Raw genomic sequence first — 57671 nt, 5'->3', positions numbered from 1 at the left:
CGCCATCAAGGTCGGAACACCGGAACATTTCAAGGGCAATTTCTCGTGCTGTACCAATCATCTCTTTCTCCTTAATTCGGGCGGCATCGCCGCCCGTGGTCAGTCAGTCAAGCGCACGCCAGATGGTGGCGCTGGCGGGATGGTTCTCTGCGAAAGCCATCAGCTGCTCATGGCGGCGGCAGAAGTGGCGGCACAGCTCCTCATGGTCATGGTTGCTGTGAAACCAGCTGCGGTGATTCAGCACCAGTGCGGTGAGGATGATCCCCGCAACGTCCCCGCTGACGGTCTGCTCAAACCAGTTATCCGGATTGCAGAAGGTCACGCTCTCCACGTCCGGTGCCATAAAACCGCTGCCGTCCGGCAGGCGGTAAAACTGCCAGAAACCACCCTGATAATCGGGGCAATAACGCTGTGCATAGGCGTACACGGACGCCTCAGCGGTCATATAGTCGCCGCCGAACATATCAGGCAAAAAGGTCAGACGCTGCGCGCCCTCAAGACGAACGGCATCACTAGGGGTCAAGGTCTGGTTCATACATCCTCCACGGTTAACATATTCTCGGTTCCGGCATCGCCGTGACGACACGACAGACCGGCGAAAAGCGGAGGACGCAGGGGCGACGCCGCAAGCCGCAGCGCAAAGCCTTCACGGGCTGAATGCACCGTGAAGGGTGCGAACGGGTGAGGACGCCAGCGACAGCGAACCCTTGTGGCCGATGCGGCCGGGCTACAGTGAAGTCACGGCTATGCCGTCGCCGCACGGCGTTTCAGGGGAGTTTTACTGTCCCGACGCGGCCCGGCGGGCGGCGGCGGATAAAAGCGGAAGGTACTGACATCCTTATTTGCTGTGGATGGCCACCGGTTGCCGGGGGGATTTCCCCCGGCTCGTTATCAGGCCGCCAGTGCGTCTTTGAGGGCGTACACATCTTTTAGCGCCGCCTGCACGGACTCTGGATCCGGCCGTCCGGCTTCCCATGCCTGTCCGGTACGGTGCTCCAGCTCGCGTTCATAGTCGCGCAGGACGCGGGAAAGGAGGGATGCCGGCACACTGACCAGCCGGTTTGCAGCCTCACGCTGACGGTCCAGGAGGCCGCTGACGTCTGAATTCGTGACACCTTCACGGCGGTAATCCGCCATTTTTATTGCACCGATGGCCTTCATTACGGCACGAATTTCGGCCACATCCGGTTCGGGCTGGTTTTCACGGCAGGCCACGCTAATCCCCTCTTCCGTCCAGATCAGCAGGGTCAGGGGTTCGTCAAAAGTGAACATGTTTTCAAGCTGCACACAAAGTTCTTCACGGGTTCCGTACATTGCTTTTCTCTCTTTATCAGTGTCAGAGGCCGGGCCTTCGCCCGGCCGGGTCAGTCAGTCCTGAAAGGTTTCGTCCAGCACCAGGGCTTCGCGGTACGCTTCCAGTAACAGGGTGTTAATACGACGCAGGCTCTGGGCGGCCATACGTTCAGCCAGCGTGGCCGCGTCGTGGCGGTGCTGCGATTCGAGGCGATTCAGCAACATCCGCACATCGCACATGGCATTACTCAGCGCGGCCACGTCCGCGCGCAGACCTTCAAGCCCCGGATAGTTCATGCGGCCTCCGGCCAGTCCGGATAAAATCCGCTGTCGTTCGCCGCCGGCATTCTTCTTGCCCGTTCGACCTGAGCCAGGCGACGCACGCCGGCGGCGTGGTACTGCTCCAGCATTTCAATCCCGATATAGCGGCGGCTGGCTTCGGCGGCGGCCACACAGGTGGAGCCGCTGCCGGCGAACGGGTCCAGAACAATCGCGCCCGGGCGTGTCAGGGATTCAATCAGCGGACGCAGGCTCTGCACCCAGGATAAAACGGGACATAGACACACCCCTCTCTGATATGCGGCACCCTGTTGCGCCGTGCCGCCACAAAAACCCGGCTCTGAGCGGAGGGCGCAGGGGCGATGCCGCAAACCGCAGCGCAAGCCTTTCACGGGCTGAATGCACCGTGAAAGGTGCGAACGGGTGAGGCCATCGACAACGTGAACCCTTGTGACCGCAGCGGCCGGGTTAGCGTGAAGGCACGGCGCTGGACCCCGCCGCCGGCGAGGCGGCATAAACGCGGAGGGAACCGACACCCTTTTCCGGGACATGACTGCCCGCTGGCGTCCTGTTTTCGTGCGATATATGGCGGGTGAAAATACGGGGGTGTTATGTGATCATCCGTCCTGAAACCATCTGAAGGGTTTTCACTTAAAACGAATGTATGATTTCGGGACACCTTCCTCCCCGGGAGGTGTCCATTTTTTTGTCTCAGCGCCCCTTCACCCGGTCAATGGCAAACTGCAGTGTGTCCCAGTTAAATCCCGTGCCGGCATCATGGCTGTGGTCGCAGATACGCATGGCTTCAGCAATTTCCTCTCCGGTAAGGCTGTTATCGAGGGACAGAAAGTCATCTTCAAGCCAGAACGTCCCCATACACAGCGCATCAGGCGGATACTGCTGCAGTCTCGCGATGAGCGCTGCCACGGTCACATCATCGCGACAGGCTGAAAGAGGCGGCAGCACGCGCTCGGCAATGTCATTCCAGCACCAGTCATCCTCCTCCGGCACCGCTTCATGCAGGGTCTGTAATTCCACGCCCGGGAGCAGGGAAAGCAGCTCCCGGATCTCACCCAGGTACAGTCGTTCACTGCTGGCATCCTCGCTCCCCAGGTAATGGTTGTTGATATACACGGCAAATTCACCGTTATTCAGTTCAATACAGGTCAGTCTGAACATGGTTATGTCCTCAGCATCCGGCACCTGTCTGCGCCGTGCCGGCACAAAAACCGGGCTCTGAGCGGAGGGCGCAGGGGCGATGCCGCAAGCCGCAGCGCAAGCCTTTCGCGGGCTGAATGCACCGTGAAAGGTGCGAACGGGTGAGGCCATCGACAACGTGAACCCTTGTGACCGCAGCGGCCGGGTTAGCGTGAAGGCACGGCGGGGTCTGCTGTAAGGAAGGAGAAAGGAAATATGGGTATTAAATCATGATGATATATTTTGACTTAACGCAAACCACCTCTAAAATTTCAGAACAATAACAGCAACTATTCTTACGGCAGGGACTGATGTCACCCTGCCGTTTTTTTAGTCCTGAAGAGAACAATCTTGCTCAGGATCGGCTCTTTGACTTTTTATCGTCAAAAGCCAGAAGAGCCCCGAGTCCGATGAGTGAGGCGTAGCAGACCTGCATCACAATAGTCACCGGGAGGGAGATGTTATCAACCAGAACCCCTGGAATGACGACGGCCACGCCAGCCAGTATCATCCCCCGCCCGATCTTCTTAACCCGGCCAGGCCACTGAGATTCAGGCACATTCCGGGCACGCAGAAGGCCGTGAATGAACTGCTCTGCTGTTCGTTTAATACCTGACATGTTTTAGTCTCCAAATGCCCGTCGCATGTTTTTCTTTATTCCGGCTGTTTCCGCTCCGGGTGATGTGGTGACGGGCGAAACCGCGTTCTCCGTCTCTCCCGCTTCGCGAATACCCGCACCGCCCGGCTCTGCACGAACCATCTGCCGGACAATGGCCTGTAGCTCACTGACCGTGGCCGGTGGCACCGGCAGGCTGGCCAGCAGACGCGGCAGCTCCGGTGCCGTGGTGTGCAGTGCCAGCCCGGTGATAATGAGGTTTCTCAGCAGGTCGCCGCGCAGGCGTGACGATACCCCTGCCAGCAAGGTTTCAACCCGCTCACTGCCCCGGTCATCCTGAAGTGCAAGCGTGTAGCGCCGGCGTTCCCTCTCCGCAGGCATTTCCCCGGCCGGTTTCCAGGTATCAGGCTCGTCCGGCAGCCCGGTCAGGGATGACCAGGTTCCGGATACCATCGCCATCACGGCACTAAGCCGGACGGCGCTGAGCTGGCCGTCAAAGAACACCGGGATTAGCGCAGGTAAACGGGGATCAGCCTGGTACACCACCGCACCTGCGGTGGCGACTGTCCGGATAAATTCACCGCGCAGCGGCTGCGAGATGGTGTTTATGGTCGCCATCGCCGCGATGTCGGTATGATCATCACTGTGCAGATAGAAAGAATACAGGCCGTCAGGCACGTTTAGTCCTCTTTATTGTACAGGGCAATCTCTCTGGCCAGCGCCAGCTGGGGATCGCCAATAACCTCGATACGTTCAGGAGCCAGAGGCCAGGCCAGACGTATCGCCTCTTCGATCAGGGAAGCCCCTCCCCCGACCAGAAATACCCGGTTCACGTTCCTGAAGGCAGTCAGCTCGCTGGTCACGCGTGCGCCCAGTGCGGCAATCGCTTCTGAAATTTTACCCCGGACGTAATCAATCTTTTCGGCATCGTTAATGACGCGCTGTAAATACTCACCATCATTCCGGTTTCGGATGACACTGTCCGCTATCAGGGCACTGGTTTCACTGTCTGCTGCACGCAGTGCGCCTGCCGCTGCGCGTGTCACCAGTGAAACGCCAACGGACGGATTACCATGTACCGCACTGATATCATCAAACTGACCAACAATCACACCCGCATCGAGCGTGGTTCCGCCGAGATCGATAATCAGCGTGGTTTCACCGGCTCCGGGCTGGAGCTGAGACAGTCTGGTAAACGCTGCCGGCAGTGATTCCGGCATGACTTTCACATCCGTCACGGTGAAGGCGCAGCCTTTGTTGAGCGTCAGTTCCCGCATGAGGTTCTCCCGTTTACGGCGGATATTCACCTCATTACGCTGACAGTCCTGATCGTAATACTCACTCAGGGGCAGCGTGACCGTCAGGCTTACCGGCTGCGGCTCCAGGCCACTGTTCAGCAGGGCATGGTGAACAGCCAGCAGGTTAAGATCGCCATACTGATAGTCCACGTTCGTCGTCGGAATGGCATCCCGGCTTACACTGTCCCACGTGTATTTCAGTGGCCCCACCTGATAGTTGAACGTTGCCGCACTGAATTCCGCCACTTTCCAGCCATGCCGGAATGAGTTTGCCGAGATCCGGGTCTTCAGCTCATCACCTTCAAGCCATGCCAGCTTAACATTTGTTGAACCATCATCGCAGAAAATCTTCATCATTATGCACCATTCGTTAAACTCAATTTGATACTAATCATAATAGCAAAATGAAAAAACAAAAGCATTTTTTCTCAAATTGAGATATTAAAAATCATCAAAATGATTACAATCATCAATTTGAGTAACTTAAACATCTCACAGAGTTCTTAATGCGGGTCTTCTGCATTATCTTTTCCCGGTTAAATATACTGTATGTACGCACAGTATATTTTTAATCAGGAGGTAACATGAAACTGCAGCTTTTTAGCCCCGGGAAAGATACCCCCACTACAGACCGATCCGTTATTCGCCGACCTGGCTAACTGAGGATTCCCGAGCCATCATTCAGTCAGCTCTGTATGGGTACTGCATACGGCATCCGATTGCGTCTGAAGTGTTCAATATAAGTTGGCCAAGGTATGAGTGCTTTTCTTGAACAACTTGGGAATATATTGACGCTCTGCGTGAACTAAGGTCCGCTATGAGCGAGGAACTGACATTGCTAACAGCATTCTGCGCGAATCAACAGGGAGCAGGTCCGTACAAGTTGAAAGGTTCAACCAGATATGTGTTTGCCAGGTCACATCGGCTTGATAAACTATCCTTTGTAGTAATGTGAGGTAAGTAATGGCCAGAGCGTCCAGGCCTACCACAGAAACTGCCATCGCTGAAGATTCGAACATAGCTGAAATAAATAGGCTTACCGTACAATAATTATCTATATCCAAACTGCCCCCCCCCCCGCTCACTGGGCAGTGCTTAGTTCTCTTTTTTTACATTTTAAATCATGCTCAAGATTAACTAATAGATTTGTCATAAAAACTATCGAGTTTCCAATGGAAATGATTTTGATATACTTATCAGCATCTTTGCACTTAAAGTAATCAACAAATTTCTTGTCACTCATATATGGATTTATTTTTTCAAAAAAATCAGAAGTGATTTTTATGTTATTGAGGTAAGTATCAAGAGAACTATATGAATTGCAACGCATGTTGTTTATTATTTCTTCAACATAACCAAGATCTATAGCTATCTTTTTATAATTTAAATAATGACTTTTTACGCCTTCCATATTCATTTGTCCTATCATTGTGATTTTTTTAAAGATTATTTCTAAATAAGTTTGCTGAATTATTTTTGACATGCATTATGGTAAACAAGGTCATCATGGCAATACATTACATTCATACTCCGTGATAGGATTTTAGATGTTGCAAAATATATTTTGTAGTTGTCAATCAGGTTGCCAGGAAGTTTTTATGACACTGATTTTCATATATACCATAGCTAACTGTATATGCAGAGATAATTTATTGATCATGTCAGGATGTTCGGCCAGTATTTCTTGTATCTATATGGTATAGTCACTGGGCTTTAAGATAAAAAGCAACTGGTTTATGGATACCTGTTTATCCACTTCACTATCTGATAGTGTGCTTAATACTTCTGCAACCTCCGGCAAAACTCCAGGGTCACTCAGGATTGAGTCATGACAATCATATTCTTGTTTTATTACATCAACAAACATGGTATTGAGTTCTTGAATAATTTCAATTATTGAACTAAACATTAACATCTCTATGAATTTTATTTTTCATCTTTAAAAAAACCTCAAGGTTGAGAAGGAAATTAGATATAAGAGCGATCCCATCTCCAATAGAAAGCACTTGTATATAGGTTTCAATATCATGTTTCTTTAAATATTTAATGAATTCCTCATTCTTCATGTAAGGTTCGACAGTACTATAGAATAAAATAAACTTTTCAAAATTGGAAAGGTACTTTTCAAAATCCATAACTTCCTTGTTTTTCATGGTATAGATAACATCATGGACGCAATTCATTTCCTTGGAAATAAATTTATGTATATCTTTAAAATTTGAATTTTTTATTTGCGTTGTCTTTTGTAAAGGCATATTTATTCTCCTTAATCTCAGGTTGTCCACATTTAAAGTATCCTGATGTTGGTTAGTTTTTGCATGGCCCTATGAGCCCAAGGGCCATGCACTGAACAGAAATATATTTCAGGTCACTTACATCATCTTTAGTTCAGCCAGCAGAATGGACAGATATGGCAGTTGTGCTTAAAATTTTTCCCAATTGGTATCTTGGCCTATGACCTTTTTCTCCTGCTTTACTTCTGCACGCATTATTGATGTCGCGTCGGTTTCTATTTCTTCGCGCAAAGAGAACTGATTTACCAGCCTGGTCAGTTCGTTTGCCTGGGCTGCCATTGAGTGAGCTGCGCCTGCAGACTCTTCAACCAGAGAAGCATTCTGTTGTGTAGTCGTATCCAGTTGGTTTACTGCCAGATTAATCTGGCTTATTCCTTCACTCTGTTCAGCCGCAGCGCGCGCAATCTCATTAATAAATGTATCCACGCTCAGTGCATTCTGAGTCATTTCATTCATTACCGATGCAGCACTAATGATAAGTTTACGTCCGACCTCGGTCTGGACTATCGACTCTTCAATGAGAACTTTGATGTCTTTAGCCGCAGTCGCACTCTTCTGCGCCAGACTGCGTACCTCACCGGCAACGACCGCAAAACCACGTCCTGATTCCCCGGCACGGGCCGCCTCAACAGCTGCATTCAGTGCAAGAATATTTGTCTGAAAGGCAATCGACTCAATGACGGAAATGATGTCAGACATTTTCTTGGTAGAATTATGAATGCCTTCCATCTGGTGGGTTGTGTTATCCATCATCTCACTGCTACGTTTTCTTATATCAGAGCTGTCACTGACAAGTTGTTGTGCGTGCCGTGCATTTTCGGCCGTGTTGCCTACAGTTGCTGTCAGTTGTTCCAGTGCTGATGCTGTTTCTGCCAGGGCACTTGCTTGCTCATCAGTTCGGGCTGATAAGTTTTGGTTACCAGTCGCAATTTGTGAAGAGGCCGCAGAAACTGAAAGCGCACTCGTTCGCACTTGATTAAGCATGAAGCTGATGTTTACTACGGTATCTTTTAAACCACTCAGCAACTGGCCTGTCTCATCCGAATGATAGTCCTTCCTGAACGTCGTTCTCATATCACCTCGCCCGGATGCTTCAATAGCGGATAACGCTTCCTGCACAGGCTTGAGAATGCTGCGTGTCAAGATCCATGAAATTAAACTACCGGTTATCAGGCTCAAAACAACCATGGAAATGATTAGCCGCAGGGATTTGGAATATGTCTTGATAATGTCATCATGACCTTCTTTCATCATGTCATTTGAGTAACTGATGATATCTGTTATCTGCTTAATATGATCTTCAGATAAGGGAACAGCTTCAGAATTCAATTGCCTTTTAGCTTCGTCAACATGGCCTGCATTCAGTGCTTCGAATACATGGTTACTTGCATTAACAAGTTTATCGCTGGACTCCATGACCTCATCAAGTTCTTTTTCTGCCCTGCCCCCTTCACCTCCAATGTCTTTTTTTAGTTGCTGCATGAGTTCGTGGTTTAGAGCCGTTTGTTTATCAAGCTCCGATATGATCAATTTCCGCTCATTATCATCGGTGGCAGCGACCGCCTGATATGTCAGAGTGTAATTTTTGTTTACCCCGTCAATAAGGTGATTAGCGATAACCGTAGTTGGATAGTATTTTTCAACTATTGCTGTGGCATCATTTCTTAAGCTTAATAATGAAGTTAAGGATAAAATGCTAACCATTATGAGTAATGCCAGCAGAAGACAAAATCCACCACCAAGTCTGGTTCCAATTTTCCAGTTAAAAACATTCATAATACAGTTCCATTTCTGTAATAAAAAATCCATAAATGTGCTCTAAATCATGATTTGATAGCATCAAATACAGTATGCTCATACTTTTCGAATTAAGCTGTGCGAAATATATTATAATCTCCTGGATAAAGGATTTTATTTTTTTTTACTAAAAAATTAACATGACAGAAATAGTAGATGTCATGCCTTATATTAAATTAGCAGCACATCCTGGGAATTTCAGTAAATTAGTCAATAGTCAAGTTATGAAGTACGAGAATCGCCAAGGATAATCTAGGCACTTCCGAACCGTTGATAATATTGGTTTTCATATTCTGTCGGTGACATCTGATCGCTAAATAGCTGCGCCTAATATCGCTACACTTTTGCCAGAAAATGTTTTCCTCCGGGGAATGGACTAACGGTTTCCATAAAATGTCTTACCTTTTTCAACAGTTTCTCATTGAACGGCACTGATGATTACGAGTTAGTGTGTCATGCAGTGCCGACCATAGCCGCTCAACATGATTTACTCACGGCCAGTAAACTGACTGGTAAATTATCCTAAACTTCGGTTTTTGCTTCAGCCAGCGCAGCTGGCAAGATAATATTTTTCATTCTGCCCCGGTGTTACCACGCGTTTTTGTTGTCCGCGTACCTGCCAGTCTGCACCGATTTTGGGATGAAAATGTATATCGACCTCATCTTCATAAAAGACGGGTGATCCTACCCGCGTAATGTTGACACGACCCTAAGCTAGGTTCTGATTTTCAAATTGTTCCGTACTGAGACCGCCACAGGCACTGTGATGACGCCACCGATTGTAATCGAACTCGATATAATTAAACACTGCTGTCCGCATTACTTCCTAGCTGGCAAAATCCTCTCCGTGGATAAATTCCACCTTCAGTGTGTGGAAGAAGCTTTCCGAACAGGCATTGTCGTAACAACAGCCTTTGGCACTCATACTGCCCTGCAGATAAGCTCTGGTAATCCGTTGAACAGTACTGACCACCTCTGTCTGTATGCACGATGACATTTTCTGGACGTTTACGCCGCCACAAAGCCATCTGTAACGCATCGCAGTTAAGTTTTGCTGTTATCCGCGAGCACATCGACCAGCCAATGACTGACTGCGACTATAGGTCGATAACCACGGCCAGATAAAGCCAGCCTTGACCAGTGAGAAGATACGTGATGTCTCCTACTCACTTCTGATGCGGGTCCCTGGCGTAAAAGTCCTGCTTCAACAGATTCTCTGATACTGGCAGACCATGCTTACGGTAACTGACCGGGCTGAACAGGTGCGAAGCTTTCGCCCGCAGTCCCTGCCGGCGCAGGCTGGCCGCCACGGTTTTTATGTTATACACCAATCCCTGAACTCGAAGCTCATCCATCAGACATGGCGCACCATAGCGCTGTTTTGCGTCACTGAATGCCTCCCGGACGACATTATCACAGACAAGACGGAACTGCTGACGCCGGTTTATCTGATGACGGCGCTGAAGCCAGATCTACCAGAAGCTACGGGCAACCAGGGGTACACTGCACATGGCTTTGATACTGAACTCAGCCAGATGATTTCGCGGCCTTTTGGAGAATAGCCAGCCCCTCATCCCGTTCAGCCAGTTTCAGGGCTTCGTGACGAAATCCAGGCGGTCGCTTTTTGGTAGTCGATACAGGCTTTGTCATGTGAGCCACCTCTGGTTGAGAGTTAACTCACTTAGCAGTGTGTCTACTATTGCTGGGTAAGATCAATCATCGCTGCCATTCAAAGCATTAATAATTTCTGTAGATTTTCTATTCCAAATAAACGCCTCGATGTCGGCACGCGTAATGAACTGCTTTGAGGGGCTGGCGCCGAGGGTGGAACATTATTCGATTGACGAGATGTTCCTCGGTCTGACTGGCGTGGAGCACTGCATGGACCTGGAAGATTTTGGCCGGCAGTTGCTGTACCCGCCTGACCATCGGCGTGGGGGCTGGCCCTACAAAAAACCTTGCATTGTACAGTGATCAACTTTTTGTGGTTGAGCATAACGTTAAAACCTCTAACAGCATATGCTGTTAATTCAGCGCACCCTATTCATAGTCATTCTTTCGCCACGTATAGAATGTGGCATTAGAAATGTCCAGCTTACAGCAGAACTCCGGCACGAACATCCCCAGTTCAGCCTTCTTCAGGGAAAAAACAATCTGCTCTTTGATGAATAGTGATTTTTTTCATCGACACTACCTCCGTTCAGGGAGTGTAGATCATACCGTCATTCTGTTTCTGAATGGTGCAGGATTTCTGGTAAGGGTCATTGCAACAGTGCCATTTAAAATTCTATCCACAACAATTTTATTGTACAAATGTACAATAAAAGTATACTGATTTTCGATATCACACAATAAGTTGGTTTCTAATCATGTGAGGCACAATGTTTTTTGTCGAAAACATGGGATTTCTAATGGCTTGCTGCTCCTTCTTGCACTGCTAACTGCAATGGATGCCGGACAGATCCAACAAACACTGGCCGTATTTCTGATCGGGCTGGTGATTGGTCAGGCTTTGTATAGCCCGCTACCCGCCAGCTATGGCCGACGCATAGGCATGCTGCTGTTTATCATCGGTTCTGCGATGGTAGCGCTTTCAGGCTCGCAGGGGATACTGACTATCGCACGGTTTATTCAGGCACTGGGCGCGGCGGCCGCCCTTGTTGCGCCAATTCTGGCACCATGGAGCGGTGGCATAGTGCTGCAAGTGGCGGGCTGGCATGCCCTCTTTTGGCCGCTGGCGGTGTTTGGCTTTATCGCTCTTCTCTGGTGCCTGTTCGGGCTGCCCGATACCCTGCCGCCAGAGCGTCGCGCTAAGCTGGATGGTAAATCCGTACTACGTGCGTACGGTCGCTTACTGCTGCAGCGGGATTTTATGGTTATCACGCTGACGGGCGGTTTGATACTCGGCTCGCAATTAACCTATATCAGCGCCTCCTCCTTTATTTTTACCGGCGTCTTTTCGCTGACATTGGCAGGGGTAGCCAGTCACTGTATCGCCGCTGGAGTATTGCTACTCGCAACACTCAATGGCGTCGCATCGCTCATACCCTTTGCCTTGCTGATTGTCCCTGCTATGGGCGCGCTGGGCCGGGTATTCGGCGACCTGACCGCGTTGACGATGCAACTGACAAAGCCGCAGGCGGGCATCACGTCATCGATTATGGGCGCGTTGCAGTACCTGTTGTCGTCGATTAATTTTTTTATCTACAGTAAATTTTCTTTCGGGCTGGAAGGCCTGCCATTGACCATGCTGTTTTGTAGCGTCATTGCGCTATTTTTAAGCCTGAAACGAATAAATAAAACAATAAACATTATGGGGTAATTGAAATGTTGAAGGATTTACATGTGAATTTAAATAAGTGGCTTTATAATACTGATGCTGCCGCACTTATATTACGGCTTACGCTTGGCGGTTTATTAATTTTTCACGGCTGGCATAAAATCCATTCCGGGATCGGCTTCATCTTGGACATGCTTAGCGAGCATGGCGTTCCGTCATTTATTGGTTACGGTATTTATCTTGGTGAAGTGGTAGCTCCCATTCTGATTATTCTCGGTATTTGTTGCCGCCTGTCAGCCATCACCGTCATTGGTACGATGATCGTTGCCTGGCTACTGGCTGATATCGGTAATACGTTCCATATAAACGAAGTTGGTGCTTGGGCTATTGAAGATCTGATGTTTTACGTCATGATGTCGGTGGTGCTGTTGTTCCTCGGTTGCGGAAAATATTCCGTGATGGCGAACTCTGACTGGCGCTAATCGGCGGCAGTTAATATCACCAGCGGCATATTTTATGCCGTCGGTGACATGCAGTTTTCCACATTATTTCTCAGGGTATACTCCCTGCGCTCTACTTTATTCCCAAAAAAAACAATGCAAAAAAAATAACCAATTAAATATCATTGACGCAAATCATTCTCATTATCGTTAACAATTCGTTTAACTTCCGTTGATTATCGTAGTTACGCGTTTTTCTTATTTACTCAACGGATTTGATATGAAAAAAAATAATCTCGCCACCGCGATTCTTATTGCTGTGGTACTGCCTGCATTCGCTCAGGATGATACCATCGTGGTCACCGCCAGTGGTTATGAGCAAAAAATAACCAACGCGCCAGCGTCGATTTCGGTGATTAACCAGCAGGAGCTGGCCACAAAGAGCTACAGCGATCTCGGGGAAGCTTTAAGCGGCGTGGAAGGTGTAGATGTCCGCGGCGGAACAGGTAAAACCGGCGGACTGGATATTTCGATTCGCGGCATGCCAAGTAGTTACACGCTGATCCTAATTGATGGTGTGCGGCAGAATGCCAGCGCGGATACCACGCCGAATGGTTTTGATACCCTTAATACCGCCATGATGCCGCCGCTGTCAGCCATCGATCACATTGAGGTGATCCGCGGCCCGATGTCAACGCTGTACGGCTCTGATGCCATGGGTGGTGTGATCAACATTATCACCAAGAAAAATACCGACAACTGGCACGGTGGCATCAATCTCTCGCACGCGCTACAAGAGCACAGCAAATGGGGTGACAGTTCAACCGTGGGCATGTACACCAGCGGTACGTTGATCCAGGACAAACTGGATCTGGCGATGCGCGGTAACTTTGAGCATCGCCAGGGATCGAGCGTCACCAGCCTGAGTGATAGCGGTGCCAACACGCGCGTCCCCTACCCGACCAAAAGTGACAACTACACTGTCGGCGGCAGACTGGACTACCACACCAGCGACAAAAATACCTTGTGGATTGACGGTGAAACCTCACAGCAGCAGTACGATAACCGAGATAGTCAGCTTGGCCCGGTTGGCACCAGTGGCGGCGGCTACCGTAAACAACTGCGCTACCAGCGCAACAAAGTTGTGATTGGGCATGACAGCGATCTCGGCATTGGTCGCTGGAGTTCCAGCCTCTCGTATGCGGTAACGGAAAACAAAGGCCGCCTGCTGACGGCACGGACACTGTCGAGCGCCAACAGCAACCTGATCGGCCAGGATCGCCAGCTAAAAAATAACAATACGCTGTTCAACACCAGCCTGGTGGCGCCGATTGGCACCGATCATCTGTTAACCGTCGGTGGGGAATACTGGGATGCGCGTTTGAAAGATGGTATCGTGCTGGCGAACAGCGGCGAGACATTCCGCCAGCAATCGTGGGCACTGTTTACCGAAGATGACTGGCAGATCCTCGACCCGCTCTCGCTGACATGGGGCGCGCGTTATGAGAAACACGACAGTTTTGGCAGCCACGTCAGCCCACGCGCCTATCTGGTGTGGAATATGTTCGACGACTGGACGGTGAAAGGCGGCGTCAGCACCGGGTATAAAACACCGTCGCTGAGCCAGTTGCACAACGGCGTCAGCGGCGTGGCCGGTAATGGCCTGGTCACCACCATTGGCAACCCGGACCTGAAACCGGAAACCAGCGTTAACTACGAAACCGGCCTCTATTACGAGAATGCCAGCAAGGTGAAAGCCAATATTACCGGCTTTATCAGCAATTTCCGCAATGCCATTGAAAGCGAAACCCTCGACGATTCCACTTATTCCTACCGTAATGTTGGCAAAGCGATTAACCAGGGTATTGAGTTCGCCACCTCGTTCCCGGTAGTGATCCCGGAACTGACTATGAACCTGAATTACACCTGGACCGACAGCAAACAGCGCGGCGGCGATAATCCGGGCGCACCGCTGACTAATACTGCACGTCATATGGCTAACGCCAGGTTGTCATGGCAGATGAGTGCGGCGTTAACCTCCTGGGTAGCGGCGGAATATCACGGCAAAACGCCGCGTTATACCAGCAATGTCAATAACCTCAGTGCAGTTGAAAAAGAGGTGTACGACGATCGCGGCGCTTACTTGAAAGCATGGACGGTGGTGAACATGGGCGCGTCGTACCGCATTACGCCGCAGCTGACGGTCAACGGCACCATCAACAACCTGTTAGATAAAGACTTCTCGGCCGTGCAGCTCTATCAGTCGGGCCGCAACAGCATGTATGCCGGGGATTATTTCCAGACGCAGGCCTCAACCACCGGCTATGTCACACCTGGTCGCAACTATTGGTTGTCGCTCAACTACACTTTCTGATGATAGCAACCCGCAAGCGGTTTATCTCGCTTGCGGGGCGGTAACAATAGCGCGGAATACGGTGCGGATCAGTTCTTCTAGCAGCACCGTTTCCGGCTCATCGAGAATGCCGCGCATCAACCAAGCGTCGATAAACGAAACGGCTGCGCGGGCTTTTTCCGGCGGCAAGTGTAAAAACTCAATCAGTAGCGTTTCATGCTCGTGCAGCCAGTTCATCGCGCAGGGCCGCAGCAACGGGCGGGATACTGCCGCGACAAACAGTTCATATTCCGTGCTAAGCCGCGAGCGCTCGCTCAGCGTCCACATCACAAAGCGGGTGAGGATATCTTCCGTCGCGCCCGAGGCATTGAGCTGCAGCCAGCGGCGAGTGCTGTCGCTAAATTCATCAATCGCCAACTGCATCACCGCCGTCAGCAGATCATCCAGCGTGCGAAACTGGTAAGTGGTTGTGCCGAGCGACACGCCCGCTTCTTCGGCAACGGCACGATGCGTACAAGCCTGCAATCCATCGCGGCGGATCACTTGCGTTGCAGCACGGATAATTTTCTCTTTTGTAACTTCACTTTTTGACTGCGACATAACCATTTCCTGAAATAACAACCTCCACGCCGCCTGATGATACTGTATTCTGCCGCGCTGCGTCGGAGCATAGTGTGGAAATAAAAAACAGGCAATAGCGATAAAAGCCACTGCCTGTTGGTAATACGGCACGATGTTAGTGTGCCAGCGCCTGCGTCGGATGCAGACCTGGCCAGCCAGGAGACGGTTCACCCGTTACTTCGCCAAAATAGAGCGTAATTTGCGAGCGGAAGCGTTCTACCGCCGCCCGATCGCTCATAAATTTGGCGAACGCCTGCGGATCGGTATTCTTATATTCCCAGATATGTTTGTAGCCCTTCACTGGCGCGACATCGGTACGCACCGACCACATATACCAGACGCTGGATTGGGTGTTTTTATCCAGCAACCAGTTAAGATACAGCTTCGCCGCTACCGGGTGTTTAGCCGTTTTGAAGATAGCTGCGCGCTGCGCCCAGGAGACGAACGGATCGTGCTGCGGTAGCACAAAGCGCGAGTTTGCTTTGTCATCAACCGCCAGGCTGCCGTCGGTAGAGAAGGTCGCCAGCGCTTTGCCACTTTCGACATCATCGGCAGGTGCCTGCGTGCCGCGCACCATTATCGGGTTCTGTGCTTTCAGCTTCGCGACATATTCCCAGCCATATTTATCCACCGTCTGTTTAAACCAGAACAGTACCGCATCATCGTCGTTCGGCCAGGTCAGGACGATTTTGTCTTTCAGCGCCGGCTTCAGGTAATCCTGCGCTTCACGCGGCCATTGCTCCGGCGTCAATCCGCGCGTGTTGACTACGTTCGAGAAGGCATCGACAAACACCCCAGTCCACGCGCCATCGTTATCACGGAATGCTGGCCAGATTTTGTCCCAGCCCGCCGGTTTGTAATCCAGCAGCACACCCTCTTTTTTCCAGCGCGGGTAATCCTGCAAGGTTTGCAGCTGAACCACATCCGGCACCAGGGAGTGCGTCGCCAGCTGGTTATCAATACGCGCATCGTGGAACTTGCTGTAGTCGACGATGACATTCAGTTTGACACCAGGAAACTGCTTTTCGAACGCCTGTTTAATACCGTCCTGCTGACCGGGGGTATCACCACCGGCATAAACCACCACTTCTCCCCCCTCTTTCAGCGCACTTTGGTAGAGCTGGTCAAGAGTTTGCGTTTCTGGTGAAACCGCCGCCCATGAGGTGGAGACAGAGGCAGACAGTACCAGTACCGCAACGCGGACCTGATTTTTGGCAATTAACATCGTATTTCCCTTCTCGGTTGGGTGGTTATTTCAGTAATTCAGCGCTGGCAAACAGTTTGTTTTTTCCGCCGACAGCGACGGTTTTAAAGTACGGTGCGCCCGCAGCATCGGCTTTGTATGCCAGTGCGCGAACTGCGTCGTCAACGGTGCTGGCACCGAATAAGGAAATCTGGCCCACAATGTGGTGGCCGTTGGCGTTTTGTACTTCGCTGGCGCCAAAAGAGGCATGGGAAAGTAGCAGCAATGCAGAGGCACAAATGGCATGCAGGGCAGTGATACGCATGATCGCTTTTCTCTCTTGTGATGAATAGATGATATCGCGGTGTTTCGTCGATGCGTCGAATGCTACGCCCCATTCAGCGAGATGAAAATTGCATATCACTGAACAACTAAATCAAAAAAAATGACCAATAAAAAAGTAAAAAATTAACAAATAAATATAAATTATGAATAGTTATTGGAATTTAGTTTTATAATTAACAATTATAAATGAATAAAATATTGAAAAGTGTACTTATGTACAATGTTTAAGGGCAAAATAACTGACCATTGAAAATTAAATCGGATATTGCGCTACCTGAGCGGTTGCAAATCGGGTTGTAAGTGGGAATCCGCCAAAATTTTCAGTTGTTCTCGAGCGAACGGTGCGCGAACTGAACGGGGTGTCGTATCTGCTGAGTCTGCCGGCTGACACGCTGTTTTTCCCCCTGATGGCCATATCACAGCGCCAAGCTCTGCCCATTAGGCACCGCGCGTTTTATGCCCCACCACTTCTTCTATATCGCTTATGCCGGGCGCCTGCTGATACTGCCCATTCTGATGCATGTCTGTTGAGAGGTGCACAGCCCCGGGGGGGGGGTTATCGTTGCCCCGGGATGAAGCCACCCTGCTCCAGTAACTCAATGGTCGTCTGAGGATACAGGACCTGGTCTGGCTGCCATTTACCTTGGAGTGCCCAGCGTCCGGCGGAACCAGTCAACAACTCTGTTGATGACCACTGGCTGGTACCAGTGATAATCGCCATGTTCAGCCCCGTCAACAAGCACATAGTCTGCGCAATCCCCCGATTTCCTGAGAGCGTTATAAAGCTGAGCACTCTGCTCAGGTGATACCAGAGTATCCTTACTACCATGCATAATCAGGAAGGGAGGCTTGCGTCCGCCAAGATGTCCGACGGGGCTCGCGCTTAGGATTTTCTGCGGTGTGGATGTGATGGAGGCGCCAGCAAAATCTCTGAAGGCCGCACCATTAACCAGCAGAGCTTCAGTTACAGCCGGGGACTGATGAACTTTCTGTATATCCTCCGGGAATCCCTCACCTATGTTGTGCAGGTCAGAAATTCCATAAAGCGTGGCGACGGCCTGAACATCAGAGGGCTGACTGAGAAAATCACCTTTATCAAAAGACTTATCACCATTGGTTGTCCCAAGCATCTGGGCCAGCCATACTCCGGCAGAATCGCCCAGTACTCCGATACGTCCGGGGTCAATACCATAGTCAGCAGCATGCTGACGAAGGTATCTTACCGCAGCTTTGGCATCCACAACCGGTGCCGGAAAGGTGTCGGGAATTGTCAGGTATTCTGCTGCTGCAACGACATAGCCAGCGCTGGCCAGAGCCATGCGCATCTCAATGAACTTGTCGTGTTCAGCCGTGGTGAACCTCCGCCGGGAAAGTAGATGATGGCAGGCTTCAACTTATCATTCCGGGGAACAAGAACAGACATATGTAATTGCCTGACCGATCGTTTGCTTTTTACCTGCTCATAGACCACATCACCGATGTTATCGGGTGGTATTGACCTGAATGACATCTGCGCCCTGAACGTATCCCGGGAGGTTATGTTTATCGGAAGCTATCGCTCCGGTTGCTGCTGAAATCATTAAAAATCACCTGTCAGACAGATATCCGGGCATTTCATGCTTTGTATCCTTTTCTGTTTTAAAATCTATTGTATTTTCTGTTACTTATGCTGAAAAGTATTCCTTAATTATCAGCAATCAGTGCAATAAAAAAACCTGCCTTTGGTTCTTTACTGCCGTTGATACTACGCTTGAATACAACATACCTGAGACAAACGGTATCCCGTTGCCTCTGCGGTTTCACTTTTTACCTGCCGGTAGTACAGAATTTTTTGATGCCGATCATGATCGGCCTGCGAAGGGGCCTTATCTGACAGTGCCTGCCATGATGTGGGGACATCAAAGCTAACAATCCGCAGTTCATGTTGTTCGAACTGCGTTTTCAGCGTCATCCAGTCGGTGTTGCTCAGGCGGGTAAGTCGGTCTATCTGCTCGACCAGCAAAATATCATTACGGGTACTGTCCATCAGCAAGCGTCCCAGTCCCGGGCAGTCAAGTTTTGTCCCGCTGATATTCTCCCGGTAATAGCTAGTTTATGGCTATGGGATAGAGGGGGTACCCTTGCGGCTTTTACCGGCACAGAGTGTGATCGTCTATACTTTTATCCTGGATGTCATCAATAATGGAATGGATAAGGTTGAGTTCTTCTGGCAATCATATTTTTCCGGTGCGAGGAAATACCAGATTAGGCTCGCGGTTTTTTGGCTTTTCCCTCTTTTACCTGCTTATTGGGATCTTGTTCGGCTGTGATGAACCTGAAAAATGACCTGAGGAAGTTAGGAGCAGCCAGATTTCTGCGGCGATAACGGTCTCACTGAGGCTGTCAGAGCAAAATTATTACCGTATGAAATCCTGCGGATATATTCATTACAGAGAACCTCCCGTTGCCGAGACCTGTTTAAATAACCCTTAAACAAAAAGAGGTTAATGAATGCCCTCAAAAAAAAAGTGATAGAGTATTCATGGAAATACCTTACAGAGCGAATAATGAAATTAAGAAAATGGGCATTAGCCACCGGTATTCTTGCTCCCGGAATCCTGGTTACACTGCTGTCGTCAGGTATGGCCTATCGCCAGTTGAACAGGGACATGGACGTGACGGCGGACATTCTGATGAGCCAGATCGATCACGTTACATCCATTGCTCACCAGGCGAGTTTGGTTTCCGCAAGGCTTTCGACCCAGCCCTGTGAAAGTATCCTGCAGCAAATGACGGAGAACGGGGCCCTGACGCCCTATATCCGCAGCACGGGACTGATCCGGGATGGTATGTTAAGCTGTTCGTCCATGAGCGGTACCAGACAGTTAAATGCCGCGGCGGTTTACGGTGTTGCTGTTTCAGCCCCTACTGGCAGGCTGAAAATCATCGCAACAGAGGGTACCAGTAGCCTGCCTGGACAGGCGGCGGTTATCTACGCATACGGCGCCGGCAAACGGACGACGGCATTCAGCGTGGTGGACGCACGGTACTTCACGGATCTGCTGGATTCCCTCGATGATGATAATCATTCGGTTCAGTACCTTCGGTTTAACGATGGGCCTATTATTTCAGGCCCGAAGAAAATCGCCCCTGACGCCAAAATGTTCAAAGCGGAGTACAGATCTTCTGCGAGTCAGGCACAACTTCAGGTTTTTACACCGCCGCGTTCGCTTCTCCATTACATCCTACGTAATTTGCTCTTCCTGGGCCCCCTGTCTTTGTTACTGACCCTGGTCATTCTACACATGTGGCGTCACTGGGAATCAAGAAAATTATCTCTAGCCGATGAAATCAGGAAAGGGATGGCAGACGGTGAATTCAGGGTGTATTACCAGCCGGTCTGTCACACATCGACAGGTGCCTGCTCCGGCACAGAAGCTCTGATGCGCTGGCAGCGTCCCGATGGCAGAAGCATATCACCCGCGGTCTTTATCCGTGCAGCTGAAGAGGAAGGGCTAATTGTCAGCCTGACGAAACATCTGTTCAATATGATAGAGGAGGATGTCAGGGCCTGGAAGGTAATAGCCCCCTTCCATCTTGGTGTGAATATCGGACCTCCTCACCTTAGGGACCAGTCATTTACTGCTGACATCCTGAGACTGGAGGTATCCCTCGACTCCGCTATTCAACTGGTGCTGGAAATTACCGAGCGCAGTCTGGTTGAGGACAAAGAGACGGCGTCAGCGAAACTTCATGAGCTCCGTCAGAAAGGTTGCCGGGTGGCCTTGGATGATTTCGGTACGGGCTACAGCTCGCTGAGCCTGCTTCAGAACCTCCCTGTGGACTACCTGAAGATTGACAAAATATTCATCGACAGCCTGACTTCGGCCGCAACGGATACGCCAGTACTGGACTCCATTGTTGGCCTCAGCAAGAGACTGGGACTTACCACAATAGCGGAGGGCGTGACTGCAGCTCATCAGGTTGACTGGCTGATTAAAAATCAGGTTCCGTACGTGCAGGGGTACTATTATGGCCGGCCCATGCCTGCATCTGATTTCTATCATTGGTACAGAGAAAGAAGCACTAACCTGAAGGGAGGTTACGTTGTCGGTACTCAGCCTTAGTTTATTTTTTTTCACATAGGCTATACAAACTATGGTTAGATTACCTATTGTTAGGGTAGAAAATTAATACAGAGGGAAAGCTAGTGAAACCCGTATGTAAAGATGAAAAAATTGCTCTATTAACGGATATGTTGAACCTGAGTGTGGACTGCATCAAAGTCATAGACACAGCTGGCTGCCTGATTTTTATGAATCGTTCTGGATGCGAGACTCTTGGCGTAAATATTAACGAAACAGAATTCGGCATGGAGTGGATAGCACTGCTTCCAGAAGCATTTCACAGGAAGGGGAGAGATGCTTTAAAAAAAGCGCTGAGTGGTGAATGTTCAGGATTCAGAGGTATGAGTATTTTGCCTGATAGCCGTAAAACTCACTGGGATAACATGCTTACGCCTGTTTTGGATTCCAGTGGAAAAACAACTAAAGTTTTTTGTGTTTCTAGAAATATAACATCCCAGGTGTTAGCAGAAGAAAAGCTTAAAATTATAAGTGAAACAGACCCGCTAACAGGGTTGCCAAATAGACGTGCATTAATAAAACATCTTAGAGAAGTTATTTTCAAAGCAAATAAATTTAATAAAAAAGCCGGTGTTCTTTTTATTGATATTGATGATTTTAAAAAAATAAATGATTCCTTAGGCCATTCTGCAGGTGATGAGTTACTAATGCAGATTGCATCTGACTTAAAAAAATAAGTCCTATCAGTTCTTTTGTTTCTCGATTTGGTGGTGACGAATTTGCTATTGTCCTTGACGGAGGGGAGAGGGAACTATCTGAGTGCGCGAATCTTCTCCTGCGTAGTGTTAGATGTGATATAAATTTCAGTGGCGTTTTTGGACGATCTTCCCTGACTATTGGTGGGGCTCTATACCCTAATGATGGATTTACTGAAGATGATCTTATGAGGAGGGCTGATATTGCATTGTATCAACAGAAAATAAATGGTAAGAATGGTTTTCGATTGTTTGAAGATGTAGATTGTGATAATTAATAATGTAATGGTGATTTATGAGAATAAATGTATTTAATTATTATCAACCTATAGTCGATATTGATTTTAAATGCGTGGGTTTTGAGGTGTTATTAAGAGGTTTTTTTAAAGGTGAGATTGTTGGTGCTGCTGAGTGTCTTGATGAAATAGCAAGTGGTTATGGATTTGTCACTCTAGCACTAAATCAAATAAATGAGGTCTTGTCATTACGGCAAGAAATAAAAGATGTTTATTTTAGCATTAACGTGACCTCTGACTTTTTTAAATCCAAAGAAGTGATTGAGTTTCTTGATAAGATAGATGTTTCCCATAGGCGTTATATACAGTTTGAAATACTTGAAACTGTAAGATTCTCAAGCGATGTTGATATGATTTACAATGCAAAGAAAATAAATTCACTTGGCTATATGTTTAAGTTAGATGACTTTCTTTCTGGGGAAAGTTCTGTTTTCCCTTTCATTAATTTTGATTTTGAATCTATAAAAATTGATTTAAGTGTGATTGCTAATTATAAGGATAATAAAAGAATAGAGGCCTTGCTAATGACATTAATTTACTACTGTTCTATTTCTAACTGCAACTCAATTGCTGAAGGTGTCGAGAGTATTGATGTTTTTTATGATTTAAAAAGTCTTGGTGTTTCTAATTTTCAGGGTTTTTTGTTCTCTAAGCCAATGCCTAAATCGGAGGTTATTTCAAATTACAAAAAATTAAAAAAATGGATTTATTTGTAATTTTAGTGACGAAAGAACATGCAACTTCAGTTAATCAGGAAATATGTGATTGGGGTGTCCACGCTGAAGGTTTGCCAATCCTGCAGCGCCAGACGGCATTGTTGAATAAATCGAACTTTTGCTGAGTTAACGAATCTGATCACGCACATATGAGATCATCTGTACAGACCTGTCTCTAAACAATGTACTGGACTCAGTATCCAGCAGACTCACAGAAAAATCATGGCAGCAGTTACCGACGGAACTTATGACACCCAGTTGTGTCACGATGAACTGCGGAGTAGGAATATCAGCTCGCTTATCCCTCCCCAAAAAGGTACGGTTACCCTGGACAGTCGTCGCTCAATAGCGGAAACGGCGATGTACATGATGATAAAGGCCGGCATGCCTGAAAGTATTCGTATTGCCTGAGTAGAGGCCTGTTACAGGAAAGTGCTCCCCAAATCTTATTTATTCAATAAAGCCGTACTGAACCTTAAATTCAGCAAAAGTTCGATTTATTCAGCAAGGTCATAATTATGTTCTATGCTAAGACAGTTTGTCTTTTCCCATTTTTCTTCGCCTTGTAGAGTGCTTCATCAGCACGAGAAATCAGGGTTTTAATATTATCAACATCTAGTGCAATATCAGCATCCTGAAAACTTATCCCTATGCTTATGCCTATATTTGCATTTATATTATAGGTCTTTATGCATCTATCGAATAAAACGTTAAGATTTGAAAAATGCTCTTTAACGAACTTGGTGTCATTATTCTCATGGATGACAATGAATTCATCACCGCCATATCTGCAAAAAATATCACCGCCAAAATTACTCTTAATTAAAATAGCAAGAAGCTTTATGATTTTATCACCAGCTAAATGACCATAAACATCGTTTACTTCCTTGAAATTATCTACATCTATAACAGCCAGTGACAAAAAATTACCTTTCTTTGGGTTAATCTTATTGTTTAGTTTATTTAATAAGTACCTGCGGTTGTATACGCCAGTTAACTCATCAATTAAAAGTTGTTCTGATATTTCTTTTTTTATTCTTTGATTCTTGCTTGCTGAAACTGCACATAGCGTTGCCGCCCCTATAATACTAGAAATTGCAATTCTATAAGAGTCTAACCCAGAAAATGTCCCATTTAAATTCCCGAATGAATTCATTTTAATAACCCCGGATGAAACCATATAAATCAAGAATAATCCAGTGATTGATGTAATAACAAGACTGAGTCTTAATGGATATATCACAGCGCATAACAATAATGCTGGAAGTATTAATGTTATATTAATTCCATCATCAAAGTAAGTTATAACTGTTAACATGAAAATCATAAAAATAGCTGGTGGTGTTTTAATTTTTCTTGTCAGTTTTTCCGCATTAATCTCCCAAAGTAGCATTGTGGGAAGTATAATTATACCTGTAGAAAGACTTTCTGCCCCCCAACCACTAAATGTGCTAATGAATTTGTCTTGCGGTCCGACCAGCAATCCCGCAGAGAGACCAAAAAGCAATGAGCTAATAGTAATTGATACATATATGTATATAACATCAAGTTCGCTCGCGTTATCAAATTTTCTCTTGCGCAAGAGAAAAGAACAAATGATTACGAAGAACGCATTGCTTATATTCAAAATCCAAGGGTTGGAGACTGCACCCCTGCTAAATATGGAGTCTAATAATGATAATGTTATATAAAAAGCGGTAATTGGTAGTAATATACAAAACCTGTAGTGCTTGCATATTATGTATACAATCACAGAGTTTACTGGCCAAAATAATGAGAAAAAGTCACCCGGACTGGACAAATATCCAACGAAAAAAAACAAGGAGGTATAGAAAATAACATATGAAATAAAAAAACCTTTCGCTTCTAATTTATTATGTCTTTTAGTCTTCATTTTACGCACCAGTTTAATTGTGATGAAAAGCTTATCTTTTTATTTCTTGGGAATTATCCTTTTCGATTAAGGTGTTTTGTGCGTCAAAAAGAACCATTAGTGTAGACCACCCAGGTACGACGTTACAACTGTTCCAGTAAGTCTCAACAGCTTCTTGGTGCGTATTCCTGCATAGTCATCACCATAGCCACGGTTACTGAATATCATTTTTTGTTCCTTGGCTGAACAAGGGTTATGATTCTTGCTAAAACTTCTCACTTTCTTCTATGCCTCGGTCATTGTCAGATTCATAATCTTGGTTGTGTTTCTCCATCATATAAACTGGCTGAGAAACTTTGCCATCGAACGGGAGTGATCGACTCTTGACGACTCTGTTATGGGGGTAAAGGGCATTCTCTCTATCTGATATGCCGGATGATGGGAATATTTTACACTGATCTGGTTGCCAGTACAGGTTGTCAATGTGAAGATTTTAAGCAATATAAAATGAACTGGCAGCATCGTTGACCTTCTCATAAGAGAGGCTTTGTTGAATAAATCGAACTTTAGCTGAGTTAACGGATCAGAGCATGCTTCCCTCCCGAAAAGGTGCGGGTTACTGGTCCGGTGAGAATGTATTGCAACCGTACCGTTGCGAATCAGTATCTGAGCGGGAGTAATGCGCGGTGTAAGTGGGCGACAGATTACAACCGTCGCTCAATAGTGGGAATTCGATGTACTGGATAAAGCAGTTGTTCGGAGGTTAACTGACGCTGCGTGATTATGACGGGCAGGTACATAGGTTTTACAGGATGACAGAGGCTGGCATGCCTGAAAGCGTTCGTAATGCCTGAGTAGTGGCCTGTTACAGTAAAGTGCGCCCCAAATCTTATTTATTCAACAAAGCCGCCTCTTACTTGAGAGTTTACTCGCTTAGTCGCGTGTCCACTATTTGCTGGTAGTGTCAATAAGCGAGATACCAGCAGTGGTAATACGGGGGGAGTAATGCAGTCGCCTGAAGATTTTTCGGGTCTGGGGCATATAAAAACAGCATATTACCTCAACGCTTACTGCATGTGATAAAACGAAGAAGGTAACACCACCCACAGTGGTGTTACCTGTCAAAATATAGCATATATTTTACTTTGGCAGTTCAACAACATTTTTCACATCAGTTTTGTTGATTTGTTGCTTAACTCCGTCAGCATCCGTGTAGCCTAATAATCCGGATTCAGCTTCTTTGGGTTTTCCATCACTAATAATGGTACGCCCATCGTTGGTATGAATCGCATAACTGGTGCGAGTACATCCTGAGATGGCAGTGATAACAAGTAAAGTAGAGAAGCATGCAATCATTTTTTTCTTCATAAAACTGATTTCCTTTAGTTATCCAGTTCACTCATATTTGATACTTGATCTCTGTTAATCTGCTCCGTTTTTCCGGTTTGAGCATCCTTATACGAAATAAGACCAGTTTCCTTATCAACCTCAGGTTTCCCATCAGTAACAATAGTTTTACCATCGGTAGTTTTAATTGCTTGATTGGAAGAGCACCCTACATTCAGGACGGCAGAACAAAATATGAGCGTTAGTACAGAATAGAATTTCACAGTAAAACCTCCAAAAGTTAACAATTCGCTAACTTTTTTTAGGTTAATATATTTTGGATATTTTGCAAATTTTTATACCAAAAAAAATTTACGCATGTAATCCAAAAAAAAATGGGAAAATCTTTGGCTATAAATCCCAGTCCGACATTAATTGAATTGAAATAATGAACATTTCTAACTATATATTGATTTAACCCTACCCCAGAATCCTGTTCCATTCAGAATCATAATTCTGGTGATCTGCTCCTCGTTGATTAATACATGCTCCCCCCTATGCTTAAACTTGGACTGAGCCCACCCCGGTAGACGATCCTGCCCTATAGTTTGAGATACAAGGGGGAACATATGGGCACACCACGATTTACACCTGAATTTAAGGAAGAAGCCGTCCGTCAGATAACGGTACGCGGTTATTCCGTTGCGGAAGTATCCGACCGGGCGTTTCTGCGCACAGCCTCTACAAGTGGCTACGGGCTGTCAAGCCTGATAACAGCGAACAACATGCCCGGGATTTACTGGAAGCCAAAAGCGAGATCCTGTAACTACGGGCGCAGCTGAAACGGACCGAAGAAGAACGGGATATCCTGAAAAAGGCCGCGTAGTACTTTGCAAGGGAGCCCGACTGAAGTACCGCTTTATCAATGAACACCGCACTGTATGGGGTGTGATGACGATGTGTCGGGTACTGAATGTCGCCCGCGTTGCTGCATAACGCGGTCTCCGCGCGTGATAAAGATAACCAGCGTCTGCTGACGCTTATCCGTGACTTATATTCACTGAGCGGAGGCGTATATGGTTACCGGCGGGTTCATGGCTTTCTGAACGAAATCGGGGAAACCTGCGGTAAAATCGGGTGGGCCGTATTATGCAACTGAACCGCATCAAAGCGGTACGCGGTTATAAAGCGCCACGCCGTATCGCCGGGAGACCTTCCGTTGTTGCACCTAATCGCTCGTCCGGGCCAATCAGGTCCGGGTCACGGATATTACTTATAACCGCACCTTGCAGGGCTGGCTGTATCTGGCGGTGGTTATCGAACTCTTCGCCCGTAACGTGGTCGGCTGGTCGATGAAGCCATCGCTCTCACGTGAACTGGCGCTGGACGCGCTGATGATGGCCGTCTGGCGGCGAAAACCGGACAGCGAAGTCATTGTGCATTCGGATCAGGGAAGTCAGTACGACAGCTACGACTGGCAGCGCTTCTGCCGGGCCAACAACCAGGGATCTGGCCCGGACGGATATCTTAGATTACATTGAAGTTTTCTACAACCGGGCCCGGCGTCACAGTCACCTCGGTGGCGTCAGCCCGGAGGCCTTCGAACAGGCCTCATCGTGAGGACAGAATTTGTCTACTGTCGTGGGGTCAGTCCACTTAATGCAAATTATCGGTATTTAAAAATTTAATTGGATTGAAATAAATCATTACTTAATTTTGAGTAAAGTGAAACTTAAGCACTGCTAAAAATAGTAGGATTAATCTTTGCTTATTGTTGTTTTTAGCACAATATGAATAATGAACATAACTAAACATAACGATAACAACCTATGAAAATTCAATTTATTGCAATTGCTTTACTGGTGGCGATCTCGGCACCCTCATACTCAACATTCCAGGAAAGGGAATACAATATCTGGTATCAAAAAGATGCTGTACTCTACGATATTACGCAGACCTCAGAGGGGTTGCCTGTCATGATAAGCATCTCTCAACCAGGAAGGGGGTCGGCCAATATGCTGGTATCCTATATGTCCGATGGCGACTGTGGCGAAAAGAAGGGCCAGCTTAATGTGAACGGAAAAAATGTGCCTGCAACTTACAGTTGCGTATCAGTCGGAGCCAACAGGATTGAACACTTTGCAGTAAATGATGCAGAAAGGGTCAATGAGATGGTTAACCACCTCAAGTCTGATTTCACTCTGTTGCTTCAGAACGATATTAAGGTCTGGGCTGCCAACATAAAGACGCCGAAGTACGGCATAGCGCCAAGATTTTAAATCGCCAGATTTAACCGCCTGAGGGCATTTTTTTGTTGCCACTCACAATATTTTCCCCGCTAAAAGATAAAGAACTAAATATACCTTTAAAGAAATAAGCCAGACTCGCTAATGAGGAGCTTTTTATCAACTAAGGAATGAGTATGACAGTAGGCATTCACTCTTCGCTGGTAGTAATATTTATTCTGAAATTACATTAGGCATTCTGCACTATTGACCAAGTGTTATGGAGGACGAAATGGACAGGCTAAAACCAAACAAAAAATATAATGACGAGAAACATAACCTTACAGCGCGTCAAAAAAACAGTATTGCACGCCTCAGAGAAATCAGTCGCCAGTTTCTCGGGCAACTTGATAAACTTGGGAGCGATGATGCTGATCAGTTCTGGCTTGAGATTGCCCGTACCGATATCCAGACCGCCTGCAACGCAGCCTGCCGCGCTGTAGAGAATAGTGATAAGACAGATGAGTAATTTTTGGAATGGGGATGAACGATTTTAATATTTTAAGTCTTTGTGTTCAGAATAAGGGTGTGGCAGGCATCATACGTGTGCTGTCAGGAGAACACACCGAATGAATCATGCTTTTCCTAGTCTTCTTCACCCCCTTCAGACACCAAGGCAGATCAGCTCTGCCGCCCTAGATATGGTCAAAGTGCTGGCACTGATCGCCATGCTGGCCGACCACATCAACACCCTGTTCCTGATGCCCCCCAACCCGCTGTTGTATGCGGCTGGCCGGATGGCCTTCCCCCTGTTCACTTTTATGTGGGCGATGAACGTCCAGCGCAGACCGGAACGGCTCTAGGTGAGGGCAAACCGTCTGTGGATATGGGCCGTCATCACCCAGTCGGTGTCCAGCCTGGCCTTTGCGCATCACCAACCGTGGTGGGCTCTGAATATCCTGTTCGTGTTCGCGGGCGTCACACAGATGCTTGCCCTTCGGTACCGGTACGGAAAAAAAGGGCTGATGGCAGGTGCTCTGCTGCTGGCCATTCTAGTCTGCCCGCTGAGTCCGGCCAGTTACGGTCTGGCGGGTGTTGCCCTGGCCACCGGTATGGTCGTCGCCACTGGTGGAAAAACGCCAGGCATGCAGCTTACGGGAATTATCGTGTCCGGGCTGTCGCTGTGCAGTCTGAACGGGGGGGCGCATCTGCTGAGTCTGCTGGCAGACACGCTGCTATTTGCCACGCTTCCCACACTGGTGTTTCCCCTGATGGCCGTCTCACTGAGCATTCAGCTGTGTCCGGATGGCTGTCCACGCTTTATGCCCCGGCATTTTTTCTACATGGCTTATGCCGGTCACCTGCTGGTACTGCTTATCCTGATGCAGCTCCGGTGACGGGACCCCGGTTTACGGGGCATCAGCCCCGTTCCAGTAAATCAATCGCCATCTGGAGATAAAGGACCTGCTCCGGCTCCCATTTCCCGATTTCGGAAAGTTCATTGCACAGCATGATGACGATGTTTTCGCTTGTGGAGTCGTGTCCTGCTTCAACAAGCGAAAAAACGATACTCCCCACCACCTGGCACATCTCCTCATACTGGCGCATGAAGGTGTCTGAATAGTCCATCCGATTCTCCCTACTGAGTGCCAGTTTAACATCAAAGTTCCCGGTCATTATGCCGCCAAGCGGAATGGAGACGCCAGTAATGCTAAATCTAGCGTTTTCGATGAGGGCGTCGTGACCGGCGTCAGCCGTTTCGGATTGATAGTTTCTGCCTTGCCCATCCCCCTTCCTTGTATGTAATCAGTGACCTGTTTTACGGCTTCAATTTTGAATTCTTCGGTGAACGTTTTGACTGACATATACACTCCTTCATTAGGCCTCCATTATGAGGCAAAAAAGTGTCTACGAAACCCGGGTCTATTCATAATAAGTAGTAACCTTCAGCCACATTCCGAAACGTTATTCACCTAGAAGCATGACACCAGTTAAGTAATGATAAACGCATTATTTTTCTTCATTAGAGATCCCAATGTTTTTTATTAAAAAGCACAGTCAAAACTCGTCCTACATCGGTTTAATAGTTCTAGCCATACTCTGTCCACGTGCAGTTATAGCTGCCATTCCGGCCTGTTCAATGTCAATAAAATCTGGGGATGTTACGGTAACCTCAGTGGTACAAAAGGCGATAGACCAGTGCAGCAGCAATGGAGGAGGCATCGTCACACTTCCCGCAGGAACATGGGTCAGCGGCCCACTAACACTAAAAAGCCATGTCACATTACATTTAGCTGCCGGAAGCACACTAAAATCAACGGGAAATCCCGATGACTTTGTTCCAGCATTTATCAGCCAGCCAACCCACCCAAGAGAAGCACTAATTATTGCCAGCCATGTACAGGATATTGCGATAACAGGTCCAGGAACTATAGATGGTCAAGGGCAAAAATCGTGGTGGTCTAAGGCCAGCGATGCTAGGGAACATCTCAAACACGGAGATGTATCCTGGTTCGAAAAGAACTGGAAAGGCATACCGCCGGCTAACGGAATGCCACGCCCTTGGTTGATCGAATTTGACCATGTGCAGGGAGGAAATATCAGCCAGTTACACATTATTAACTCACCAATGTGGAATCTGGTTTTACGTAACAGCGAAAATATTGACGTTAGCCGAAGCAGTATATTTAACCCTCCTGACTCACCAAATACAGATGGCATAGATGTAGTATCTTCAAAAAATATTTCATTACGTCACCTTAAATTATCCACAGGTGATGACGATATCGCGATCAAATCAGGATTAGCATCTACAGGTAAGGCCCCACCTAGCAGCAATATAAATATTGATGATATTGATATTTATCGTGGCCATGGATTATCCGTTGGCAGTGAGACGGCTAACGGTATTGGCCGTGTAACTATGCAAAATGTAAGATTCAATGGAACAGATAATGGGCTTCGTATTAAATCTGGCCGCGATCGCGGCAATCAGATAGGACCTATCAGTGCTGATAATATAACTATGAACCACGTGAACGTACCTCTAGTGATCACAGATAGTTATGGTGGTAATGGCGGATATTCTTCCAAAAGCCTGACATCGATACCTACATCAGCAATTTCATCACTGACACCATTTATCCACGATGTAACTATCCAGCACCTGACCGCCACTAACTCAGGGATGGCTGGAATAATAAGTGGTCTTCCCGAAGCACCTCTGCAGAATATAACTCTGAAAGACATTCATATAGATGCGACACACGGCTTACAGAGTCGGTATGTTTCTGGGGAGATAAAGAATGTTCATGTCACATCAAAAGAAAGAGATCTCCCATTACTGCAAGGTCCTGACAGTCACTGGGACAATGGCTAAATAAGTAGGTTACAGCCCCTAGACTACTATCAACAGGATAGGGGCTCTTTTTGATAAGCCAAATGCAATCTACATTTTACATAACGTCTCATTACGCGCACCGCTCAGACGGCCTCAGCGCGTTTCTGACGGGGTACGGGTAAAACCGGCAACAAACCACCCTGAAAACCGGCAGAAACGCATCTGCCAGATTTTACCGGCATGCATGACTATGCAGCCAGATGCATGAGTCCAGATTTGACGGAAAACGGATGATGGGAGCGTGATTTCTGATGGTTTACTTTCGTTTAACCACAGAATTATGATGAGTTCTTTTATGTCAACAAGGAACGTCCGCGATGCACTCATCAGTACGCGTTTTACCACTTGTCCTTTTCATTCCGTTATTTGTGGCCGGCTGCTCGGGTAACCAGACCAGCGTCGAAAAAAATGCCCGCCATATGGCGTACCAGATAGAACAGGCGCACTTTGATCCCAACACAAAACCGCTAACAGCTGATAACACACGCCTGATGGCCAAGTTCCTGAGTCAGTTCTACGAGATAGGGAAACAGGATCGTGAAGCCGGTTTTACTTCCGCCCAGGCACAGCAACGGGTGGACAGTCTCAGTACGGGCAATGGTCCTTTTTCTCCCGGAGCGCAGAAAACAAAGATTATTAACCGGGACTATGATTCTGACCAGCCTGAAAAACGCAGCGAGATTCTGAAACAGGGCGCTATCACGACTTACTGGGACGGCTATAACGGTCGCCCGTAATACCTGCGCCAGCATACCGTCATTATGTATTCCCCCCCCCCGTAAAGAGGCCCTGATGCAGCCAAAAAATGTTTTACCGCTTGTGCTCTTTATCCCGCTGTTTCTGGCGGCGTGTACTGCCGCACCACATACAAGATCCGGAAAACCGGGAAAATCAGAAACAACACAGGTCGTTAACGACCTGCCTGGGGATTTAAAAGCAGTTCTGAACGAAAATATCGCCATCTACGCAACGAAAATAAAACGCTCCATCGAGGAAAAAATATACAGACCTGAATCATATAAGGGACAGGAATGTACTCTTCGGATCTTACTCGCGCGAGATGGCTTAGTCATGAGTGCAACCGCAGAGAACGGAAACCAGGAGCTTTGTATCGCCGCACTGATAGCCGTTAAACAAGCGAATATTCCTCCAGCCCCGGATGAAAAAACCTGGCAGTCATTCAGAAATGCCTCGCTGGATTTCTCATACTGAAAGATCCCCCCTGCCGGAGGTCAGTCATAATGTCGGCCCCCGGCAGATTTTCTGCCTGTCTTCACGCTCCAGCTCCAGTGTTTTCTGATACTCATTCTCTCTCTGCCAGAGCTCGATGGCATTCAGTTCCCGGACAAGCGACGCAGCTGCTCGCTCAAACTCTGCTCGTGGGCGCTGAATGCGGCTTTCTGCATCTCGCCTGTACTCTGCTGCTGCGCTTTCGATTGCTGCTCTAAGTCCTTCGCCAGCGTTAAAAGACTGCTCATAGATGGCTCCCTCTTGTGCTCTCCTGTTTCCGCCCTGCGGTCTACGTGTTGTGGTGGAAGCCTTACCTAAATCACCACGTCCCGTTCCGTTTAGACAGTTAGCTCCAAGCTGGGCTGTATGCAAGAACCCCCGTTCAGCCCAACTACCACGTTGTTCCGGTAACTATCACTTGAGTCCAATCCGAAACAGACACGAAAAATCGCCAATGGAGGTAGCCATTGGTAACAGGTTTACGAGAGAGATTTAGGGGTTTGACGGTCAATGATGTAAAAAACCACGCTAAGCAGTATCAGAAATCGATTCTGATACGATCCAGTCTCAAAATGACCAAAATACGATATTTGGAACCGCTTTTTTACCCCAAATATGCAGTCTCATCAGTCTTTATATTTCATACTTTTAGCTGCTTAGCGTGGTTTTTCGCACGGTTGACCCTCAAGCCCCTATTGCTGATTTTCTGGTCCTGCGTACCAGGTTTCAGAGCGCAGCAGGTCTTGAACGAATGTCAGACGTTGCTTCGTTCGGCTCAGTGATTTCACATGCCTTTGTCAATATCCTGACGGTTCTAAATGGGGTAAAGAAATGAGACGAAAAGATATGTCAGGAGGTAATGAATGATGCGAACCAGTAAGCATAAATAGGTCTACAGCTATTATGCTGTAGACCTGAATGACCGTTATCCCGCCGGGTATCAATAAACCCGCCAGTGAGCAGGCTGGTCGCGATCCTGAAGATGACGTTCACGGGCGACGTGCACAGCATAACCTTTGGCGATAGCCCAGTCAGCGGCTTCTTCCTGAGTGTTAGTTGTGTGTTTTTCTTCACCATTTACGATCACCACATGATGAGTGGTTTCAGCTGTTTTATTACTCGCTTTAGGGCGGTGTTCTACGTAAGCATGAGTCTTTGACATGGTATCTACTCTTATTTTAAAGGCAGCATTATTACTGCTTGTATACAGGTGGGGATGTTAGTGTGTAAAACAAGCACCTGATTATAATAAAGAAAATAATACTTAAGCGGATAAAAACGAAGGAATAATACGCTTTCAGACCGAACTCCTGGCAAACGTCCATGGTGAATAAAAATGCATAAAGCTAAACTTACGACATTACCAGGCAGAGAATCTGTGAAGTTTTGTATCATGGTGGTATGAGAGCTGCTGGAAATACTGGCTGCTGCTGATAAGGGTGATCGAGCAACCGTACCTGACGACACACAATCTTCAGAAGAAGTGGCACTGCACTTTAATTAAGTCGGTTAATCACACCTGGCAGTTCAAGCACGTCTTTTTCATATAGGGGTTTTACGCCGGAACCGCCGAAATTTCCGGCCTGTGTTTTTTTAGTGATCTTTCAGAGCCTCGATGGCGTACCAATCAAGCAATAGTTTAATTTCAACCACCACATTCCAGAGCTGAAAGAATTTCAATTTCCTGTACGTGAACGGTTTGCCGGGCAAGACGTCAGCCGCAGCCCGGCAAACAGGCGAGACAAAAAGTCTCTTATCTAATCCAGATTGTCAGCAGAATAATGATGGCCGCAATAATCGCCACCTGAATAAAGACTTTATCCAGCGATCCTCTGCGCATCGCGCCCCCTTTCAGAACAGGATTTGCCAGATTGCCAACAGCAGCACCAGCAAACCCATCAGGAAAAATATCAGCGCGATGAGGGTGTCCGGAGAACGATTCATCTCTGCGCCTCCTTATCATCAGAACCACTGACCGAAACGTTTGATATAGAAACGCTTCATGCCCTGCGCTACCAGGCAATAGCTGAGCAGCGTCGCGACCAGCCACGGGAAGTAGCTCAGCGGCAGCGGCTCCAGTCCGACCATCGCTCCCAGCGGCGAGAACGGAATGTAGATCCCGAGCGCCATAATCACCGCGGTGGTGAGCAGCACCGGCAACGTCGCCCGGCTCTGGATAAACGGAATTTTCTGCGTTCTCAGCATATGCACGACCAGCGTTTGCGACAGCAGTCCTTCAATAAACCACCCGGACTGGAACAGCGCCTGGGCCTCAACGTTATTTGCCGCAAACACGAACCACATCAGCGCGAAGGTGCTGATATCAAAAATGGACGACGTTGGGCCAATCCACAGCATAAAACGGCCGATATTCTTTGCATCCCACTTGCGCGGCTTGCGCAGAAACTCTTTGTCCATTTTGTCCCACGGCAGCGAGAGCTGGGAGAGATCGTACATCAGGTTCTGAATCAGCAGATGAATCGCCAGCATCGGCAGGAACGGAATAAACGCGCTGGCCACCAGTACTGAGAAGACGTTGCCGAAGTTAGAACTGGCGGTCATATTCAGGTACTTAATGATATTGCCGAACGTCTCACGTCCTTTGATCACCCCTTCTTCCAGCACCATCAGATCCTTTTCCAGCAGGATGATATCCGATGCCTCTTTGGCGATATCCGCCGCGCTGTCGACCGAAATGCCGACGTCCGCATCGCGCAGGGCTGGCGCATCGTTGATGCCGTCGCCGAGAAAGCCGACGGTGTGGCCGTTTTTCTGCAGCGTTTTCAGGATGCGCGACTTCTGCAGCGGCGTCAGCTTCGAGAATACCGAGCGCGTTTCCACTTCGCGCTCCAGTTCGCGATCCGTCATCGCTTCAATCTGGGCGCCGGTCAGAATACCGTGGGCATCGATGCCCACTTCCAGGCAAATACGCGCCGTGACCACCGGGTTATCGCCGGTCAGCACTTTCACCGCCACGCCGTTATCGCGCAGCGCGGTAATGGCTTTTCCCGCGCTCTCTTTCGGCGGATCGAGGAAAGTCAGCATCCCTTCAACCGTCAGTCCCTGCTCATCGGCGGTGCATAGCGGCGTGGTCAGCGCGGAGTCATCCAGCTTACGGGTTGCGACCAGCAGCACGCGGAAGCCCTGGGCGTTATAGTCCTTCGTTTTGGCTAACAGCAGATCGCGTCGGGTTTCATCCAGCACCACAACGTTATCGCCTTCACGAAGATGCGTGGCGACCATCAGCATCTCTTCGACAGCGCCTTTGCAGATCAAGCTTTTGTCACCGTGGCGGACATCTTCCACCGATACCGAGACCCGACGGCGGACAAAATCAAACGGCAGTTCATCAAGTTTGACAAAACGCTCTTTGGTCGCTGGCGCAATCCGCCCCTCGCCAAAGCGCAGTACCGCCCGGTCCATCAGGTTACGCGCCCCGCTCTGGCTGCTGCTGTTAAGCCAGGCCAGCGTCAGCACCCGGTCGCTCTCATGACCGCTGACATCAAGGTGATGCTCAAGGATGATATTGTCCTGAGTTAGCGTACCGGTTTTATCGGTACACAGCACGTCCATAGCGCCAAAGTTCTGAATGGCGTTCAGCCGCTTGACGATCACTTTGCGCCGCGACATGGCGATAGCGCCTTTCGCCAGGTTGGAGCTGACGATCATCGGCAGCATTTCCGGCGTCAGGCCAACCGCTACCGCCAGGGCAAACAGCGAGGCCTCAACCCAATCACCTTTGCTGAAGCCGTTAATCAGCAGCACAATCGGTACCATCACCAGCATAAAGCGGATCAGCAGCCAGCTGACGCTATTTACCCCGCGGTCGAACGCCGTCTGGGTACGCGTGCCGACGATGGATTTCGCCAGCGAACCAAACCAGGTACGGTTTCCGGTGGCCACCACCACCGCCTGTGCCCTGCCGCTGGTCACATTAGTGCCCATCAGACAGATATTGCCCATCTCCAGCAGGCTTTTATCTTTGTTCGGCTCGGGAAGCCTGTCGCATCCTTTACCGGAAACGCTGGCCAGAACGTCATACTTCTCAACCGGCAGCGACTCGCCGCTGAGTATCGACTGGCTGACAAACAGGTCCCGGGATTCCAGCAAGCGGACGTCTGCCGGAACCAGGTCCCCCGCTGCCAGGAAGATGATATCCCCGGGCACCAGCTCCTCAATGGCAATTTCTTCCTGCACCGGCCCCATATTCCCGGGACCGCGACGCAGCACCGTCGCCGTGGTGCGGACCATGGATTTCAGCGCCTGCGCTGCTTTGTTGGTGCGAAACTCCTGCCAGAAACGCAATAACCCGCTCAGGCTGACCATCGTGACGATAATGATGATCCCGGTCAGATCGGTCTCTTCGCCGTTACGCAGCGGTAGCCAGTAATCGGTCACGAAGCTGACGGCGGCCAGCGCCATCAGGACATAGATAAACGGGTTATTGAATGCCTGCAAAAGCTGGATCAACGCCGGCGGCGCCTGCTCATGCGCCACTTCATTGCGGCCGTATTCATCCAGTCGTTCAAGGGCATCTTCGGTGGTGAGCCCGTGGCGACTGCTGTTTAACCGCGCCAGCGTATGATCCGGGCTGTTAAATGCCTCGGTTTCAATGGCGAAGCTTTTTTTATGCTGCTTATCATTTTCTGACGCAGACCGGTTTATTTTCCGGTTTTCTATTTTCATGTCAGTCATGATTAATCCTCAAATTTAAGACGTCGTTATCCCTGCATAAATGACTTATGCATAATTCATTTTCACGTTATTAAACGCTTATTACTTTAATCGCCTGGGAACATCCATCATTCCCTCCTTAGACAAATGATTGTCAGAGTGAAATAGTCGCGAGGTTAACTCCCCTCGACGCACCAGCGGACTGACGTAATGTTTTCGTCCCCGCCAATTCTTGTCATAATGAGATCTCGCGCTTTGCGACAGTCGGTATTCCCCACCAGTTCGATGCGGATGTCTTTATGTCCTTGTTCTTTTGCTGCTGTCGACACCAGTCCCTGAAGGCTGAGCGTCATCTCTTTACTGATATTAAGCAATAGCTGACGAATCGCGTTTTCATATTCGCTTTGACAGACAATATTCAGAACGTAGCATTTCTCTTCTTCTGTCGCGCCGGGGATCTGATTAATTCTCTGCGCCGCTTCGCGCAGTAGAATATTGGCGCAGAGGATTATCAGCGTTGCCGCCGCTGCTTGCCAGAACTGGCCTAAACCGCACAGTACACCAATCGCCGCAGAGCACCACAGGGTTGCAGCGGTATTCAGGCCGCGCACGTTCATGCCTTCACGCATGATGACGCCGGCACCGAGAAAACCAATTCCGGATACCACCTGCGCGGCAATACGTCCGGGGCTGTCCGGCGATGTTGAAATGGAGCTCAGAATAAAAACCGCCGCGCCGGTGGCGACCAGCGCGTTGGTGCGCAGGCCAGCCATACGCTGACGCCACTGTCTTTCAGCGCCAATCAGCGCGCCCAACAGCATCGCGGCGAGTAAATTTGCGATATAAGGAAACATCAACATAGCTTCCTCCATTTTTTGCTGGAAGAATTAACTACGTGCTTTATTAAGCACACGACAAATTGTCGCCGGGAAGGCGATTAACGTCGTGTTGACGGTGGAGGGAATAATGTATTTTTAAACATGAACATGACGATTATCCTCGCAGCCATGCTGCGTTAATTTTTATGGGATGCAATCGTCTGGATGAGGAGATTGCTGCCCGCCGGTTGGCAAGCAGCGCAGAAAAAATAGCGTCAGCTTGCCTTGATGTTTAAGTAAGGGTGACTGTCCAACATATTTCTCCTGTCTGAATTTGTGCTCATTATAGTCATTCAATTAGTCGAGTAAAGTTAAAAAACCTCTTTAGTGACGATTTATTTAGAATTGTAAGCAGCCTGAAGACTACAAATTGAATATCCTGCCGCCTTCCAGTTCGGTTGTTACCCTACACTACGAGGTATACGTATATACTGATTACTTGTTTTTCTCTGAGCCTTTCCTCAATGATGGCCCGTAAAAATATACTTTCCACGGTTTGCTCCCAGGTTTCTCTTTCTGCAAGCCGTTTTTCTACAGACTGAAAATCGGGTAATGACTCACATTTAGTGGTAGTGGTTAATTGTCAGATACCAGCCGATGACCTTATCGTGTACCTCTTCTGATTTTGAGAAGCATCAGCTACGCGCCGCAGTATCCAAAGTCGGCGGAAAGAAAGAGTTGAGCGGGAAAAATAACATTGAAACGGAAATCAGTAACCAGTGCGGGCGGTTGATCTCCAACGCGATCGTTTACTACAACTCGGCGATCCTGTCGCGATTACTGGAGTGACTGGAAGCGGAAAGCAACGCTAAAGGTATTGAAGTGCTGACCCGGATATCACCGGTGGCCTGGCAGCACATTTTGTTGAACGGGCATTTCACCTTTCATAGTAGCAATGAAATCATGGACCTGGATGCACTGGTTGCAGGGCTGAAACTGGGGTAACGGAAATTTCGGCGGTTCCGGCGTAGAACCCCTATCAGCAGAAAACGCGCTCGGAACAATGCGCTGTAATTCGTCATTCGTCAGCGGGCGATCTTTACGGATTGAGGTAGGCATACGATAACGGCTTGCGAAACTGACCATTTTTTTACTCCTGATTATTTAGTTTGTGATGAAGAAATAACGCGGTGAAAATTATCCAGCGGCATTGCAGCTGCGACCGGGCGACCGTCTATAAACCAGACAGAGATATAATCCGGGCAATCGTCATTAATTAACGTCAGCTCAGTGGCAGCCGCTGGCGGTGTAAAAATGGCCGGTTGTGGCTCCCCTTCCGTTGCAGCAAGGACCCAGCAAAACAGATCCATGAACTGGGCCACGGTAAGGTTTGAATCACATCTTCCGGTAGATTCCTGAGCGGCGGTTTTGACGTTGACGTTTCGTGTGTGCATCCTGGTTTTCTCCTGTGGTGATGGTTTATCCATCTCCCTGGTGAGTTCTCTCGCGGCAAAGGGCAAGGGGAGCGACGGCGGGGCGGCAGGAAAAGGGCGCTGACAACAGTTTTTGCGGCCCTTCGCAAAAAGTTTTGGCGGCGTTCACTTCACCCCTTGTATGACGACCCGACGGTGCTACAAGCAGCCCTCCGCGTGAGGACACACGGGGGATGGCCTCACCGGACGAACAGGATGCACACACCCGACACGTCGGAACGGCGTGGCGACATTAAAGCGACGGCTCCGCCGGCACGGCCGGTAAAGCCGCAGCCCCTGACCTCAGCCATCAGACTCTAGCGAAGCCCGAACCCCGCAGGGATTCGGCGGAGACTGCCCGTTTTTATCGTTCTGGCCATCCTGGTGACGCTGGCTGATATCACTGTGATTTGACCGGAAATCTGACCCTGACTGATTTGAGAATGGTCACTATTAATGCTAATGTACGCATCCATTAGCATTAATAAGCGGTGCATGAAATGGCTGAAGAATCCCGGACAGAACAGTCGCGGGCCTGTTTTTACCGCAATTTTAAGTACACCCGTGAACACCTTGCGAGAGATTACCAGGCAGAACTGCAGCTTTATTCTGATGATTCCTGGGAATACCCTCAGCGCGCAGCCCGTCTCAGTGCTGCGGTGAAACGTTATAAAACCTACCGGATGCTCTGCTTTATTTTTGAGATTGCAGACAGCATTGATCTGGATTTAACACCGCTTATTGTAAAGCGCCTTTGTATGCGCCTTTTCGCCCGCTCAGGCAGCCAAGACATAATCGTCGCCGTTTTTGGCCAGAAAGGTCGCCAGCACCGCAGCCGTGACAATACGCCCTCCACACTGGATGAAATTGCAGACCGTTACCGGCTTGCCGCACATTCCTGTCAGGCATCAACCCTGAGTGACATTGAAAGCGTGAAAAGGGATTACCAGGCAGGGATCAGGAAGGGAAGAGAGCAGGCAGCGCCGTAGGCGCTGCCGCCCTGCCCCGTTCCCCGGAGGGGAACAGCCCTTCCCGGACGTAAAGGCATGCGGTCGCGCAGGGAAGGAAAAAGGGGCTGACGGCGAACCGGCAACCCCTTCATAAAGGCGCTTCAGGCATGTCGTGGCAACTCAGCTCCTGAAAAGGCGGGGCTTCCCCCGCCTCCAGGTAGCTTACTTACCGGATTCGTAGGCCAGAACGGCAGCGACCTCCCGTTCTCCGTCCTTCAGCCGGATTTCGCAGAGCGATTTTCGGGTAAGGAATGTGAATATTAAGAGTGTTAAGCACACGATTAATACGCACCAGATAACAGTACTTCGCGGCAGTTTCATAGCTGACTTCTCCTTGCCTTTCGGCAGGTAAGCGGCCATACTGGTGTTGACTAGACATGCAGTGGGCCTCGGGTTAATTGAAAAATTACTCGGGGCTTTCTGTTTTCTGCCACACAACTCAGTAACAAACCACCTTCACGTCATGAGGCAAAAAACCTCAAGCGCCACCGCCATTATATCCCGTTGTCGATCATCTGCCCAGGAATAACAGTCTGAAAACTGTATAAATTCACATCATTTTTTTGCGTCATTCAGTCCCTGAAATGCCCAGAGCCTCACGAATTTCAGCGGCTCGCTGCTCGCTTCCGGCGGTAACGCCGGCGTTATAGACCAGACTGACCATCGCCTGTAACATTTCCCAGTCATCCGGCTCCAGCCGGGCATCGAGACGACACATGATCTTCCCGTTTTCAGCATGACGGAACACAGTTCCCGTCTCTTTTTTATCAAATTTGCGGCTGATGATACTCAATATCCTTCCCGATTATCTGTACCCTCTGACCACTCCCGTATCTGGTCTTCGAGCGCCTCAAGATGCCTGTCGATGCTCTCAGCCAGCTGCTCACTTTCTGTTTCCAGCCAGCCACTGAGTCCGTCCCACTCGCAGCTCATCTCTTTCAGCTTTGCCGACATGGTACGGAGCTTATTACGCTGGCTGCCGGCGATCCCGTCTAGGGTGAAAATATCCGTGCGGTAGCCAATCTCTTCCATTGTCGGCCGGCGCAGGTCATTACGCAGTTTCGGGTGCCCGGCCAGCACCACTGACAGACGGCCGCCGCCATCCACCACCACTTCCATCAGTCGCTTGAGACCGGTCAGGGTATTGCCGTTAAGGTCATGAGCCTCATCAACAAACAGCGCTACCGGGCGTTTCCCTTTTTTGACCAGCTCCTGTAACTCTCGTTCGCGACGTTCTCCCTGTTTGGGGATCTGCACCTGCCTGTCCGGTGCCAGATCGTAAAACAGGGCACTGGCCAGCCGGATAGTGTGTTTTTCCACCGAGAGCGACCGGGCAACAATGATTTTGTTTTCCTCTGTCAGTTGCTGTTGCAGACGCCGCAGCGTGACAGTTTTTCCACTACCGACCACGCCACAGACGGCAACCAGCCGGCCTTCGTGTATTGCGCCCCGGATGTCCTTCAGCAGCTGTTTATGGTGCGCCGTTTCGTAATACCCCGCCTGATCGATGGGCCGCGTCAGCCCGTAATGCTCCATCACTTCAACCCGCATGATCTTCTCCTGATTGTCTGTTACGGAAATACTCCCTGACCCGGCCGAGCACTTCACTGCGGATAAGCGTTTCCGCCAGAATGCTGTCGATAACGGCCCGGGCCTCGTCTGACATTCTGGCCAGGGGAGTTGCCTGGTCATCGGCAATGGCCAGTTTTGCCTGAATGACGGAGGGAAACTGATATTCGGATACCGGAGAAATAAAAGGCTGATGCGGCAACGCTTCCGGGGATTGTGTGCTGTCGCTGACCAGCCGCAGGTCACCGCCGGAGAGCGCACTGACGGGCAGGTTCAGCTGACTGGCCAGGGCGTGGATACGATCGGCGCGCTCTGCCGCCTTTCCCTGCCGGAATGCCCGGTAGTGGTGCAGCGGGACCGGGCCGGAGACCGGATAATAGGGACCCCATGTTTCACCGGCAAACTCCGCCAGTATTTCGTCGTCGAACAGCCCCCACAGCAGGGTCACGGTTTCACCCGCCATATCCGGCTCCACTTCCCAGACTGTGCCGTCAATCGTCACCCGAGCATCCACACCCACCCGGCGTGATTCCGGCTCGCGGGCGAAGCGACAGTACTGCTCCCAGCTGCACATGTCCCGCAGTCCGTCTTCCGGCAGGTGTGTCAGCCAGTCTTCCAGCCGGGAATGTTTCTCGCTGCGGTGGCGCTGGGCGTTGTAGCGCAACAGGTAATTCCACAGCCATTCGTTGGCCTGCTGCTCGGTTTCCGGTTTGTGAAAGTGATACAGGGTTTCGTGGGCTTCCTTGACGGTGCGGAACGGTCGCTCCACCTTTCCCTTGGCCCGGGCCGTCGTCCGGGTGCCATCCTTTCCCGCCGGTACATGGGTCTGCCAGTCGATTTGCAGTGCCTGCATCACATTGCGGAACACGCGGCTTTGACCACCGGGCCATTATCGAGGTACAGCATCTTCGGGCGGCCCCGGAACGGGCAGTCCGGGCGGGTCTTTGCTGACATGGCATTAAATAAAAACCGCAGGGCGGATTCGGCATCTTCACCGTACACACAGCGGTATTCCTGCCAGGCCACCCCGCTGCGGTCATCCACCACGCTGAACAGCATCAGGGTGGGCTCGCCTCTGGCCGGATCGACCCACTCAGGACGGTCAATATGTTTCAGGTCAGAAGGCGACATATCAAACTGCCAGCAGTCATTGCTGTAGTCCGCCTGAAAACGGGCAGCCGGCGGCTCCCGCAGCAGACGGGGCTGGTCAAGACGGTACAGGGAAAGCCAGCGGTTAACCGTAGGCACACTCAGCAATCCTGCCGGGGCCCTGACCAGACCCTGTGTCGTTTCAACACCGAATTCTTCCAGCAACTGTATCGCACGCCCGGTCGACAGATGGCGACCGGCTTTGTTGGTGGTGCGCAGTTTCAGCGCGGCAATCAGCTCGCAGTAGTGTTCCAGCTCGTACCGGGACATCACGCGGGGCCGGCCATGGTCCCGGCGGTGGGCTGTGCGCGGGCGAAGTAGCCGATGGAGAGCGCGGTAGACCGTGGTGGCGGACACACCGTACAGCTGAGCGACCATGGCGATTTGTACGGTCCGCTCGGGGCTTTTGGGCGGCAGGCGATCGAGCCGCTGCCGCAGCTGCAACAGGGAGTCAGCCGGAATGGACTTACGCCGGCTGCTCATAACTGTCCAGCACCCGGTAGACCGATGCCCGGCCGATCCCCAGCCGGCGGGCTATCGCCGTGGCACCCATTTTCTCGTCCACATACAGACGGTGCACTTCAGCAGGATCAATAGAGGGTTTACGTCCCCGATAGACACCGCGCGCTTTGGCGGCGGCGATCCCTTCCATCTGACGTTCACGGCGAAGGTTGGTTTCAAACTCGGCGAACACTCCCAGCATGTCGAGGAAGGCCTTTCCGGCTGCGGTCCGGGTATCAACAGGCTGTTCTGTCGCCCTGAGGGAAATCCCCTGCTGGTTCAGGGAATAAACGATATCCTGTAAATCTTTGATGCTCCGCGCCAGACGGTCCACCCGGGTGACCATCAGCGTATCACCAGGACGAAGGAATTCGAGCAGCAGGCTGAGTTCTGTTCGTCCGTTACGGCTGCTGCCACTGGCTTTTTCCGCGCGGATGATTTCACACCCGGCAGCGCGCAGGGTTTGCGTCTGGAGAGTGAGATCCTGTTCGTGGGTGGAAACACGGGCGTAGCCGTAAAGTGCCATAATAATGAAAACTGTCTCGTTAGCCTTAAGATGATGAAAACGTAGCACCGGGACGGGACAAAAACAACCCAAATGAGACAGAAAAACTGTCTCACCGGATGGTCTGTTTTGGGTGTACTAATACAATACAATCAGAAAAGAAAAATGGCTCTGTCTCTAATATGCACTATACACGTTCTCTCTGCATGACCAGACTCATGGCCGCCGGCAGCACGGTCAGGGTCACCAGGGTCGCGACCAGCAATCCGCCGATAATGGCGTATGCCATCGGCCCCCAGAAGACCTGCTCTGCGATGGGTATCATCCCTAAAATCGCCGCGCAGGCGGTCAGCAGGATCGGACGGGCGCGGTGCTCTGCCGCCGCAATGATGGCATCATTGCCGATCATCCCCTTCCGTGTATTGCTGTCCACTTCGCTGATGAGGATGACCGCATTGCGGATTATCATCCCGGCCAGCGCAATGATGCCCAGCAGCGCCACAAAGCCCATCGGCGTACCGGTCGGCAGCATGGCCAGCACGATACCGATGAGTCCGAACGGGGCCATCAGTAACGCCAGCAGCATCCGGGAAAAGCGCTGCAGCTGTATCATCAGCAGGACCAGCATTACACAGAGCGTCACCGGCAGCACCGCATACACCGAGCTGTTACCTTTGTCCGACTCCGCCACCGTGCCACCTTCTTCTATTTGGTAACCTGCCGGGAGGGTCGCGCGAAGCGTGTTCACTGCCGGTAACAGGTGTTGCGATACCGCCCCTGCGCGCATGCCGGGGGCCAGGTCCGTCTGCACGGTGATATACGGCAGGCGTTGTCGCCGCCAGATAACCGGGTCGTCGACGCCCCATGCCAGCGTGGCCACCTGGCCGAGCGGAATTTTATCTCCCCGGTCATTCGTCAGCAGCATCCCGGACAGCGTCGACAGGTCCTGACGCTCCGCGTTATCCGCACGCAGCACCACGTCAATCATCCGGTTGTGGTCGCGTACCGTGGTCACGGTACTGCCTGACCAGACGGCATTCAGCGCCTGCGCAATACGTTCTGAAGACAGTCCCGCCGCCCGCGCGGCCGTCTGGTTCACCTTCAGCGTGATAACCCGTTCCGGCTCGCCGGCGGTGAGGTTCACCTCGCGCGTCACGGGGCTGCTGCCGAGGACTGACGCCAGGGAACGGGCGATGGTCTGCACCCGAGCATAATCCGGACCGGTGATGCGGTACTTCACCGGCCAGCCGACCGGCGGGCCGAGCTCCAGCGGCGAAACGCGGGTGGTGATGTCACTGAACTGCCGGGCCAGCAGGGCGTCAAGCTGCTGCTTCAGCCGGTCGCGGGCTTTCAGGTCTTTCGCCACCACGACCAGCTGGGCGGTATTCTCATTGTCCAGCAGAACGTCCATCGGCAGATAAAAGCGGATGGCGCCGGACCCGACGTAGCCGGAAAAATGGTCCACGTCCGGATTATGAAGCAGCGCCTGCTCCAGCCGCGTGGTCTGCCGGGCCGTTTCGGTCTGCGAGGCGTTTGCCGGCAGCGTCAGGCTGACCAGCAGTTCGGGCCGGTCCGAGGCCGGGAAAAACTCCCCCTGCATAAAGGTGGTGCCATACGCGGCCACGACCAGCAGGCCGAGCGCCGAAGCCAGCGTTATCAGCCGGTGACGCAGGGCCAGCAGCAGCAGGCGGTGATAACCGCGCCTGAGCCTGCCCGGCGCCTTGTGTTCATGCGGATGACGCAGCTGTGCCGGTAATATCCAGACGCCCGTCAGCGGGGAGAACAGCACCGCCACCACCCACGAACACAGCAGCGAAATCAGCACCACCGCAAACAGGGTAAAGCAGTACTCCCCGGCGCTGGAGGCCGCGAAGCCGACCGGGATGAACCCGGCAATCATCACCAGCGTCCCGGTGAGCATCGGGAATGCCGTGGTCTTAAAGGCACGGGTGGCCGCCTGCCATCGCGAGTCGCCCGCTTCCAGCCGGGAGACCATCGTCTCGACGGTTATCATGGCATCATCAACCAGCAGCCCCAGAGCAATAATCAGCGCCCCCAGCGAGATGCGCTGCAGGCCGATACCGCACAGCAGCATCACCGTGAAGGTCATGGCGAGCACCAGCGGTATGGCCGCGGCCACCACCAGGCCAGCCCGCAGGCCCAGCGACACAAAGGACACCGCCAGCACGATGACCACCGCCTCAGCCAGTACCCGGACAAAGCCGCTCACCGCCTGGCTGACCACCACAGACTGGTCAGCTACCTTCACCATCTCCATGCCGTGCGGCAACTGCTGACCGAGGGCCTGCATCCGCGCATTCAGGGCATGACCGAAATCCAGCATATTGCCGGTGGCGGCCATGGACACGGCCAGCCCGATGGCCGGCTGACCATTCACCCGGAACGCCGGCGCGGGGGGCTCGGCCGTTTCACGCCGGATGGTGGCAATGTCGGTCAGGGGAACGTAGCGGCCGTTGACGTGCAACGTGACCGCCCGCAGGCTCGCCTCTGAGGTCAGCGCCCCGCTGACCCGCAGGGCCACGTTTTCCCGGTCCGTGCGCAGCGTGCCCGCCGGCACGACGTCGTTCTGCGCCTTCAGGGCATCGCTCACCTGCTGCAGGTCAAGGCCCATGCCGGCCAGCTGCCGGGGCGAGAAGGACACCACCATCTGCTCCTCCTGCACGCCCACCAGGGTAATTTTCCCCACGTCCGGCAGTGACATCAGGCTGCGGCGGATATCCTCGACCCGGTCGCGCAACTCACGCGGGGTGAACCCGTCGGCGGTAAAGCCATAAATCGTGCCGAAGGTGTCATCAAACTCATCGTCCACCGCCGGCCCCTGCACCCCCTCCGGCAGCGAGGACGTCACGTCCATCATTTTCTTGCGCACCTGATACCAGATATCCGCCACTTTCCCAGGCGGCGTGTCCTCGCGCAGGTTGACGAATATCACCGTCTGACCGGCGTGCGTGTCGCTTTCCACGTAGTCCAGGTACGGGATTTCCTGCAGCTTTTTTTCCAGCGGGTCGGTCACCAGATTCACCGTGTCCTGCACGGTTGCCCCGGGCCACTGCGCGGACACCACGGCGGTCTTGATGGTAAAGGCGGGGTCTTCATTACGCGGGAGCCGCTCATAGCTCAGGATGCCGGCCGCCATCACCATCAGCATCAGGAAGGTGATGAGCTGCTGATGCCTGAGTGCCCACGCCGACAGGTTAAAGGTCTGCTTCTGTGAGGACTGACTCATTCGCCCGCCTCCCCGGAAGCCACCACCTCTCCCTCGCGCAGTTTGCTGACGCCGGCGGTTACCACCGGCTCCCCCGGACGGACGCCTGCACTGACCAGGATGTCGGATGCCGTAAAGCCGGCAAGCGTTACCGGCCGGAGCTGCAGCCGCCGGCTGGCACTGTCAACCACAAATACCGCCGGCCTGCCCTGCACCCGCGTCAGGGCGCTGGCGGGCAGGCGCATCACGGCAGGTCCGGTGCCCGCCAGTCCTACCTGCACGCTGGCGCCAAGCGCCATGGCCGGCGTCGGGTTATCCAGGGTGACGCGCACGCGCCAGGTGCGCGTCTGCGCATCGGCCTGCGGACTAATGTCACGCAGGGTGCCGGTGACCGAGACTGTCGGGTCAGCCAGCAGGGACACCCTGAATCCGCCGGCAGGGCGTGAAAACGCCTGCGGGTCCGCCACGTCAATCACGGCGTCACGTCCGCTGCTCACCGCCAGCGAGACCACCGTCTGTCCGGCGCTGACCACCTGGCCGGGCTCGGCGCTGACCTGCGTGACCACGCCGGCGGCTGGGGCAACAAGTCGCGTCCAGCCCAGGTTCTCCCGGGCGGTGTTCAGGGCCGCCTCGCTGCTGCGCCGGCGTGACGCGGCGGCCTGCCAGTCTGACCGGGCGGTATCGAGCTGTACGCGTGCGATGGCGCCCGACGGCATCAGTTGCGTCATCCGCCGGAGGTTCAGCGCCGCCAGTTGCTCAGCCGCCCGCGTGCTGTCAAGGTCGGCGCGCGCGCTGTCCAGCTGGTTCTGACTGGTGCTGTTTTCCAGCGTGCCCAGCACCTGCCCGGCGGCGACGTGGTCACCCACGTCCACGGACCGGGTCAGCAGCCGTCCGTCGAGGCGAAAACCCAGGGTCACCTCATCGTGCGGGCGGATTTCACCGGTCTGCAGGAATGTCCCGGCGGCCGAAGGTGCGGGCACCGTCACGGTGCGCACCGGACGCGGTGGCGCGGGCTTTTCCGGCTTGTCCCCGCAGGCGGCAAGCAGAAGACACACCGGCAGCATCAGCACCACCGGCAGCAGCGCGCTCAGCCGGTCTGCCGTGAAAAGATGGCGCAGCGCCTGCCGCACGCAGTCGGTAAAATCGGGGAAGTTTTCCGTCATGGCCGTATTCCTGAACAAAGAGAGCGCCATTACACCGTGGCTCTGTCAAGATACGGCCTGCGTTGTGTCAAGAACGGGTCAAGAGCGCGGATTATTTCCGGCCGTGGTGTGCCGGCAGGGTGACGGTAATCACCAGACCACCCGTTTCCCCCGGCGCGGCATGAATGGTCCCCCCGTGTGCCTCACAGATACCCCGGGCGATGGATAACCCCAGACCGCTGCCGCCCGAGTGGCGCGCCCTGGACGACTCGCCCCGGGTGAAACGCTCAAACATGACCGGCAGAAAATCCGCCGGCACGCCCGGCCCCCGGTCACGAAACACCATCCGGGCCCTCTCCGGGGTCGCCTGTGCGGACACCGTGACGTCCCCGCCTTCAGTTGCATAGCGCAGGGCATTTTCCAGCACGATGGTGATGACCTGGCCCAGCCGGACCGGATCCGCCAGGCACGGACAGGGCTCACGGGAGGTCAGGCTCAGGGTCATGCCGGCCGTCTGCGCCTGCGGTCCCAGCCAGGCCACCCGCTCGCGCAACAGGGCGGTGAGGTCGGTCTGTGTTTTATTCAGCGTGAGCTGCCCGGCATCCGCCAGCGACAGCAGGTGCAGTTCATCCGTGAGGCGGCTGAGCAGCTGCAGCTGTTTCATGACCATCGCCAGTTGTCGGGGTTCGGGGGTAAAAACGCCGTCCATCATGCCCTGCAGCCGGCCGATAGCCGCCGTCAGCGGAGAGCGGAGCTCATGCGCCATCGCCACGTGGGAGGCCCTGAGCTCACGGTCATAGCGTGCCAGCTGCTGCATCATGGCGTTGAAGTCCTGCGTGAAGCGCACCATCTCCAGCGGGGCGTTGTCCACCTGCGTCACCCGGGCGCTGAAGTCACCTGAGGTAACGACGCGCGCTGCCGCGGCAAGCCGGCTGAACTGCAGGGAGAGCGGGCGTGCCGCCCGAAGCCCCAGCGCGACAATAAAGGGTATCATCACCCCCACAAGCAGGCCCACCGTCAGCCAGTCCGCGGAGGCAATGGACGGGTCGGAATACCTGAGTCCCCACCACGTGTCGACAATCTCATGAAAGCGGGCCGGATTGATTTCAGGGTGCGCGCGCAACAGGGTAAACTCCTCACGCAGCGCAGGCGGCATACGGTGAAGATTCCACAGACTCTGCACGGCAAAACGCAGCCACATGCACACCGCAATCACCACCACGGAACCGATGGCCAGCGCCAGGATACGCACACAAATCCAGCGCCACAGGGTCTGCTGCTGTAACGTTTTCATGGCTGAGAGAACCGGTAGCCGACACCGCGGACGTTAACCAGCACGCCGTGGATGCCGGCCCCCTCCAGTTTTTTGCGCAGGTTGTAGACGTGCGTGTCCACCGAACGCTCCAGCGCATCGCTCTCCGGCAGGCAGTGCTCCAGCAGGTGCTGACGGGAGAAGGGGCGCACCGGTGCCTGCAGCAGGGTCGCCAGCAGGCTGAATTCCGTGGGTGTGAGCACAATTGCCGCGAGCTCCCCGTGTTCATCCCTGACGCCGGCAGTCATCATCACCGTATCCACCTCCAGCCCCTGCCAGCGCAGCAGGGACGCTTCCGGCGCCTGCGTCACGCGCCGCAGCACCGCCTGCACCCTGGCCACCACTTCGCCGGGGTTATAGGGCTTGACCACATAGTCATCCGCGCCATAACGCAGGGCCCCTATCCTGTCGGGGATGTCGCCCATGGCGGTGACCATGATGACCGGCGTGTTCCCCCGGCGGCGCACCGCCGCCAGCACCTCCGTACCGTTCATGCCGGGCAGCATCACGTCCAGCAGGATAAGATCCGGCTTCAGCCGCTGGCTCATTTCCAGTCCCGACGGCCCGTCGCCCGCGACGCTGACTGCGTAACTCTCACGCGCCAGATAGGCGCTGAGCACGTCCGCCGCGTCGGCATCATCCTCAATTATCAGTATTCGTTTTCCGGACATTGTGCCCACCTTGACCGTTTCTTCACAAATCCCTGACAGTTTACTGACACTGCCGCGGCATACTCGCCCCTGAACAGACGCCCCACGCCTGGCGGTCGTCCGAAAACCGTTGCTCAGGAGCCACGATGATAACCAGAAAACTGATGCTGTACATGACCTGTTTCACGCTGACCGGCCTGGCCACCACCGCCCGGGCCGATGACGCCAGCCCGCAGCAACCCACGCTGTCGGTGGGCCTCGCCGGCCAGAATCTGCCCCGTTACAGCGGGTCAGACAAGCAGCGCTGGCAGGTGGTGCCGCTGGTGCAGGCCCGCGACGGGGCGTTCTTCCTGGATACGCAAAAAGGGATTGGCTATGACCTGCAGAACGACAGCGGCCTCTACCTGGAGCATACCCTGGGCTATAACCTGGGGCGGTCAGACCGGGACTCAGACTGGCGGGACGGCAGTGATAAGCTCCGGGGCATGGGGAAGATAAAAGCCACCGTCAATACGGCGTTTGCTGTAGGCTGGACGCTGACGCCCTGGCTGACGGTGGAAGGTAAAGCCACGCTCCCGCTGAGCGACAGTCAGGGCGTGAATTATCAGACGTCTGCCACGCTCATTCCGCTGCAGACCGCCAGTGACACCGTGGCCTTTTCCACGGCGGCCCTGTTCGGTGACAGCCGGTATATGAACACCGTTTACGGCGTCAGCGACCGGCAGAGTGCGCGCTCGGGTTATGCCCCGTATCAGGCGGCCGGCGGGTTTTATGGCACCGACAGCAACCTGACCTGGAGCCATCAGTTCACCCCGAACTGGGGAGCACTGCTCAGCGTCGACTACACCTGGCTTGACAGCCATGCAAAGAACAGCCCGATCGTTTCCAGGCGTAATGGAACCTCAGCCATGCTGGGTGTGCTGTATACGTTCTGAGTCCCCCATAATCCGGCGCAGTAACAGGCTTTCAGGGGCAATACAAAAAAGTTCGGTGATATTACTGAAAATTAAAGAAGTTAGCGGAAGCCATGTGAAGGCAGGAGAACCAGCGCGATGAAGAATGACATTCTGTTAGTGATTCTGCTGTTGGGGTTATCAGCGATGGCTCATCTGCTTTTGTTTCTGTATCTCACGCCGCAGGAAATAAAACCTCTGCTTATGCAACTGCTCCACCCCGGCAGATACAGGGGCCGCCCATACACAGAGAAAAAGCGTGTACCACCGGAATATGAAAATGCATACCGTAACAACAGCTACCTCTCCGTCACGCTGGATAATCTGCATGACGGAATGATGACCTTGCCCCTTCCTGTACGATGATGTTGATTTGCAGTTAATGTGATTTCGGTGCAATGGAATGCAAGCCGGAGAGAGTAAATGCGAGTACAGTTGCACATAATATGAGTCGGGTATGCTTTTCATTTGCAGTTAAAGTGAGCAGAGAAAGGGGATAAATGCGATTTTGAGGAATTTGAAACGCGATTCGCTACATATATCCATAAATAGGAAATTCAGCGCGCACCGCTCTGCGGGTTTTTTCCGTGGCAGGCGCGGTCGCGAGCGACGAAAATGACAGCAGAACTTCATCAGATTGCGCTGCGTGAAAAATGGCCGGGTTGCAGGAGTGTGACCAGGCAGAATTTACGTGGCGTAGGCGGACCAACGGGGACACCATGACTCTGCCCTCTTTTATTAAATGCCTCCCCTGCCCTGCCGGCGACAGGACAGCCGGCTGGCCTGGACTACGGCCGCGCACTTTCCCTGCGCGAGATGGCCCGGCACTACACCGAACTGCCAAAATATCTGCTGGCCCCGGAAGTGGCCGGACTGCTGCACTTTGTTCAGGACTGGAGCCAGCACGCTTTTTTCAATACCTTATGGAATACCGGGGCGCGCCTGAACGAATGCCTTGCCCTGAGGCGACGCGACTTTCACCTTAACGAAAGCATTCCGCATGTCGTTCTCCATACCGCCAAGCAGCGGCGTGCCGGCGGTGGCCGTCCGCGCAAGGGGAAAAGTGCCAACCGCGTTGTCCCGCTCTCCGAGCCGGCCTACGTTGATGAGATGCACCGGCTGTTCGCCAGCACGAAGGAGCAGTTTGAGGATGACCCCATCACCGGCGAACGTCGCGCGCAGCCGGTGTGGAATGTGTCCGACCGGACGGTGCGTAACTGGCTGGTCCGGGCTATCGATGCTGCAAATCGTGACGGTGTCAGACTGATTATCGACGTCAGCCCCCACACGTTCAGGCACAGTTTTGCGATGCACCTTTTATATGGCCACGTTCACCCGAAGGTGCTTCAGGGTCTGCTGGGGCACGAGAAGTTTGAGAGTACCGAGGTGTACACGAAGATATTCGCGCTCGATATCGCCGCCAGTCAGCAGCTGCGATTCACCCTCGATACACGTGACGCGCTGCAACTGCTGCGCGGTAATAACTGAAGCAAGGAAAGGCACATGATTGATGATGATGCTGATCAGGAACCCCGGGCCCCTGAACTCAGCCAGGATGTTCAGGCCCTGATCAATAACGGACTGGAGTTTCTGGATAAGGCGCGTGAAGAGCTGGAAGCATCTAAAGCGAAGTTTTCGGTCGTCAGCTTCTGGACAGCGGTTGAGATCCTGCTGAAAGTCCCCCTCGTACACGAACACTGGACACTGGTCTGTTCAGGTAAAAAAGTTGTCCGGAGTAAGTATGTTGCAGGCGACTTTCAGTCCGTGACTTACGATGAAACCTGTACCCGCCTCGGGGACATCCTCGAGAAACCCTTGCCTAAAGAAACAATGACCGTTTTCGATAAAGTCAGGCAGCACCGTAACCGTGTGGTGCATTTTTATCATTCAGCCTTTACTGAAGCCGATCAGGAGCAGATTCAGAAAGAGCAGGCAGATGCCTGGTTTGCCCTCAACCGTCTCATGCGGGATGAATGGCAGTCCATCTTCGGCGCTAAAGACAGCTACACCTGGAAGCTGGCGCACGGTGAAACCCGACTGCTCAGGGGAAGTGAGTTCTATGCTGCCGTTCGGCTTCGGCAAGTTAAAGAAGAACTGGATGCGCTGGCCAAATCAGGTAAGCAGATAGCCGTCTGTGATATCTGCAAACAAAAAGCACAGGTTACACAATCTCATTCCACCGGGAGTGAGGAACGAACGCTGCTCATAACCTGATGTCATGTCTGTACCAGTCAGTCCCGTCATATTTTATTCAGTTGTCCAAACTGTGACGAACGACAGTCCTTACCTGAAGGTGATGAACCTTTTACCTGTGACAACTGCAAAGAGGTCGTCGATCGAATGACGCTTCTCGATGATGAAACATTTCGGAGCGTCGATGAACGTAGCGCCCTTGCAGGGCGAGCGTCACGGCTCTGCCGTTCCGATGGTGTTCATGCCCTGAGCCCCGTTTTATACTCTGCGGCATATATTCCACGTCCCGCAAAGTTGTTGTTCACCGTCGATGACGACTGGAATACGTTTCTCGAAAAATTCGGCGACAGCGTCACTCCCTGGACCCGCCTCTGCATCAAGCGCATGCTCGCCTGTGGCACCACGGAAATGGGCGTGCGTCGCTATTGCTGTTCATCGCCAGACTGTACCCATAGCCGCTTTTTCTGCCAGAGCTGCAAGTCAAAGGCCTGCAGCGCCTGCAGCTTCAAAGCCACTGAGCAATGGGTATCGCAGCAGAGCCACATTCTGCCAGACTGCGACTGGCAGCATATCACCTTCACCATGCCCCACCTGCTGTGGCCCTTTTTCAGCAACAACTGGCCCCTGCTTAATGCCCTGTTCCGCGCTGCCACCCGCGCCATGCTCCGGTGGGCCCGTAAACAGGGCGTGGAGGTCGGTATCTTCTGTGCCCTGCACACCTACGGTCGTCAGCTTAACCAGCCCCCGCATATCCACCTCTCCGTCACCCGTGGCGGGCTGGATATTAAACACGGCGTCAGGCGCGACCTCTTCTTTAAGAAGCACGCTGTAGAAGAAATCTGGCGCGGGGCCGTCATCCGCCTGCTGCGCCACAGTTATAACCTGATTAATCCCGGCAGGATGCCGGGGCTGGAGCATATCCGCGATAAAAAACAGTGGCAGCGGTATCTGCAGGCCCAGTACGGACGTCGATGGAAGGTCCACTTCGCGAAGAAGACCCGGGGAGTCTGGCGGAGCGTCAAATATCTGGGCCGTTACCTGAAGCGACCGCCGGTGTCAGCAGCGAAACTCAGGCACTACAGCGGCGGCGCCGTGGTGCACAACTATTACGATCACCGCACGCAGCAGTACCGGCAACAGACGCTGACGCAGGAGGAGATGATCGGGCGCTATATCAGTCATATCCCGGCGAAGCATTTTAAAATGGTGCGCTACTACGGCTTTTTGTCCAACCGTAAACGGGGGACCTTGCTGCCGAAGGTGTATGAGGCTCTGGAGATGGAGGCGCGGAAAAAACCGGAGCAGCCCGGCTTCGCCGCGCTGATGAAGGAATTTCTGCGCACAGATCCGTACAAATGCATCCTGTGCGGCAACCGTCTGCGTTTTACCAGCGCGCAGGCCGGCAGACACGCATCGGAACTGGTGGCAGAAAGACTGCATGCGATAAACAGAAAACGATGGCTGCGGGCACAGTCTGCAGGATAAGTGCACCTGAAAACTGTGTTTCAGGTTAAAACATGCCGAATCCAGTGTTTTTCCACCCTAAGATGCCAGGTGTCGCGCCGTAAGGGAATATCCGGCAACAAAAATCACGCTCAGGAAAATTTTAAAACGATGATTCAGTTTCCTAACCATGGACTCAACACACGTACTTGATGGTCTGTTGTACCACGAAACCGATCTGGAAATTACAGAGCATTACACCGACACCGCAGGTTTCACTGAGCATGTTTTCGCGCTAATGCATCTACTCGGATTCGCTTTTGCTCCAAGGATCCGGGATCTTCATGACAAGCGGCTGTTTATTCATGGGAAAGCAGAGTTGTATCCGGGGCTTCAGTCAATCATCTCCTCAACCAGCCTGAATCTGAAGGAAATTGAAACCCACTGGCACGAGATACTGCGTCTGGCAAGTTCTATAAAGCAGGGAACGGTAACAGCATCACTGATGATGAAAAAACTGGCCAGCTACCCGAAACAGAATGGTCTGGCAAAGGCTCTGAGGGAGATTGGCCGCATCGAAAGGTCATTATTTATGCTGGACTGGTTCCGGGATCCTTCCCTGCGTCGACGCGTACAGGCAGGATTGAATAAAGGTGAGGCCCGCAATGCCCTTGCGCGAGCAGTCTTTATGCACCGACTGGGGGAAATCAGAGATCGTGGACTGGAAAACCAGAGCTACCGGGCCAGCGGGCTGACATTGCTGACTGCGGCGATATCACTGTGGAATACGGTATATATAGAAAGAGCCATAGATTCTCTAAAGCGAAAAGGGATCCCACTAAATGAGCAGCTGATTTCTCATCTGTCCCCGCTGGGATGGGAACACATCAACCTGAGTGGAGATTACGTCTGGCGAACAAACCTCAAGCTGGGACATGGAAAATACCGTTCGTTGCGCTCAGTAGATAGCAGTCTGTACAAAAAACAGGCTTAGCGTAGGATATTTTCCGTTTTCCAAGCGGACCCCTAAAACTATAGATGTACTGGTGACGTTCTTGTAGATCCCCAACGACAACATTTCGTGCGGCAACTGACCTCCTTGGCAACTTGTAGTTGAATTCTTTGTATTACGCCCCTACTATATGTGTACGGTGAATTACCGTACACAATTTGATGCAGATAACTTATAGGCGATAAGCCTAGACAAATATTTAGAGCCTTTGGCTCGCACTTAACGAGAAGTTGACCGCCCTTCCTACATCACGGGTGGTCGAGGAGAAAGACCATGTCAGCACTGAAGAAACAGCGCATCGATCTTAGATTAAACGAAGACGACAAAAGCATGATCGAAGAAGCCGCGGCTATGACTAACCAGTCAATTTCACAGTTTATGGTTAGCACAGCCTCTGAACGTGCAGCGGAAGTTATTGATCAGCACCGCCGCCTGATTCTTAACGAGGAATCATGGAACCTGGTAATGGAAGCGATCAGTAACCCACCGGCACCGAACGATCGACTGAAACGAGCTGCTAAGCGTCTCCAGAAATTGGAGTAATTACGTGGACGGTTTAAAGGTAGAGATTTTTTCTGAGGAAGTTGAATATGATTTAAGCAACTTCGATTGTGGCGAAGAGTACCTTAATACTTTTCTCACTGACCACCTGAAACGCCAACACATCGGCAAAGTATTACGAGGTTATGTGCTCGTCACGAGAGAAGATAAGCCTCGTGTTATGGGGTACTACACGTTGTCCGGGAGCTGCTTCGAAAAAGAGCAGCTTCCAAGCAAAACGCAGCAAAAACGAGTGCCCTATAAAAACGTACCGAGTGTTACTCTGGGGCGTTTGGCAATTGATAAAAGTATTCAACGCCAGGGTTATGGAGACGCGCTTGTAACACATGCCATGAAGGTTGTGTATCTTGCATCTCAAGCGGTAGGAATACATGGAATGTTCGTTGAAGCGCTTAATGACAACGCCAAAAAATTCTACCTTGGATTAGGCTTCGTTCAGCTCAAGGGTGCGAACAGCAACGCCCTCTTCTATCCAACCAAAGCGATAGAAGAGCTATTCGGAGCTCAAGACGAATAAATAAAAGCCTCGCCTGATGCGGGGCTTATTTGTGCATATGAGCAAATAATCAAGTAACCACATGGCCATATGATTCATAAATC

Annotated in this window: 55 protein-coding genes and 16 pseudogenes (1 of these 71 running past the window's edge); 27 read left to right on the top strand and 44 right to left on the bottom strand. The window is 51.4% G+C overall.

The features are described 5' to 3' along the window. The 14 genes and pseudogenes from M987_RS23115 to M987_RS24565 all read right to left on the bottom strand — a co-directional run. Positions 1-61: the start of a hypothetical protein gene (locus tag M987_RS23115; RefSeq protein WP_014063851.1), read on the bottom strand. Its footprint begins 350 nt before the window's first position; only the first 61 of its 411 coding nucleotides appear in the window; the start codon lies at positions 59-61; its stop codon lies off the left edge, out of view. A gap of 42 nt (positions 62-103) precedes the next feature. After that, a complete protein-coding gene (locus M987_RS23110) occupies positions 104-535 on the bottom strand; it encodes an antirestriction protein (RefSeq protein ID WP_014063850.1) in 432 nt (143 codons plus the stop codon). 356 nt (positions 536-891) lie between these two features. Beyond that, positions 892-1314: a DUF1380 family protein gene (locus M987_RS23105; protein WP_014063849.1), complete on the bottom strand. Its 423-nt coding sequence runs from the start codon at positions 1312-1314 to the stop codon at positions 892-894. A 54-nt stretch (positions 1315-1368) separates the two neighbouring features. Next, complete coding sequence (locus M987_RS23100) at positions 1369-1590, bottom strand: hypothetical protein (RefSeq protein ID WP_014063848.1); 222 nt, start codon at positions 1588-1590, stop codon at positions 1369-1371. Then, positions 1587-1832: pseudogene (locus M987_RS24815) on the bottom strand (DNA methyltransferase); the annotation flags it as partial. The pseudogene M987_RS24815 and the gene M987_RS23100, both read right to left, overlap by 4 nt. 451 nt (positions 1833-2283) lie before the next feature. After that, positions 2284-2751: a hypothetical protein gene (locus M987_RS23090; protein WP_014063846.1), complete on the bottom strand. Its 468-nt coding sequence runs from the start codon at positions 2749-2751 to the stop codon at positions 2284-2286. 373 nt (positions 2752-3124) lie between these two features. Then, complete coding sequence (locus M987_RS23085) at positions 3125-3388, bottom strand: hypothetical protein (protein WP_014063845.1); 264 nt, start codon at positions 3386-3388, stop codon at positions 3125-3127. Between the two features lie 3 nt (positions 3389-3391). Beyond that, the gene (locus M987_RS23080; RefSeq protein ID WP_014063844.1) at positions 3392-4063 is read right to left on the bottom strand and encodes a plasmid partitioning/stability family protein; all 672 of its coding nucleotides are present in this window, start codon (positions 4061-4063) and stop codon (positions 3392-3394) included. Positions 4064-4065: 2 nt separating this feature from the next. After that, a complete protein-coding gene (gene parM / locus M987_RS23075; RefSeq protein ID WP_080562865.1) occupies positions 4066-5037 on the bottom strand; it encodes a plasmid segregation protein ParM domain-containing protein in 972 nt (323 codons plus the stop codon). Positions 5038-5764: 727 nt separating this feature from the next. Next, positions 5765-6100 carry a hypothetical protein gene (locus tag M987_RS23070; RefSeq protein WP_128738951.1) on the bottom strand — a complete coding sequence of 112 codons (336 nt, stop codon included), beginning with the start codon at positions 6098-6100 and terminating at the stop codon, positions 5765-5767. 484 nt (positions 6101-6584) lie between these two features. After that, the gene (locus M987_RS23060; RefSeq protein ID WP_014063840.1) at positions 6585-6938 is read right to left on the bottom strand and encodes a hypothetical protein; all 354 of its coding nucleotides are present in this window, start codon (positions 6936-6938) and stop codon (positions 6585-6587) included. 168 nt (positions 6939-7106) lie between these two features. Then, the gene (locus M987_RS23055; protein ID WP_049796701.1) at positions 7107-8753 is read right to left on the bottom strand and encodes a methyl-accepting chemotaxis protein; all 1647 of its coding nucleotides are present in this window, start codon (positions 8751-8753) and stop codon (positions 7107-7109) included. 357 nt (positions 8754-9110) lie between these two features. Continuing rightward, positions 9111-9456 (bottom strand): annotated as a pseudogene (locus M987_RS24365) (IS630 family transposase); the annotation flags it as partial. 27 nt (positions 9457-9483) lie between these two features. After that, a pseudogene (locus M987_RS24565) lies at positions 9484-10424 on the bottom strand (IS3 family transposase). 111 nt (positions 10425-10535) lie between these two features. Between M987_RS24565 and M987_RS23045 the strand changes: the two are divergent. Beyond that, positions 10536-10737, top strand: a pseudogene (locus M987_RS23045) (Y-family DNA polymerase); the annotation flags it as partial. 77 nt (positions 10738-10814) lie between these two features. Here M987_RS23045 and M987_RS25240 read toward each other — a convergent pair. Then, entirely contained in the window at positions 10815-10940 is a 126-nt protein-coding gene (locus M987_RS25240; RefSeq protein ID WP_041162308.1) for a transposase, read from the bottom strand. A 280-nt stretch (positions 10941-11220) separates the two neighbouring features. Here M987_RS25240 and M987_RS23040 point away from each other — a divergent pair, with 280 nt between their 5' ends. From M987_RS23040 to M987_RS23030, 3 genes are all read left to right on the top strand, one after another. After that, positions 11221-12096 carry an MFS transporter gene (locus M987_RS23040; RefSeq protein WP_014063838.1) on the top strand — a complete coding sequence of 292 codons (876 nt, stop codon included), beginning with the start codon at positions 11221-11223 and terminating at the stop codon, positions 12094-12096. Between the two features lie 5 nt (positions 12097-12101). Next, the gene (locus M987_RS23035) at positions 12102-12536 is read left to right on the top strand and encodes a DoxX family protein (protein WP_041162307.1); all 435 of its coding nucleotides are present in this window, start codon (positions 12102-12104) and stop codon (positions 12534-12536) included. Positions 12537-12774: 238 nt separating this feature from the next. Beyond that, a complete protein-coding gene (locus tag M987_RS23030) occupies positions 12775-14868 on the top strand; it encodes a TonB-dependent receptor (RefSeq protein WP_014063836.1) in 2094 nt (697 codons plus the stop codon). A 21-nt stretch (positions 14869-14889) separates the two neighbouring features. Here M987_RS23030 and M987_RS23025 read toward each other — a convergent pair whose 3' ends face one another. The 5 genes and pseudogenes from M987_RS23025 to M987_RS23005 all read right to left on the bottom strand — a co-directional run. Continuing rightward, positions 14890-15447 carry a TetR/AcrR family transcriptional regulator gene (locus M987_RS23025; protein WP_014063835.1) on the bottom strand — a complete coding sequence of 186 codons (558 nt, stop codon included), beginning with the start codon at positions 15445-15447 and terminating at the stop codon, positions 14890-14892. 136 nt (positions 15448-15583) lie between these two features. Then, the gene (locus M987_RS23020; RefSeq protein WP_014063834.1) at positions 15584-16693 is read right to left on the bottom strand and encodes an ABC transporter substrate-binding protein; all 1110 of its coding nucleotides are present in this window, start codon (positions 16691-16693) and stop codon (positions 15584-15586) included. A gap of 25 nt (positions 16694-16718) precedes the next feature. Beyond that, positions 16719-16976, bottom strand: a complete 258-nt coding sequence (locus tag M987_RS23015; RefSeq protein WP_014063833.1) for a YdgH/BhsA/McbA family protein — start codon at positions 16974-16976, stop codon at positions 16719-16721. Between the two features lie 658 nt (positions 16977-17634). Further along, positions 17635-18576 (bottom strand): annotated as a pseudogene (locus M987_RS23010) (alpha/beta hydrolase fold domain-containing protein). Between the two features lie 164 nt (positions 18577-18740). Next, positions 18741-19085: pseudogene (locus tag M987_RS23005) on the bottom strand (recombinase family protein); the annotation flags it as partial. 457 nt (positions 19086-19542) lie between these two features. Between M987_RS23005 and M987_RS22995 the strand changes: the two are divergent. From M987_RS22995 to M987_RS25350, 5 genes and pseudogenes are all read left to right on the top strand, one after another. Next, a complete protein-coding gene (locus tag M987_RS22995; protein ID WP_014063832.1) occupies positions 19543-21102 on the top strand; it encodes an EAL domain-containing protein in 1560 nt (519 codons plus the stop codon). 83 nt (positions 21103-21185) lie between these two features. Next, positions 21186-21797 carry a sensor domain-containing diguanylate cyclase gene (locus M987_RS25140; RefSeq protein WP_041162306.1) on the top strand — a complete coding sequence of 204 codons (612 nt, stop codon included), beginning with the start codon at positions 21186-21188 and terminating at the stop codon, positions 21795-21797. Beyond that, positions 21794-22093: a diguanylate cyclase domain-containing protein gene (locus M987_RS25355; protein ID WP_080562863.1), complete on the top strand. Its 300-nt coding sequence runs from the start codon at positions 21794-21796 to the stop codon at positions 22091-22093. The genes M987_RS25140 and M987_RS25355 overlap by 4 nt, the downstream gene beginning before the upstream one ends. A 17-nt stretch (positions 22094-22110) precedes the next feature. Beyond that, positions 22111-22827, top strand: coding sequence for an EAL domain-containing protein (locus M987_RS22985; RefSeq protein WP_014063831.1), 717 nt, complete (start codon positions 22111-22113; stop codon positions 22825-22827). A 142-nt stretch (positions 22828-22969) separates the two neighbouring features. Beyond that, positions 22970-23238 (top strand): annotated as a pseudogene (locus tag M987_RS25350) (IS5/IS1182 family transposase); the annotation flags it as partial. Positions 23239-23350: 112 nt separating this feature from the next. Here the strand turns inward: M987_RS25350 and M987_RS22975 are convergent. Further along, on the bottom strand, positions 23351-24721 hold the full coding sequence (locus M987_RS22975; protein WP_014063830.1) for a GGDEF domain-containing protein: 1371 nt from the start codon (positions 24719-24721) through the stop codon (positions 23351-23353). Between the two features lie 566 nt (positions 24722-25287). Between M987_RS22975 and M987_RS25130 the strand changes: the two are divergent. Continuing rightward, positions 25288-25554 (top strand): annotated as a pseudogene (locus M987_RS25130) (IS5/IS1182 family transposase); the annotation flags it as partial. A 286-nt stretch (positions 25555-25840) separates the two neighbouring features. On the opposite strand, the gene M987_RS22970 reads toward M987_RS25130, so the two are convergent. Next, positions 25841-26068, bottom strand: coding sequence for a YgdI/YgdR family lipoprotein (locus M987_RS22970; protein ID WP_014063829.1), 228 nt, complete (start codon positions 26066-26068; stop codon positions 25841-25843). A gap of 14 nt (positions 26069-26082) precedes the next feature. After that, entirely contained in the window at positions 26083-26310 is a 228-nt protein-coding gene (locus M987_RS22965) for a YgdI/YgdR family lipoprotein (protein ID WP_014063828.1), read from the bottom strand. A gap of 345 nt (positions 26311-26655) precedes the next feature. On the opposite strand from M987_RS22965, the pseudogene M987_RS22955 reads away from it, so the two are divergent. The 4 genes and pseudogenes from M987_RS22955 to M987_RS22940 all read left to right on the top strand — a co-directional run bounded on the left by M987_RS22955 (position 26656) and on the right by M987_RS22940 (position 29648). Continuing rightward, positions 26656-27646 (top strand): annotated as a pseudogene (locus tag M987_RS22955) (IS3 family transposase). A 209-nt stretch (positions 27647-27855) separates the two neighbouring features. Next, positions 27856-28305, top strand: coding sequence for a hypothetical protein (locus tag M987_RS22950; RefSeq protein WP_014063827.1), 450 nt, complete (start codon positions 27856-27858; stop codon positions 28303-28305). A 238-nt stretch (positions 28306-28543) separates the two neighbouring features. Next, positions 28544-28780 carry an Acb2/Tad1 domain-containing protein gene (locus tag M987_RS22945; protein ID WP_014063826.1) on the top strand — a complete coding sequence of 79 codons (237 nt, stop codon included), beginning with the start codon at positions 28544-28546 and terminating at the stop codon, positions 28778-28780. A 100-nt stretch (positions 28781-28880) separates the two neighbouring features. Then, positions 28881-29648, top strand: a pseudogene (locus tag M987_RS22940) (TraX family protein). A gap of 22 nt (positions 29649-29670) precedes the next feature. Here the strand turns inward: M987_RS22940 and M987_RS22935 are convergent. Beyond that, positions 29671-29880 carry a DUF2767 family protein gene (locus tag M987_RS22935; RefSeq protein ID WP_071881312.1) on the bottom strand — a complete coding sequence of 70 codons (210 nt, stop codon included), beginning with the start codon at positions 29878-29880 and terminating at the stop codon, positions 29671-29673. A gap of 47 nt (positions 29881-29927) precedes the next feature. Then, positions 29928-30116, bottom strand: coding sequence for a hypothetical protein (locus M987_RS22930; RefSeq protein WP_014063824.1), 189 nt, complete (start codon positions 30114-30116; stop codon positions 29928-29930). Positions 30117-30391: 275 nt separating this feature from the next. On the opposite strand from M987_RS22930, the gene M987_RS24340 reads away from it, so the two are divergent. From M987_RS24340 to tolA, 3 genes are all read left to right on the top strand, one after another. Further along, the gene (locus M987_RS24340; protein ID WP_128738948.1) at positions 30392-31630 is read left to right on the top strand and encodes a glycoside hydrolase family 28 protein; all 1239 of its coding nucleotides are present in this window, start codon (positions 30392-30394) and stop codon (positions 31628-31630) included. Between the two features lie 338 nt (positions 31631-31968). Next, positions 31969-32388: an Exc2 family lipoprotein gene (locus M987_RS22925; RefSeq protein WP_014063822.1), complete on the top strand. Its 420-nt coding sequence runs from the start codon at positions 31969-31971 to the stop codon at positions 32386-32388. Between the two features lie 55 nt (positions 32389-32443). Next, positions 32444-32863, top strand: a complete 420-nt coding sequence (gene tolA, locus M987_RS22920) for a cell envelope integrity protein TolA (protein ID WP_014063821.1) — start codon at positions 32444-32446, stop codon at positions 32861-32863. A 122-nt stretch (positions 32864-32985) separates the two neighbouring features. On the opposite strand, the gene M987_RS24335 is transcribed toward tolA, so the two are convergent. From M987_RS24335 to M987_RS25125, 7 genes and pseudogenes are all read right to left on the bottom strand, one after another. Next, positions 32986-33129 (bottom strand): MbeB family mobilization protein, encoded by a 144-nt coding sequence (locus M987_RS24335; RefSeq protein WP_014063820.1) that lies wholly within the window; start codon positions 33127-33129, stop codon positions 32986-32988. A 692-nt stretch (positions 33130-33821) separates the two neighbouring features. After that, the gene (locus M987_RS22910) at positions 33822-34043 is read right to left on the bottom strand and encodes a hypothetical protein (protein ID WP_014063819.1); all 222 of its coding nucleotides are present in this window, start codon (positions 34041-34043) and stop codon (positions 33822-33824) included. A 591-nt stretch (positions 34044-34634) separates the two neighbouring features. Continuing rightward, the gene (gene mgtU, locus M987_RS25190; RefSeq protein ID WP_251009858.1) at positions 34635-34721 is read right to left on the bottom strand and encodes a magnesium transporter protection protein MgtU; all 87 of its coding nucleotides are present in this window, start codon (positions 34719-34721) and stop codon (positions 34635-34637) included. An 11-nt stretch (positions 34722-34732) separates the two neighbouring features. Further along, positions 34733-34825, bottom strand: coding sequence for a protein MgtR (gene mgtR / locus M987_RS24805; RefSeq protein ID WP_014063818.1), 93 nt, complete (start codon positions 34823-34825; stop codon positions 34733-34735). Positions 34826-34843: 18 nt separating this feature from the next. Beyond that, positions 34844-37576, bottom strand: coding sequence for a magnesium-translocating P-type ATPase (gene mgtA / locus M987_RS22905; protein WP_014063817.1), 2733 nt, complete (start codon positions 37574-37576; stop codon positions 34844-34846). A gap of 155 nt (positions 37577-37731) precedes the next feature. Next, on the bottom strand, positions 37732-38427 hold the full coding sequence (locus M987_RS22900) for an MgtC family protein (protein ID WP_088201876.1): 696 nt from the start codon (positions 38425-38427) through the stop codon (positions 37732-37734). Between the two features lie 569 nt (positions 38428-38996). Beyond that, positions 38997-39068 (bottom strand): annotated as a pseudogene (locus tag M987_RS25125) (IS1 family transposase); the annotation flags it as partial. Between M987_RS25125 and M987_RS25345 the strand changes: the two are divergent. Then, a pseudogene (locus M987_RS25345) lies at positions 39067-39378 on the top strand (Tn3 family transposase); the annotation flags it as partial. The pseudogenes M987_RS25125 and M987_RS25345 overlap by 2 nt on opposite strands. On the opposite strand, the gene M987_RS24330 reads toward M987_RS25345, so the two are convergent. Together M987_RS24330 and M987_RS22890 are read right to left on the bottom strand one after the other, a co-directional pair. Further along, positions 39271-39519, bottom strand: coding sequence for a hypothetical protein (locus M987_RS24330; protein WP_014063968.1), 249 nt, complete (start codon positions 39517-39519; stop codon positions 39271-39273). The pseudogene M987_RS25345 and the gene M987_RS24330 overlap by 108 nt on opposite strands. Positions 39520-39533: 14 nt before the next feature. Continuing rightward, entirely contained in the window at positions 39534-39827 is a 294-nt protein-coding gene (locus tag M987_RS22890; protein ID WP_014063967.1) for a hypothetical protein, read from the bottom strand. Positions 39828-40345: 518 nt separating this feature from the next. On the opposite strand from M987_RS22890, the gene M987_RS22885 reads away from it, so the two are divergent. Further along, positions 40346-40834 (top strand): hypothetical protein, encoded by a 489-nt coding sequence (locus M987_RS22885; protein WP_014063966.1) that lies wholly within the window; start codon positions 40346-40348, stop codon positions 40832-40834. 183 nt (positions 40835-41017) lie between these two features. On the opposite strand, the gene M987_RS22880 is transcribed toward M987_RS22885, so the two are convergent. The 10 genes and pseudogenes from M987_RS22880 to M987_RS22835 all read right to left on the bottom strand — a co-directional run bounded on the left by M987_RS22880 (position 41018) and on the right by M987_RS22835 (position 50930). After that, complete coding sequence (locus M987_RS22880; protein ID WP_274205380.1) at positions 41018-41137, bottom strand: type I toxin-antitoxin system Hok family toxin; 120 nt, start codon at positions 41135-41137, stop codon at positions 41018-41020. Next, positions 41085-41234 (bottom strand): annotated as a pseudogene (locus M987_RS25115) (DUF5431 family protein); the annotation flags it as partial. The gene M987_RS22880 and the pseudogene M987_RS25115, both read right to left, overlap by 53 nt. A gap of 189 nt (positions 41235-41423) precedes the next feature. Next, complete coding sequence (locus M987_RS22875) at positions 41424-41648, bottom strand: hypothetical protein (RefSeq protein WP_074392910.1); 225 nt, start codon at positions 41646-41648, stop codon at positions 41424-41426. 164 nt (positions 41649-41812) lie between these two features. Beyond that, positions 41813-42406, bottom strand: a pseudogene (locus tag M987_RS22865) (ExeA family protein); the annotation flags it as partial. After that, positions 42396-44056, bottom strand: a pseudogene (locus M987_RS22860) (transposase family protein). The pseudogenes M987_RS22860 and M987_RS22865, both read right to left, overlap by 11 nt. Next, positions 44040-44600: a recombinase family protein gene (locus tag M987_RS22855; protein ID WP_014063962.1), complete on the bottom strand. Its 561-nt coding sequence runs from the start codon at positions 44598-44600 to the stop codon at positions 44040-44042. The pseudogene M987_RS22860 and the gene M987_RS22855 overlap by 17 nt, the downstream one beginning before the upstream one ends. A gap of 166 nt (positions 44601-44766) precedes the next feature. Next, positions 44767-47826 (bottom strand): efflux RND transporter permease subunit, encoded by a 3060-nt coding sequence (locus M987_RS22850; protein ID WP_014063961.1) that lies wholly within the window; start codon positions 47824-47826, stop codon positions 44767-44769. Beyond that, entirely contained in the window at positions 47823-48968 is a 1146-nt protein-coding gene (locus M987_RS22845; protein ID WP_014063960.1) for an efflux RND transporter periplasmic adaptor subunit, read from the bottom strand. Before M987_RS22845 ends, M987_RS22850 begins: the two co-directional genes overlap by 4 nt. Positions 48969-49059: 91 nt before the next feature. Then, positions 49060-50241: a sensor histidine kinase gene (locus M987_RS22840; RefSeq protein WP_014063959.1), complete on the bottom strand. Its 1182-nt coding sequence runs from the start codon at positions 50239-50241 to the stop codon at positions 49060-49062. Further along, positions 50238-50930 carry a response regulator gene (locus tag M987_RS22835; protein WP_014063958.1) on the bottom strand — a complete coding sequence of 231 codons (693 nt, stop codon included), beginning with the start codon at positions 50928-50930 and terminating at the stop codon, positions 50238-50240. Before M987_RS22835 ends, M987_RS22840 begins: the two co-directional genes overlap by 4 nt. 125 nt (positions 50931-51055) lie before the next feature. Here M987_RS22835 and M987_RS22830 point away from each other — a divergent pair, with 125 nt between their 5' ends. From M987_RS22830 to M987_RS22790, 8 genes and pseudogenes are all read left to right on the top strand, one after another. Continuing rightward, positions 51056-51844: a MipA/OmpV family protein gene (locus tag M987_RS22830; protein ID WP_014063957.1), complete on the top strand. Its 789-nt coding sequence runs from the start codon at positions 51056-51058 to the stop codon at positions 51842-51844. Positions 51845-51961: 117 nt separating this feature from the next. Continuing rightward, positions 51962-52228: a hypothetical protein gene (locus tag M987_RS22825; RefSeq protein WP_014063956.1), complete on the top strand. Its 267-nt coding sequence runs from the start codon at positions 51962-51964 to the stop codon at positions 52226-52228. Between the two features lie 450 nt (positions 52229-52678). Further along, on the top strand, positions 52679-53350 hold the full coding sequence (locus tag M987_RS22815; RefSeq protein WP_014063954.1) for a tyrosine-type recombinase/integrase: 672 nt from the start codon (positions 52679-52681) through the stop codon (positions 53348-53350). Between the two features lie 15 nt (positions 53351-53365). After that, a complete protein-coding gene (locus M987_RS22810; RefSeq protein ID WP_049796706.1) occupies positions 53366-54076 on the top strand; it encodes a hypothetical protein in 711 nt (236 codons plus the stop codon). A 126-nt stretch (positions 54077-54202) separates the two neighbouring features. Beyond that, entirely contained in the window at positions 54203-55540 is a 1338-nt protein-coding gene (locus M987_RS22805; RefSeq protein ID WP_014063953.1) for an IS91 family transposase, read from the top strand. Positions 55541-55691: 151 nt separating this feature from the next. After that, a pseudogene (locus tag M987_RS22800) lies at positions 55692-56492 on the top strand (Tn3 family transposase); the annotation flags it as partial. A 291-nt stretch (positions 56493-56783) separates the two neighbouring features. Continuing rightward, the gene (locus M987_RS22795) at positions 56784-57053 is read left to right on the top strand and encodes a type II toxin-antitoxin system TacA family antitoxin (protein WP_014063952.1); all 270 of its coding nucleotides are present in this window, start codon (positions 56784-56786) and stop codon (positions 57051-57053) included. A 4-nt stretch (positions 57054-57057) separates the two neighbouring features. Next, entirely contained in the window at positions 57058-57588 is a 531-nt protein-coding gene (locus M987_RS22790; protein ID WP_014063951.1) for a GNAT family N-acetyltransferase, read from the top strand. Positions 57589-57671 lie beyond the last annotated feature (83 nt).

The sequence above is a fragment of the Enterobacter soli ATCC BAA-2102 genome (assembly GCF_001654845.1).
In the GTDB taxonomy this organism is placed as follows: Bacteria; Pseudomonadota; Gammaproteobacteria; order Enterobacterales; family Enterobacteriaceae; genus Enterobacter; species Enterobacter soli.
The sequence above is the reverse complement of the archived record's forward strand: the minus strand, read 5'-3'. Positions and strand labels throughout refer to the sequence as shown.

Bases quoted from the DNA above. Each gene is read 5' to 3' on its own strand.
- M987_RS23110 (WP_014063850.1), bottom strand. From the start codon at position 535: ATGAACCAGACCTTGACCCCTAGTGATGCCGTTCGTCTTGAGGGCGCG.
- M987_RS23105 (WP_014063849.1), bottom strand. From the start codon at position 1,314: ATGTACGGAACCCGTGAAGAACTTTGTGTGCAGCTTGAAAACATGTTC.
- M987_RS23100 (WP_014063848.1), bottom strand. From the start codon at position 1,590: ATGAACTATCCGGGGCTTGAAGGTCTGCGCGCGGACGTGGCCGCGCTG.
- M987_RS23090 (WP_014063846.1), bottom strand. From the start codon at position 2,751: ATGTTCAGACTGACCTGTATTGAACTGAATAACGGTGAATTTGCCGTG.
- M987_RS23085 (WP_014063845.1), bottom strand. From the start codon at position 3,388: ATGTCAGGTATTAAACGAACAGCAGAGCAGTTCATTCACGGCCTTCTG.
- parM (WP_080562865.1), bottom strand. From the start codon at position 5,037: ATGAAGATTTTCTGCGATGATGGTTCAACAAATGTTAAGCTGGCATGG.
- M987_RS23070 (WP_128738951.1), bottom strand. From the start codon at position 6,100: ATGAATATGGAAGGCGTAAAAAGTCATTATTTAAATTATAAAAAGATA.
- M987_RS23060 (WP_014063840.1), bottom strand. From the start codon at position 6,938: ATGCCTTTACAAAAGACAACGCAAATAAAAAATTCAAATTTTAAAGAT.
- M987_RS23055 (WP_049796701.1), bottom strand. From the start codon at position 8,753: ATGAATGTTTTTAACTGGAAAATTGGAACCAGACTTGGTGGTGGATTT.
- M987_RS23040 (WP_014063838.1), top strand. From the start codon at position 11,221: ATGGATGCCGGACAGATCCAACAAACACTGGCCGTATTTCTGATCGGG.
- M987_RS23035 (WP_041162307.1), top strand. From the start codon at position 12,102: ATGTTGAAGGATTTACATGTGAATTTAAATAAGTGGCTTTATAATACT.
- M987_RS23030 (WP_014063836.1), top strand. From the start codon at position 12,775: ATGAAAAAAAATAATCTCGCCACCGCGATTCTTATTGCTGTGGTACTG.
- M987_RS23025 (WP_014063835.1), bottom strand. From the start codon at position 15,447: ATGTCGCAGTCAAAAAGTGAAGTTACAAAAGAGAAAATTATCCGTGCT.
- M987_RS23020 (WP_014063834.1), bottom strand. From the start codon at position 16,693: ATGTTAATTGCCAAAAATCAGGTCCGCGTTGCGGTACTGGTACTGTCT.
- M987_RS23015 (WP_014063833.1), bottom strand. From the start codon at position 16,976: ATGCGTATCACTGCCCTGCATGCCATTTGTGCCTCTGCATTGCTGCTA.
- M987_RS22995 (WP_014063832.1), top strand. From the start codon at position 19,543: ATGAAATTAAGAAAATGGGCATTAGCCACCGGTATTCTTGCTCCCGGA.
- M987_RS22985 (WP_014063831.1), top strand. From the start codon at position 22,111: ATGAGAATAAATGTATTTAATTATTATCAACCTATAGTCGATATTGAT.
- M987_RS22975 (WP_014063830.1), bottom strand. From the start codon at position 24,721: ATGAAGACTAAAAGACATAATAAATTAGAAGCGAAAGGTTTTTTTATT.
- M987_RS22970 (WP_014063829.1), bottom strand. From the start codon at position 26,068: ATGAAGAAAAAAATGATTGCATGCTTCTCTACTTTACTTGTTATCACT.
- M987_RS22950 (WP_014063827.1), top strand. From the start codon at position 27,856: ATGAAAATTCAATTTATTGCAATTGCTTTACTGGTGGCGATCTCGGCA.
- M987_RS22945 (WP_014063826.1), top strand. From the start codon at position 28,544: ATGGACAGGCTAAAACCAAACAAAAAATATAATGACGAGAAACATAAC.
- M987_RS22935 (WP_071881312.1), bottom strand. From the start codon at position 29,880: ATGGACTATTCAGACACCTTCATGCGCCAGTATGAGGAGATGTGCCAG.
- M987_RS22930 (WP_014063824.1), bottom strand. From the start codon at position 30,116: ATGTCAGTCAAAACGTTCACCGAAGAATTCAAAATTGAAGCCGTAAAA.
- M987_RS24340 (WP_128738948.1), top strand. From the start codon at position 30,392: ATGTCAATAAAATCTGGGGATGTTACGGTAACCTCAGTGGTACAAAAG.
- M987_RS22925 (WP_014063822.1), top strand. From the start codon at position 31,969: ATGCACTCATCAGTACGCGTTTTACCACTTGTCCTTTTCATTCCGTTA.
- tolA (WP_014063821.1), top strand. From the start codon at position 32,444: ATGCAGCCAAAAAATGTTTTACCGCTTGTGCTCTTTATCCCGCTGTTT.
- M987_RS24335 (WP_014063820.1), bottom strand. From the start codon at position 33,129: ATGAGCAGTCTTTTAACGCTGGCGAAGGACTTAGAGCAGCAATCGAAA.
- M987_RS22910 (WP_014063819.1), bottom strand. From the start codon at position 34,043: ATGTCAAAGACTCATGCTTACGTAGAACACCGCCCTAAAGCGAGTAAT.
- mgtU (WP_251009858.1), bottom strand. From the start codon at position 34,721: ATGCGCAGAGGATCGCTGGATAAAGTCTTTATTCAGGTGGCGATTATT.
- mgtR (WP_014063818.1), bottom strand. From the start codon at position 34,825: ATGAATCGTTCTCCGGACACCCTCATCGCGCTGATATTTTTCCTGATG.
- mgtA (WP_014063817.1), bottom strand. From the start codon at position 37,576: ATGACTGACATGAAAATAGAAAACCGGAAAATAAACCGGTCTGCGTCA.
- M987_RS22900 (WP_088201876.1), bottom strand. From the start codon at position 38,427: ATGGAGGAAGCTATGTTGATGTTTCCTTATATCGCAAATTTACTCGCC.
- M987_RS24330 (WP_014063968.1), bottom strand. From the start codon at position 39,519: ATGGTCAGTTTCGCAAGCCGTTATCGTATGCCTACCTCAATCCGTAAA.
- M987_RS22890 (WP_014063967.1), bottom strand. From the start codon at position 39,827: ATGCACACACGAAACGTCAACGTCAAAACCGCCGCTCAGGAATCTACC.
- M987_RS22885 (WP_014063966.1), top strand. From the start codon at position 40,346: ATGGCTGAAGAATCCCGGACAGAACAGTCGCGGGCCTGTTTTTACCGC.
- M987_RS22855 (WP_014063962.1), bottom strand. From the start codon at position 44,600: ATGGCACTTTACGGCTACGCCCGTGTTTCCACCCACGAACAGGATCTC.
- M987_RS22850 (WP_014063961.1), bottom strand. From the start codon at position 47,826: ATGAGTCAGTCCTCACAGAAGCAGACCTTTAACCTGTCGGCGTGGGCA.
- M987_RS22845 (WP_014063960.1), bottom strand. From the start codon at position 48,968: ATGACGGAAAACTTCCCCGATTTTACCGACTGCGTGCGGCAGGCGCTG.
- M987_RS22840 (WP_014063959.1), bottom strand. From the start codon at position 50,241: ATGAAAACGTTACAGCAGCAGACCCTGTGGCGCTGGATTTGTGTGCGT.
- M987_RS22835 (WP_014063958.1), bottom strand. From the start codon at position 50,930: ATGTCCGGAAAACGAATACTGATAATTGAGGATGATGCCGACGCGGCG.
- M987_RS22830 (WP_014063957.1), top strand. From the start codon at position 51,056: ATGATAACCAGAAAACTGATGCTGTACATGACCTGTTTCACGCTGACC.
- M987_RS22825 (WP_014063956.1), top strand. From the start codon at position 51,962: ATGAAGAATGACATTCTGTTAGTGATTCTGCTGTTGGGGTTATCAGCG.
- M987_RS22815 (WP_014063954.1), top strand. From the start codon at position 52,679: ATGGCCCGGCACTACACCGAACTGCCAAAATATCTGCTGGCCCCGGAA.
- M987_RS22810 (WP_049796706.1), top strand. From the start codon at position 53,366: ATGATTGATGATGATGCTGATCAGGAACCCCGGGCCCCTGAACTCAGC.
- M987_RS22805 (WP_014063953.1), top strand. From the start codon at position 54,203: ATGACGCTTCTCGATGATGAAACATTTCGGAGCGTCGATGAACGTAGC.
- M987_RS22795 (WP_014063952.1), top strand. From the start codon at position 56,784: ATGTCAGCACTGAAGAAACAGCGCATCGATCTTAGATTAAACGAAGAC.